We start from the raw sequence: 57,671 nt of genomic DNA on the forward strand, positions 1-57,671 counted from the left end.
TTGAGCAAAGCTTAAAAAGTTATCAACGCGGACAAATTTCGGTGTTGCAATTACTTGATGCTCAACAAGCACTTTTTGATTCTAAACGCACACTTATTACAACTCACGCAGAGCTGTACCAAGTGCTACTTACTCTTGAGCGTTTAACAGGCCAATCTTTAATTGAGACTCATCAATCATGAATAAAAATATAATCGCATTACTAGTATCACTTTCGTTTGCCAGCAGCTTTGTAAGCACAGATGTATTTGCCTCTGCTGAGCATGGCGAGTCAGGTCATAAAGAAACAGAGCAACACGAGCAAAAGCAAGGTCCACACGGCGGCTTTTTATTAACTGATCCTAAATTAACCCTTGAGCTTAAATTGCAAGAATTTGCAGGTAATGTTGAGCTGCGCGTATACGGCTATAAGCAAAATCAGCCGATTAATATAAACGACTTAAACATAACAATGAGTTTAAAGCGCTTAGTTGAAGCCCCGCAAAATATACAGTTTACAGCTGAGGGCGACTATCTTGTGAGCACGCAATCAATTAACGAACCGCATTCGTTTGCACTTACCGTTACTGCTAATTATAACAGTGAGAGCATTAGCTATGAGTACGATCAACACGAAGGGCAAACCACGTTAACAGAGCGAGCTATTGAGCGCGCAGGCATTAAAACCGAGATAGCGCAAAGTGGTGAAGTAGATATTACCGATACGCTTTTTGGTGTTATTGCTCCAACACAACACGGCACGGTAGAAGTAATGGCGCCGTATGCCGGATTGATCAGTGATATTTTTGTAAGCATTGGTCAAAACGTTAAAAAAGGCGAAGTACTTGCCAATGTAACCAACCGCGAAACACTGCAAAATTACCCCATTAAAAGCCCAATTAGCGGCGTTGTAACCGAGCAATACTTAAAGCGTGGCGAGCTTGCAAGCACCAGCGCACTTATGCAGGTAGTTAACCTTGATAAAGTATGGGTTGAGTTATCGGCTTTTCCTGAAAACATTGAAAAACTCGCCATTGGTCAAAGCGCTAAAGTGTACGACCTACATCATCATTTAAATACGCAAGGAAAAGTGTTTTTTATAGCTCCAATGATGACTGGCGGGCACATAGCGCGCGCCCGTATAGAGCTTAATAACCCAGACGGGCATTGGCGCCCAGGCATGCATATAAATAGCGATGTAAGTGTGGCTAAAATAAATGCCAGCGTGCGTGTAAAGCCACAAGCTATTCAAGAGTTTAACGGTCAACCCAGTGTGTTTGTTCGTAAAAATAATGTATTTGAAGTACGCCCCGTTACCTTAGGTGCAAAAAATAGTGAGTGGGTAGAAGTACTTACAGGCTTAAACGCGGGTAGCGAATACGTAACAGACAATAGTTATGTCATTAAAGCTGATATTTTAAAAAGCGGCGCAAGCCACGCTCACTAGGAGGCACCATGATTAATTGGATAGTTTCTTTTGCGGTTAAACGCCGGATGCTGGTGCTTGCGCTTACATTTTTATTTGCTGGATTTGGTGTATACAACATTCAAAATTTAGCAGTAGACGCAGTACCCGATATAACTAACGTACAAGTGCAAATTAATACCAAAGCGCAGGGTTTTACGCCATTAGAGGTAGAGCAACGCATTACTTATTTGGTAGAAACCGCCATGGCGGGCATACCTAAGCTTGATTATACCCGTTCGCTTTCGCGTTATGGGCTTTCGCAAGTAACGGTTATTTTTAATGAAGGCACCGATATTTATTGGGCGCGTCAGCAAATTGGTGAGCGTATTCAAAGTATTCGATCCGACTTACCTAATAACGTAGAGCCAAACTTGGGTCCTATTGCCAGTGGTTTAGGCGAAATATTTACTTATAGTGTGCACGCCGCGCCTAATGCGTTAAAAGAAGATGGCACTGCTTACAACGCCGAAGACTTACGCACTTTGCAAGATTGGGTTATTCGTCCGCAGCTTTTAAAAGTAAAAGGCGTTACCGAAATAAACAGCCAAGGTGGTTTTGAGCGCCAATACCAAGTAGCGCCAGTGCCCGAAAAACTCATTGCCTATAAGCTTACTATTAGCGATGTAATTAGTGCACTTGAGGTTAATAACAGTAACCGAGGCGCAGGCTATATAGAGCGCTTTGACGGGCAATATTTAGTACGCTCGCCTGGGCAGCTTAAAACGCTAGAAGACATAGCCAATACCGTTATAGCTAAGCGCGACGATGCACCTGTACGCATTAAAGATGTGGCTAACGTGCTTTTAGGCAAAGAGCTTAGAACCGGCGCGGCCACTTATAACGGCGAAGAAACCGTGCTCGGCACCGCCATGATGCTAATTGGCGAAAACAGCCGCGTAGTGGCAAAAGCTATGGCTGATAAGTTAATTGATGTGCAAAAAAGCTTACCCGCTGGCGTTATTGTTGAGGCAGTTTACGACCGTACTACTCTTGTTGATAAAACCATAGCAACCGTGCAAACCAACTTATTTGAAGGTGCCATTTTAGTGATAGTAATTTTGCTATTACTGCTGGGTAATGTAACGGGCGCGCTTATTACGGCAATGGTTATTCCGTTGAGTATGTTGTTTGCCGTTACAGGTATGGTAGGTAATCGCGTATCGGGTAACCTAATGAGCCTAGGCGCAATCGACTTTGGTTTAATTGTTGATGGTGCTGTAATTGTAGTTGAAAATTGCCTGCGCCAATTGGGTGTAGCTCAGCATAAACATGGCAGGCTACTTACTTTAAACGAGCGTTTAAATGTAGTGACCGCAGCCACCAAAGAAGTATTTACACCGGCTGTATTTGGCATTGTTATTATTATGCTGGTTTACTTACCTTTATTTGCACTAAGCGGCGTTGAAGGCAAAATGTTTCAGCCAATGGCGTTTACTGTAGTTGCGGCGTTAATTGGCGCGCTTATATTTGGCGTTACATTTGTACCGGCTGCTATTGCAGTGTTTGTTCGCGGTAAGGTTGATGAAACCGAAAACGCAGTCATGCGCGGCGTTAAAAAAGTGTATAAGCCATTACTTGGTATATCGCTTAAATTACCGTGGCTGATGGTGGGTATTGCCACGGCATTAGTATTGGTGCTTGGTTTTAAAGTTAAAAACATGGGCGCAGAATTTTTACCGAAACTTGATGAGGGCGATATTGCTATGCACGCGCTGCGCATTACTGGCACCGGTATTGAGCAATCTGTGCAAATGCAAAAAGAGCTTGAGCAAGCCATATTAGATCAGCCTGAGGTTGCTAACGTATTTTCAAAAATTGGTACTGCCGATGTAGCAAGCGATCCTATGCCGCCTAATGTTGCCGACACCTTTTTAATACTCAAACCGCAAGATGTGTGGCCTAATCCAGCACTTACTAAAGCAGAATTGGTTCAGCAAATTCGTACCCGTGTTAACGATGTCCCTGGTAATAATTACGAATTTACACAACCAATAGAAATGCGCTTTAACGAGTTAATTGCTGGCGTGCGCGCCGATGTGGCACTGCGTATTTATGGTGACGACTTAAGCGTACTTAAAGAGTTTGGCGAAAAAGCCACAGGGCTAATGCGTAATATTGCAGGCGCTACCGATGTACGTTTGGAGCAAATGGAAGGATTGCCAACACTTTCGGTAACACCAATGCGCGACCATATGGCGTTATTGGGTTTAAGCGTAAACGATATTCAACAGACACTTGCCGCCGCTGTTGGTGGTGTGCAAACCGGACTAATTTACGAAGGCGATAAACGTTTTTCGTTATTAGTGCGCCTTGATAAACGTTGGTCTAGCGATGTATCAGCTCTTGCTCGTTTGCCAGTTGCTTTACCTAAAGATAGTAACCCAGAACTTGCATTTGTACCGCTTGGCGAAGTAGCGACAATCAGCATTGAAAAAGGGCCTAATCAAATAAACCGCGAAAGTGGTAAGCGCAACGTCGTGGTAACTGCCAATGTAGAGGGCCGCGATTTAGCAAGCTTTGTAAGTGATGCGCAAGCAAGCATGAATGAATCACTTAACTTACCAAGTGGCTATTGGCTTGAATACGGCGGCACGTTTGAGCAGCTACAATCGGCAAGTAAGCGATTGTCGTTGGTTGTGCCGGTCACTTTACTGCTTATATTTGGCTTACTGTATAGCGCCTTTGGATCGCTTCGTGATTCATTGATTATATTTAGTGGTGTGCCACTGGCATTAACGGGTGGTGTGCTTGCGTTATTGCTGCGCGATATGCCGCTTTCAATCTCAGCGGGTGTCGGCTTTATTGCCCTAAGCGGTGTAGCGGTATTAAACGGCGTGGTTATGCTGTCGTTTATTAAGCAGTTACGAAGCGATGGTTTAAGTTTGTTTGATGCAATTCACAGCGGTGCACTACAGCGCTTGCGCCCAGTACTGATGACGGCGCTGGTGGCAAGTTTAGGCTTTATACCTATGGCGCTTAATTCGGGAACGGGTTCTGAAATGCAAAAACCTCTCGCGACAGTAGTGGTTGGCGGGATTATTTCATCAACTCTACTGACACTATTAATATTGCCTGCGCTTTATAAGTTAGTACATTCTAAATTTACTAAAAAAGCAGAAGCTGAATTAGCTTAAATACTAGCTATTGATAATGTAATCAAAAAAGCAGCTGTACTTACAGCTGCTTTTTTATTTGGGTGTTATTTAGCCAAAATACTACATTAATTATATTGAAAAAGATTATCCCAGCGCTCATCCAGTATCGTTTTTGCGTGATCTAAATTTATTGCGCTATACACATCACTAGTGCACGTTACCAAACGCATACGCACCAGCTTTTCAAGTGCGTCGCTAATTTCAAAATCAAGATCGCACTGGTATTTACTTTTAAACCAATGCTCTATTTGTTCATCAAGCGTTTGTGCGGTTAAGCCGCTTTCTGATTTGAGTAAAAAGGTATACGCAAGCAGGGTCTCTTTTATGTCTTCTTCTTCGGCAGCGTCAATAAGCGTGTGAAAAACACCCGCGTTATTATCAAGGTTTTTAAAGTAGAGGTTATCGCTAAGCGCTTTCATAAATTTAATTTTACGGTTTTTAAACTTACTCCATTCTTTAAAAATAAAGCTGCCAAATACTCCCATGCCAATAGCAAAGGTAATAAAATGTTGTTGGGTCATTTCTACAGCTTCACTTCTAAAACCACCCCAAAAAGCAAACAGAGCAAGCAATAATACGATTGATGCGCCAAGTTTAGTTATAAGTACCACTGCACCGCCAACTAAAGCCGATGAGCCAATAATTGCTTTATCAATTGGGCGCATGCGTACTTCGCTATTAGGAAATAGCATTTCGAGATCGGCCTTTGGCACATTTTGAAACAGCTTTACTATGGTTGAACTTGGCTCAAATCCCATTGGCGTTTTATTTTTAGCTTCAAAATAAGCGCTATCTTTAAAGCGAATAAACACCGCAACTCGGTCGTAATTAGTAAAGTGCAGCGGCTTTTTACGCAAGCCCCAAAAGCTGGTAATAGTTTCAGTGAGTTGCGACTCGCCACGGCGATAAAAAACCACTTCTTCAAAGTCGTCAAATTCAACTTCAAGGCGCACCTTAAATAATGACTCTTCATTTAATGCATCTTGTAAGTCTTCATTGGTTATCACTTCAAAATTAGCGGCATTAAGCACCTTAGCAAAATCTTTAGCAAACTCATGTTGGCACTGCGCTTTTTGATCCGCCGATACTGGCGCTAACGATCGCGTGTCACTGTTGGGATCAAAAGGGGCGTAGTTGTTTTTAAGTGACTCAAGTGTTGAGTGGTAATCGTAATGAATAAGGCTTGCTAGTAAATCGCAAAATTGTTTAAACGATGTTTTTTGTGTACTGCTTTTAAGCTCTTCGCTACACATATCAACAATATCTTGCTTTCTAAAGGGAATAAAACGCGCACTTTGCATAAATTAATAACTACTGTGATAGGGAATCTAACTGCATGGGCACATAATAAAATATTCTTATGGATATTACTAATTTGTTAATGCAGTAGGGCGTATTGATCATTGGTGGTTGAATTTGCAGCTGTGTGTTTGGTTTTTAGGCAAGGCAGAGCCTATGTAGTGTGGTTATTCCCCATAAATAAGGCGATAACGCAGCATAAATACCAAACATGCGCTGCCCTCTGGGTTCTTTCTAGGGACGATTAACTCTTTGTTGCCTACATGGATGTAGGTAAGGGGCGTGAGCAGGACGCGGAAGCTTTGCTCGATTTTTACTTAGCCCACTAGGTTACAAACCTCGCGCCGCGATTTAATCGCCCCTAGATTGAACAAATTTCAATCCACAAAGATCAATACGCCCTAGGACCTGATAAATTTAGCACAGTGTTTTCAGCGTGTATTAACCTAAATATGTAATTATTAGTTCATTGAATACTCTTGTTCTTATTTATAAGTGAAAAGGATTTACTATGGCCATTCAAAAAAAGCTAAAAGAAAAAACGCGTAATTTTATTGACTCTAAGCATATGCTTAGCGGTATTACAGTGGCGTCGTTTTTAGAGTCAACCATAGTTCCTATTCCACTTGAAGCAGTGCTTGTGCCTCTTATGCAGGCTCGTCGAGAAAAGCTATGGCTTATAGCATTAATGGCGACCTTGGGCTGCATAGTAGGCGCTTTGTTTGGTTATGCGTTGGGTTATTATTTATTTGATGCGGTTGGCGATTGGATTATTAATACGTTTTCGAGCCCTGAGCAATTTGAAAACGTTAAACAGCAAATGCAAGATCAAGGTTTTTGGTTTGTAATAACACTAGGCATAGTGCCTATTCCGTTTCAAATAGCGATGCTTGCAGCTGGCGCGACTAAGTACTCTATTTGGCTGTTTTTGTTGGCCTCGGGTATTGCGCGTTCTATTCGTTACTTTGGTCTGGCTATTATTGTTTATTATGCAGGTAATGAAGCTGAGCGAATCATTAGTAAACACAAAACTAAGGCAATGGTTTTAATAACGTTACTTGTGTTAGGAGTTTGGGGATTAAGCTTGGTGATTTAAGCTCATTATTAAAGGTTATTAACCACCTTATTCTAATAAGCCTTTTTGGTAATGTGCTATAGTTTTTTAATATAGTATCGAAAAGCTTAGGGTTAATATGATTGAAACTGTAAAACTCACTATCAGGCTTTCTAATTTTTTTAAAATGAGCTGGAAAAATAAAACTGTAAGCCTATTTTTATTAGCTTATATTGTTATTTTTTCAGCCTACTCCCTAACTAACTTTCCTCCCTTACAAGTTCAAAATAATGTTTACGGTTTTACAACTGATTTTATTAATTTAATTGTTCTTATTTTTTTATTTTGGATGGTTCAGTGCTCCAAACTTTCAAAGCTTGCATATACATTTTCGACTCTCGGATTAATGCTCTGGTCCATGGGTAATACAGCTGATTTAATCGATGAGATAGTGATACAGCCTTACTGGGTAAGTATCTATTTTGAAGATTTATGCAGAACCAGCGGTATGCTTTTAACTTCCTATGGTTTATTTAAAACGATGCGCTTTGTACAAAGTATTAATAATCGATTAGCGCGTGAGCTAATTATTGACGATTTAACTAAGGTGCATAACAGACGTTATTTTTATCAGCACGCTAAAGATGCTCAGCACTCACCTTACGTTATTTTAATTATCGATATAGACCACTTTAAAGCAATTAATGATGAATTTGGTCATGATGTTGGTGATGTGGTGCTTAAAGAACTAGCAACTAAATACGACAATGCTTTTACGCACCAAAACAAATTTGCTCGCCTCGGTGGTGAAGAATTTGGTGGCTACTTGCCTATAAATAATATGACGCAAGCGTGTGATTTTTCGCAGCAATTAATTGATCTTGCGCACACCATAAATGTTCAAAATTCTCGCCACTTAACAGTAAGTATAGGTGTTGCAATGCAAACGCCCAATGAGCCTTTAGATAAAGTAATGAAGCGTGCTGATCAAGCTTTATATTTAGCTAAGAAGAATGGCCGAGATCGTTTTGAAGTTGCCCCGTAAGCGTTTTTAATTATATAAAAACACGTCCTTATTGTTTGCACATTTACTACACTTTTTAACGTTTTCGTAAGGAAATGTCAATGAGGGTAATGCTTTGTAAATCATGAAATTAAAATAGAATGTTTGGGTCATAATGGGGATATTAATAATAAGGAATAACCTTAATGACCAACTCCCTTTTAAAAGCTGCATTACCCTTAAGTCTAATTACTATTTTGTCGGGCTGCGGCTCTGATGATAGCTCAAGCTCTACAGGTTACATCCAATTGTATAACGGCTCTTACAATAGCCCATACACACGTTTGTTTGTTGAAGAAACAGAACGTTCAGGCGCTGATTTTGCCGATGTAACTACTCGCCATAACTACAGCACAGGCACTTATGATGTAAGTTTTGAATACCTAGATGCTAACGACAGCTATATAACAATTAGCGACCAAGAAATTTCTATTAAAGGTGACAAAACACAGTTAGTAGTAATGAGCGGCAACTTTGATGAGCCTACATTTACAGAGCTTAGCGTACCTATTACAAGCGATACGGGTGAGTTTAACTTAGGGTTTTACAATATTGCAGGGGAGGACACTAACTACGATATTTATTTAGCAACTGATGATGGCGTATTTGAAAGCGCGACACTTTTTTCATCGGCTCAATATTTAAGTGAGTTAGATCTGCAAAGCATTGATGAAGGCTATTACACTGTTTACATAACAGAAGCGGGCAGCAGTGATGTTGTGTACGAGTCGTCATCTGTTTATTTATACGACGAAGCAAGCTATGTAGCAATGATCCGCCCAAGTTATGCTACAGAAGAAGGCGGTATTACGCTTGATGTAGTAACCGATAACAACTACGTTACTGAGCTTAAACATCAATCTGCCCTGGGGCAATTACGTTTTATAAATACGGTTGATGACTACTCGCCAGTAAGCTTTTCTGCTACACGCGGTACAACTGTAAACACAACAAATACAGTTGCTAGTGACTCTTATACCGATTATGTTGAACTTTCGCCTAATAGTTACAGCGTAGCGATGTACGACGAAGAAGGTACAAAACTAGCTGATAACTTTTTAATGACGCTAGAGCGTGAGCAAAGTGCGGTGGGTATTTTTTATAACGACGTTGATAACGGTTTACGTATGATGAGCGTTGAAGAAAACCTAACACCAAGTAGTTACAGCCATACGGTATCGGTTGTAAACCTAATTGAAAGCTACGCAGGGCAATCGGTTTCAGATGTTGATGTGTACTTTACACTTAACGGCGAAACAGTAGACGACACCAGTAACGTAGTCGATGGCCTAGATAAGTATGACCAAGAAGAACAGGTTGTAGATAACGAAATTTACACGGTTTATGTTGTTTACGAAGATAATGGCCAGCAAATTGTGCTTATTCAGCAAAGCGATATGGACTTTACACAAGAGGGTAACTACATATTGATTTTAGAGCATGATGAAACAACAAGCTCAGGTTATAAAATGACCCTAGAGCGCACTATTACCGATAGTGTTGAATAAATCTAAACATATTAAGTAGCATAAAGCCTAAGCACTTTAAGTGCTTAGGCTTTTTTATTGAACAAAATTTACCTACTCATTAATAATTAGGTACACTCAGGGCATAATAATTAATAAGAGTGTGCCATGGATGATTTAGTTGGGTTAGCCGTCATAGTAATACTGGTTGTAGTTGCCGGTGCTATTTGCGGCTTAATAGCGCTAGTGCAGTTAAATGGATTAAAACAAGAAGTTGCTGTTTTAAGGGCCAAAATAACACATCTACAAACACATAAATCGATATCGCAAAGTGAACCTCAAAGTGAAGCATCTACGGCTCAGGCAGCGCTTTCAAGGTCTGAGCCAATTGCTCATAAAGCACAGCCAAACTTAACGTCCCAAAACGCGTCGCCACCTGTAATAAATCAGCCATCAGCGCCTCCTAAAAAAACCAAACCAGCTGAAGCATCAGCCATAGAATTACTATTTAATAAATTACGCGCAGGGTTTGAAGAGAACTGGATGACCTGGATAGGCGCAATAGCGCTTGCGTTTGGGGGCATATTTTTAGCTAAATACAGCCTAGAAGCTGGATTATTATCGCCTGTAATGAGGTTGAGTTTAGGTGGCTTATTTGGGCTTGGCCTAATTGCAGCCGCAGCTTATTTACACCATAAACGCATTGTATTTGAAGGCTTTAATAATTACATACCCGCAGCGCTTGCAAGCGGCGGGTTTATTACCTGTTTTGCTTTAACGCTTTTAGCTTACAGTAGCTACGATATGCTTAGCCCTACCGTGGCATTTTTTGCGTTAGCTATTATAGCAATTAGTGCAAGCGCGATGGCGCTTAGGTTAGGCCCGCTATTGGCCGTGCTTGGTATTATTGGCGCTTACAGCGTACCAATATGGGTTAGCACTGGCAGTGGTAACTTATTTGCGCTGTTAATGTATATTGGCTTTGTAAGCCTGTCGGCTGCGTTAGTTGCACATAAAGTACAACGTATTTGGCTATGGTATTTACTATGGGCTGGGCACATTGGCTGGTATTTAGTTGGTTTTACGCTACTTAAAGTTAATACCGTTTGGTTAATGGGAACGTTTGCTTTACTTAGTATTATTGGGTTAATTGCTATACCGCGATTGGGCTTAAAATTGAATGTTATTGAACATCGCCCGCACAGTTTAAAACGCTTAATTAAAGTGCTTCCAGATCATGCATTATTACTCGCCTTTATGGCGCCCTTAATATTTACCATGCTAATAAGTCACTTTGATATGCAGTGGCAAACAATCGGCGTGTTGAGTATTGTATTGGTGTTGTTTTTAGTCCTTAAAAATAGCCGTTGGGATATTTGGCAGGGCGTAGCGTTAGTTATTTCAACGCTATTGGTGATAGGCGCTGAACGCACGCATCTTTCGCCAAACCTATTTGATGACGCACTCTTTATATTCAAAAATGAGTATGGTTTGGGTTTATTACTCGGATTGTTACTTACTGCTTTTGGGCTTTATTACGGTAAAAAACAGATTAAGCGTTTAGCGTTTCATATTACGGGGGCATTTAGTGTATATGTAATGATAGCGACTTTATATACGCTTATTCCTAATTTTGCGTTAAGTACTGCATATCCACTTTGGGCCGTTGTATTGTTTGTAGTCGCCGCTATTTTAATAAAGCTCGCGCAGCATAATACAACGCTATTTCAGCGTTTTACTTATTGGGTAGGCGCTAATGCCAATATTACGTTAGCAATTACCATGCTACTAAGTGACAGCGGCCTAACCATTGCTCTTGCTGTACAAGTATTACTTATAAGCGTACTTATTAAACGCTATAGCGTGCCTATGCCACATTGGCCTATAAAAGCCTTGGTTGCTGCGTTATTACTGCGCCTTACGCTTTCACCTTGGACGCCAAGCTACTATGCGCTAACGGTATTTGGTTTGCATTGGAGTATTGTGGTTTATCCGTTATGTATCGCGTTATTTTTTGCCGCAGCTAAGTGCTTTGACTCATCAAAACTTAAAATATGGCTGGAAGGTGCAGCCCTTCATTGTTTAGCGCTTTTTATTACAACCGAAACAAGTTATCAGTTAGTAGGGCATTATCCGCAATTTGATTCACTTAATTTTTATGAACAAATACTCCTTACCTGTAACTGGCTGGCATTAGGGTGCGTGTATTTACATAGAGCAAAACTTGCCGGTACTTTAGCTAAGTTATACCAAGTGGCGGGCTTTGCACTTGTAGGGTTAGCAGGGCTTTTTGCTATTAAAACACTGCTTGACGACAACCCATTATTTGAATCACTTTACATAGGTGAGCTGCCAATATTTAACTGGTTATTACTATTGTGGTTAGTACCTGCAGGATTAACGCTTTGGCTGGCCAAGCTTGTAAAACCAATAAACGCTAAAGCTACGCCATTTATATTGGCCGTTGCGGGTGGGTTTATATTATTGGCAATAAACAGCTTTATTCGCCAATACTGGCAAGGGCCTTATATTTACTTATCAAAAGGCGCAAGTAATGCAGAGCTTTATAGCTACTCTGTTATTTGGTTAGTAATGGGGGCGGGTACTGTTATTTTTGGTCATTTAAAAAATCAATTATTAATACAAAAAGTAGGCCTAGGCATACTAGCTGCCGTTATTGTTAAAGTGTTTTTAATTGATATGGCTAACTTGGAGGGCTTACTTAAAGCGCTTTCGTTTATTGGATTAGGGCTTTCGTTGGTGGGGTTAAGTTGGTTATTCCAAAAGCTTAGAAGCCGAGTAAATCCAGTTTAACTTTTGAACACTTTATAAAGCAAAGCCCAGTGAAGATACTGGGCTTTTTGTTTTACGCTATTACTTGATAGCTTTTAACTTGATCACTTTTTACTCGCTTATTATGTACTGTGATTAAGCAGTGCTTTTAGTTTGCCCGGTTTAATTGGCTTACTTAAATAATGAATATTAGCGGCTTTGGTTTCTTGTTTAAGCTCGGTGTCGCGTACTGCGGTAATTAAAATAGCAGGTACTTGGCTTTGCCAAATTTCGCGCAGGGTTTTAATTAGCGTTATGCCATCGCAGTCATTGCCTAATTGGTAGTCCATTAAAATAACATCGGGTGCACCGTTTTGCTTAGCGTGCGCCAGTACATTATTTACATTATCAAATAGCGTGTAATTAGCTTGCCACTTTTTAAGTAAGCTTGCCATTGCAGCTAGGTTTTCAGGGTCGTCGTCTACGGCAACAATATTAATTGCTGCACGGTTTTCTATTAGGCTGTTTGTCGTACTTTTTTGTTGTACAAACTGCTCGTCACCATAAGGTACTTCAATGCTAAAACGGCTACCTTTATTGGGCTCAGAATGCACATCAAGCGGCAAACTTAATAAGTCAGCCATACGTTTTACAACACCTAAGCCTAAGCCTACGCCTTTGTTATCGCCCGACTCAACACGGTAAAAGTCGTTAAATATTTTAGCTTGCTCTACTTCGCTAATACCAGGGCCTGTATCCCATACTTCTATTCGTAAATTGTGCTTTCGGTTCCTACAGGCAATTAATACACGGCCATTATCGGTGTATTTAACTGCATTAGAGACCAAGTTTTGAATAATTCGGCGTAAATAGGTTATATCGCTGTGCACAATTTGTTGGTTAGAACGCACACTAAGCTTAAGGCCTTTATCACTTGATAAAATAGCGTATTCACTTTGCAATGGCGCTAAAATATCTTCAATATAAAAGTGGCGAGGGGTTGGGGTCATAGCGCCTTGTTCTAGCTTGGCTATTTCAAGTAGTGCCGACATTAAATGCACGGTTGAATCGAGACTGTCGCCTAATTTTTCAAAACTGTTTTGGTTAGTGCTGTCGAGTTGCTTTTCGTCAATCGCAGCAAGGTATAAACGTGCTGCGTTTAACGGCTGTAAAATGTCGTGGCTCGCCAGTGCTAGAAAGCGCGTTTTACTGTCGTTGGCTTGCTCTGCTTCTCGTTTGGCTAAAGTAAGTGCTTGCTCGGTTTGTACACGGCTATCTATTTGAGCTTGTAAGTCTCTATTAATGGTTTGCACTTCTTGAGTTCGCGCTTCTATGCGGTTTTCAAGATCCATGTTTACTTCTTCAAGCGCATTTTGCGTACTTATGTGATTGGTAATATCCGAAAAGCTGGTAACAAATCCGCCATCGGGCAGCGGGTTACCAATCATTTCGTATACTTGGCCATTACGACGGTGGCGAATAAAGTGATGTGAGCTGCCGTATTTTAAATGCTGCACACGTTTTTCTACTTGGCGTTCTATTTCGCCAGGGCCACATTCACCACGGTTAGCGTTGTATCTAATAATATCTTCTATGGGTTGGCCTACTTCTAAAAATCCTTCAGGGTAGCCGAACATTTCGCTGTAGCGCTTATTCCAAGCTACTAGCTTTAAATCTTTATCAACAACCGAAATACCGTGGCTTAAATTTTCGAGTGAGGTAAATAACAGATTTTGATTAAATTGCAGCGCTTGTGTGGTTTCGTCAAAAAAGTTTACAACTTCTTCAAACGCCATACGCTTACCCGACGATACCGTATGTATTAATGCTTGCGCGGAAGATGCGCCAAGCACGCCTGTTAACGCGCGTTCGCAGTAGGCTATAAATTCAGGCTCTGGGTGTGCGTTGTTATCGCTCAAGTGATGGGCGAGTGCGTAATGCGCCAATACTTGTTGGCTGCGCTGAATACCTAAAAAGGTTTGCAGTAGTATTTTAAAGTCGTAAACAGTGGCTTTTACGTCTTTATTTAAGCGCCTTGATAAAATAGCCTGATCTTTAGGGTTAACAAAAGCAGCTGCCTGAATCTTATCAATTAAGCGCTCCTCAGCCCCAAGTGAAAAACTAATATAACACCCAATATTGGCAAACAAAGCTATCAAGGTTCCGCGTGTTATAAGCGTTTGTTGTAGCTCGCTATCAAGCGTTGCTCCGGCATCGAGTATTGGCAGCATTAAAAATAGTACCCAGCAAATAAAGCCCGCTACTAAACCTGCATAAACCCCATAAGCATGGCCTTTTCGCCAGTATAAACCGCCCACAATAGCGGGTAATAATTGAGTAACAAGTGAAAAAGCAACTAAGCCCATACTTGCCAGCGCGCTGCTATGGCCAAACCATTGTTGATAGAAATAGGCCAAAATTAATATGCCTGCAATAGCAAAGCGCCTTACAAGTAAAATTCGAGACTTATAACTGGTAGTAATTAAGTTGCGTTTAAATTTACGACGTAGCATTAGGGGTAATACCACATCGTTTGAAATCATTGTGCTTAATGTAAGCGTTGCTACCACTATCATTGCGGTGGCGGCCGATAAACCACCTATAAATACAAAGGTGGTTAAAAAGGCGTTGTCGTTAATTAACGGTAGGGCAAGTACAAAGCTATCTGGCGAATAGCCGCTGCCAATTTCAGGATGAATTGCCGCAGTCGCAATAGGTAAAATCATTGCGGCAGTTAATAGTAAATACAGCGGAAAAGCCCAGCGAGCGGTAAGTAAGTGGCGTTTGTTCTGGTTGTCGACCACGGTTACATGAAACTGGCGTGGTAAACATATAATAGCGGCCGCAGCCATTAAAGACTGGCCAATAAAGTTAAAGCTAAAAAAGTTAAAGTCGCTCCAATGGGCCCAAATTGACTCGGTTACTTTATTTGAAGTAGGCTCTGGCATATTAAATAAGGTGTAAACAGCAAGGCCTGCTACAGCAATAAGTGCAATAAGTTTAATCATTGATTCAAACGCGACAGCAAGCATTAACCCAGAGCGATACTCTGTTACGTCCACTTTGCGGGTACCAAAAAATATTGCAAATAAGGCCATAATTAATGTGGCAGAAAGCGCGAGCATATCGCCTGATATTTTATTACTGTTTTGCAAAAGTAAAAAGCTGGTACTAAGCGCTTTTAATTGCAGTGCAATATAGGGAATAGTCGCGAGTAAGGCGATTACAGTAACCATAATAGCGGTAGTTTGGCGTTTGCCGTAACGAGCTGAAATAAAGTCAGCAATAGTCGTTATGTTTTGTTTTTTGCTTACCAGTACCAGCTTACGTAAAAACCCTTGGCCGAATAAAAACAGCAGCGCAGGGCCCAATAATATTGGCAAATAACTCCAACTGCTGGTGGCGGCTGTACCCACTGAGCCGTAGTAAGTCCAAGAGGTACAGTAAATCCCAAGTGAGAGTGAATACACAAAAGGGTGATGGCTAATACGCTTTGCCAAAGGGGTTGTTTTATCGCCCCAATTGGCGAGCCAAAACAGCACACCTATATAACTTAAAGCAACAATAATGAGTACGGCAGTCATGTTGTTATTAAACCTTATTATTTTAAATAGTCCCTCAACCCTATGAGGGATTAACACAATACCAGAACTGAGGTTAAGTGTGAGGCTTGAATTTAAAATAAAACTTTCATTTTATTTCTATCTTATTGAATATTAATAACAAAAATAAAATCATCTCAAGCATTAGACTAATGTCGCATTAATAACCAACTTACCAATTTAACAGTAAAGCCAATTCAAAAAATTAAGCTAACCAATTGAAATAAAATGAAAATGTATAAAGTACGTTTGAATGATAAATACAGTTTACGTAAACGTTAACAGGCTGTTACGACTATGGTCTCAATTCAATATGTAACCAGCGTTGCTAAATTGGTAAGCGAAGATAAAAAACCACTCATCGCGATATTGCGGTGCTTAAAGGGGAAAACAAAAATGGCTTTTAAAGATGAAGAACAAGCAAAAGCTTATTGGGCAGAAAACATTTCGCTGTTATTTAAACTATTAGCAGTGTGGTTTATCGTGTCTTTCGGCTTTGGCATATTACTGGTTGATGTACTTAATGAAGTGCGTTTTTTTGGGTTTAAACTTGGCTTCTGGTTCGCCCAGCAAGGCGCGATTTATACCTTTGTTGCTTTGATTTTTGTGTACGTTTTCAAAATGAATACGTTAGATAAAAAATACGGCGTAGACGAATAGGAGCTAAGCAATGGATGTTCAAACACTCACGTTTATAATTGTTGGTTTAAGCTTTGCGCTTTATATCGGCATAGCAATTTGGGCCCGTGCGGGTTCAACTAAAGAGTTTTATGTAGCAGGCGGCGGCGTACCTCCTCTTGCTAATGGTATGGCAACGGCTGCTGATTGGATGAGCGCCGCGTCGTTTATTTCAATGGCGGGTATTATTTCGTTTGCAGGTTACGATGGCAGCGTTTACTTAATGGGGTGGACAGGTGGTTATGTACTATTAGCCATGTGTTTAGCGCCTTACTTACGTAAATTCGGCAAGTTTACTGTGCCAGACTTTATTGGCGACCGTTACTACTCACGCACCGCGCGTTTAGTGGCAATTGTATGTGCCATATTCATTTGTTTTACTTACATTGCAGGGCAAATGCGTGGTGTAGGCGTCGTATTTTCACGCTTTTTAGAAGTAGAAATTGAAACCGGTGTTTACATTGGTATGGTGATTGTATTCTTTTATGCGGTACTTGGCGGCATGAAAGGCATTACCTACACACAAGTAGCGCAGTATTGTGTACTTGTATTTGCCTACCTTGTACCAGCCATTTTTATCTCGATGATGATGACGGGTCACTTCTTCCCACAAACCGGTTTTGGTGCCACATTAATTGGCAGCGATGGCGTGTACGTACTTGATAAACTAGACGGCTTAAGCGCTGAACTTGGTTTTGCGCAATATACCGAAGGCTCTAAGAGCATGATTGACGTGTTCGCTATTACTGGCGCGTTAATGGTAGGTACTGCTGGTTTACCACACGTAATTGTTCGCTTTTTCACTGTACCTCGCGTAAAAGACACGCGTATTTCTGCAGCATGGACACTTGTGTTCATCGCGATTGTTTATACTACAGCACCTGCGGTTGCAGCCTTTGCTCGAGTAAACATGGTTGATACTATTAATGGTAAAGACGGTAGCGGTACAGCTTACGCAGAAGCACCAGGATGGATTAAAAACTGGGAACGCACAGGTTTAATTACATTTGATGATAAAAACGGCGATGGCAAAATGTTCTACACGGCGGGTAAAATCACCGATCCGAACAGTGCTAACGAAGTAAACGTAGACCGCGACATTATGGTATTAGCAAATCCAGAGATTGCTAACTTACCAGCATGGGTAATCGCACTTGTAGCTGCTGGTGGTATTGCCGCTGCACTTTCTACAACAGCAGGTTTACTATTGGTTATTTCGACCTCCGTTTCGCACGATTTACTCAAGCGAACTCTCAAGCCCGATATTACCGACAAGCAAGAGTTACTTGCAGCGAGGTTGGCAGCCATGGTCGCTATTGTTATCTCCGCGTACTTTGGTATTAACCCGCCTGGGTTTGTGGCATCGGTAGTGGCATTTGCATTCGGCTTGGCGGCAGCGAGTTTCTTCCCAGCAATTATTATGGGTATATTCTCTAAAACAATGAACCGCGAAGGCGCAATTGCAGGCATGGTAACGGGTATTGGCTTTACCGCTGCATATATCATTTTCTTCAAGTTTGTTAGCCCAGAGCTAAACAGCCCTGAAAACTGGTTCTTAGGTATTTCGCCTGAAGGTATTGGCTTAATTGGTATGATTATTAACTTTGCAGTAGCTGCAATTGTTCTTAAGTTTACTAAACCTACACCGGTTGAAATTCAAGAAATGGTTGAAAGCATTCGTAACCCTAAAGGGTCTGCAGAAGCACACGACCACTAGGCTACAATTTATAGATATAGTTTAGAAAACATAAAGCACCCAAAGCCCGACTTTAGTCGGGCTTTTTATTTGTTTAATAAATAAGTACATTAGATTGGTACATCACCATTTAAAGAGCGAATACAATGAGTGTAGAACAACAAGAAATAGCCCAATACGTTTGTTTACAAGCGCCTTTTACTATGCTTGATAGCAGCGTATGCGAATATTTTGTAAATCATCTTGATATTATTTACCTCACCCGCGAAAACCAAACTCAGTGGTTACAAAGTGAAAACCCTAAACTGTTTTTAATTCGCTCTGGTTTGTATGACCTAGTTGATGGTAAGGGCGATGTTGTTACACGCTTAGCGCAAGGTGACTATTTTGGTTTTCCGTCGCTGTTAACCGGTGAGGCAATTCAAAATAGGTTGGAAGTACAAAAAGAGGGCATAGTGTATATGCTCTCTCAAACGCACTTTGATTTTTTACGCAGAGAATATAAATCGTTTGAGCAATACTTTGTACGCGCTCATGCTAACCGGTTGTTGTCATCGCATTATAAAAGTAAAAACGATAGTTGGTCTGAACGTAAAATATCAGAGCTGATGACGCGCACAGCAATTACGCTTACGCCCGATGCAAGTATTAGGCAAAGCGCTAAAAAAATGAAAGAGCATGGCGTATCGTCAATAATGATAACGCAGCACGCGCACTTAGTTGGGGTTGTGACTGACCGCGACTTACGTAATCGAGTACTTGCCGACGAAGTAGATCCACAAGACGCAGTAAGCAGTATTATGACAGCCAAACCTAAGTTTATATTTGAAAATAACAGGGTGTTTTCGGCGCTGCACTTAATGCTTAAATACAATATTCATCATTTACCCGTGCTTGACGAAAATCATAACCCAATAGGGATGATAACCAGCACCGATTTACTACGCCAACAAAAAAGCGACCCCGTACAGCTTATTGGGCGCATATATAAAGCGCATACTGTTACTGATTTAAAACGCTACGCTAAAGAAATTCCCGAACTTTTGCGTGGTTTTTCGTACAACATTGACGACATATCGCTAATTGGTAAATTACTCAGTGGTTTAACCGATGCGCTTACATCGCGCCTGATTCACTTATTTCAAGAAGAGCATGGCGCAGCGCCAACCAGCTTTAGTTTTATTTGCTTTGGCTCGCAAGCACGCGAAGAACAAACTCTGCATTCAGATCAAGACAACGGCTTGTTACTCCCTAACGACTTAACCACCGAGCAACACGCTTACTTTAAAAGTATGGGGGAGTTTGTATGTGAGAATTTAGTTGAGTGCGGCATTAGGCGTTGCCCAGGTAATATTATGGCAAGCAGTGATGAGTGCCGAATGAGCGTAAACGATTGGAGCGAGCGCTTTTTTAAATGGATAAAAAGCCCCACACCGAATGCAATGCTTAACTGTAAGATATTTTTTGACCTGCGATTTATTGAAGGTTCAAATGCTTTATATACCGCTTTTTGCGAGCAATTAATTCGTATATCGCGTAACGACTTATTCTATGCCGCAATGGCAACCGACATAAGCAGCAACAGCGTGCCAATTGGTTTATTTAATAAATTTAAAACCGAAAAAACAGATCAAAATAATAAATACATAGATTTAAAAAAACGTGGTGTCGTAATTATAAATGACATAGTGCGGTTATACGCTTTAAAAGCGGGTATTAGGCGCGCCAACACACAAGAGCGGTTGGATGCACTACTAAAACATAAACTGATCAGCAAAGAAGATATATACAACCTAAAAGACTGCTGGCGGTTCTTAACGCAGCTTCGTTTGAGTACACAAATAAACGAAGAGGGCTTACCGAGTAATTGCATTAACCCTAATAAATTAAACTCACTAGAGCGCCATCAACTAAAAGAAGCGTTTTACCTTGTTAAACAAGCGCAGCAAGCCGCCGCGTTTAAGTTTGCTCGCGGCAGTTTATAATGATGGATTACTAACATGGTAAAAAAGCTGCTCACTCGGTATTTAAAGCGCCGTAAATTACTAGGTAAAAATGCCTTACAACAACGTTATTTGGTGATTGATTTAGAGCTCACTGGCCTTGATGCAAAACAGCACGAAATTGTATCGGTAGCGTGGGTGATAATAGATAATCAATGTATAAAAATGAGCGAGTCACAGCACCTTATAAATAAAGACGTAAAAAGCCTTGAGCAAAGTCCTGTTTTTCATGGAATTAGCGACGATGCTATAACAAAAGGACAGAGCTTGTGCAGTATATTAACGCAACTAAGCAGCCACTTTAGTGATTGTATTTTAGTGTTTCATAATGCCATGCTCGATTGGGGGTTTTTAAAAATAGCGCTTAAAAATGCCAATATAACTATACGTCCTAAACTCATAATCGACACACTCAATATTGAACAAAAGCGCTTACTGCATCATTCAACTGAAATAAAACAAGATGATTTAACCCTTAATGCTTGCCGCACACGTTATGAGTTACCAAGCTATCATTGCCATCATGCACTGACCGATGCACAAGCCACCGCCGAGTTACTGCTAGCCCAGTGCCATCAAATAAGCCGTGGCAAAGAGTTAAAAGTAGGCGAGTTGACGTAGGTTGGCTGTAGGCGGGGCTTTATGCCGCGCGAGATAAACTCCCGCCTACAATAAAGAGCAGTTTACTTTTATTGTTATCCGTATAACTATAGGTACAGTTACGTAATCATTATTTACTAATTACTTCAAGGAACGAACATGAAACTCATCACTACTATTTTCTTAACCTTATTCCCACTTATCACTTTTGCTAATTCAAGCTTGCCTGCTAATCGCCATATTGCAGTGCAGGGTACTGCAGAGGTATTAGCAAAGCCCGATATGGCTAAGATTTCTTTTGAAGTAATAAGCTTTAAAGACAAATCACTTGATGCTAAACGTGATGTTGATGATCGAGTAAATTTGTTACTTAAAGGATTAAGCAAGTACGGTGTTAAGGAGACGGATGTTTCTGCTACAAGCCTGTTAACTTACAATGATGACGACAAGTTTAATGTCGAGAGCGGTACAGCAATTAATGCAGGATATGTAGCAACAAGAACACTTAAAGTAACATTAAGAAATATTGAAAAGTTGAATGATTTTATCGATTTTGCATTAAGTGTAAAAATTAATGAACTGACGAATATTGAGCTTATGTCTTCAAAAGCCGCGCAGTTAGAAGCTGAAGCAACACAAGGCGCAATAGATAACGCTATAGTTAAAGGGGGTAAGCTTGCTAAAGCATTTGGCGCAGAGCTTGGAAAAATTTACAGCATTAATTCAAATTCTAACCGTTCAAGTTATGGTTATGGCGCAGATAATTTTGAGAGAATAGTTGTAACCGGTTCTAAAGTTACTAGAAATCCATTTGAGCAAGGTAGATACCTGCAAGAAACTATTACATTTAAATCATCAATAAACGTGGTGTTTGATTTAGAAGTAAATGAATAAGTTAAAATTTTCATTTCAAATACATTTTCATAATGTAAGCTGGCTTTAAGTTTTTGATTAATTTGAAGGTAGCCATATTATGAGCGATGAAAATAACACGTTAAAAGCACAAACTGAGGCAAAAATAGCCGCAGGGCGAAAAGGTAATCCTGATTTCATGAAAGGTGTTGATGAAACGATTGCACAAGCAAAAGCGTTTCAGCAAGGTGCTAATGCACTTGATTTAAACCAAAGCGCACCAAGTTTTGAGTTACCAAATCAACATGGTCAATCGGTGCAGTTAACCGAGTTACTTGCTAAAGGACCTGTGGTTGTTACTTTTTATCGTGGAAGTTGGTGTCCGTACTGCAATTTACAGCTCAAAGCGCTTCAAGCACGTTTACCTGAAATTCACGCATTAGGCGCACAATTGGTGGCTATTAGCCCGCAAGTACCCGATGGCTCACTTAGTGATGATGAAATAAGTAAAATGGATTTTTTAGTGTTGAGTGATCAAAATGCCGATGTAGCAGCAAGCTACGGCGTAGCATGGCAAGTACCCACATTTTTACTAGAGCATATGCGAGTAGACCGAGGCCTAGATTTAGAGTCGGTTAACAATGGCAATAGTAGTGTTTTACCGATCCCTGCCACCTTTGTTTTAGATAAACAAGGTAAAGTGACTTGGCGTTATGTTGATGTTGATTATCGTACTCGTTCTGAGCCAGAAGATATAATTAACGCATTGAAAAATTTAGTATAAAAAACTTAATTTAAAAAGTCAGAACCATCGAAGAGCTTGCAATGCGTAAGCTCTTTAACCTTAATTTAAAGTTTCTAATGCTACCCTCTTATAATAATGCTCAAGGTCGATTACAATACAGCCATCTAAAAGGCGTATTGCCTTTATCTGCACGCTAAAAGAGTGGATTTTATATTTCATGGCAATCAAACTTGCAATTAATGGTTTTGGTCGTATTGGTCGAAATATTGTCCGCGCGTTATACGAGTCTGGTTTGAGCGACGATATAAAAATTGTTGCGATTAACGAACTTGCTGATCCTGAAGCTATTGCTCATTTATTAAAATACGACACATCCCACGGTCGTTTTTCTTTTCCTGTAAAACTTGGTGAAGACACCATTAGTGTTGCAGGCGATACCATTGCACTTTTTTGTGAAGAAAACCCAATTGAATTACCTTGGCAAACGCTCGATGTAGACGTTGTACTTGAATGTACAGGTGTTTATCACTCGCGTGAACATGCGCAGTTACATATTACTGCAGGCGCTAAAAAGGTGTTGTTTTCGCATCCGGCTGATAACGATGTTGATGCTACGATTGTGTATGGCATTAACGACGATGAGCTTAAAAGCGAGCACACAATTGTGTCTAACGGCTCGTGTACAACTAACTGTGTTGTGCCGGTTATTAAAGTATTAGATGATGCATTTGGTATTGAGTCGGGCGCTATTACAACGATTCATGCGTCGATGAACGATCAACAAGTGATTGATGGTTATCATCATGATTTACGCCGTACTCGCGCTGCAAGCCAATCAATTATTCCAGTTGATACAAAGCTCGCCCGTGGTATAGACCGTATTTTGCCTAAATTTAAAGGCCGTTTTGAAGCCATCGCCGTACGTGTACCGACTATAAATGTCACGGCAATGGATTTAAGTGTAACAGTTAATACCGATGTAGATTTAAACGCAGTAAATAACGCACTTAAAGCACAAGCAAAAGACCGCTTAGAAGGTATTTTAAGTTATACCGAAGAGCCGCTTGTGTCGGTTGATTTTAATCACGACCCACATTCTTGTATTATTGATGGCACACAAACACGTGTTAGTCACAAACGACTGATAAAGTTATTAGTATGGTGTGATAACGAATGGGGTTTTGCTAATCGTATGCTCGACACAGCGCGTGCTATGATGGCAGTGAATAAGTAATTTATTAATATAATAATTTTAAACGTATTTTTCAGGTTCAGTATCGTTAACTAAGGAGATGTTCATGTCGGTCATAAAAATGGCAGATTTAGATTTAAACGGCAAACGCGTATTAATTCGTGAAGATTTAAATGTACCAGTTAAAGCAGGTAAAGTGACGTCAGATGCGCGTATTCGTGCAGCACTACCTACTATTAAATTAGCGCTTGAGATGGGTGCTAAAGTAATGGTTATGTCACACCTTGGCCGTCCTACGGAAGGGGAATATGATGAAGCGTTTTCGCTAGCACCTGTCGCTGATTACTTGAACGATGCCCTTGAGCAAACTGTACGTTTAGAAAAAGATTACCTAAACGGTGTTGATATTGCTGATAACGAAGTTGTTGTTTTTGAAAATGTGCGCTTTAACAAAGGCGAGAAGAAAAACGACGAAGCGTTATCTAAGCAACTTGCAGCACTGTGTGATGTATATGTAATGGATGCATTTGGTACGGCTCACCGTGCACAAGCATCTACGCATGGCGTTGGCTTATTTGCTGATGTGGCATGTGCAGGTCCATTGTTATCAGCTGAACTAGAAGCGTTAGGCAAAGCACTTGATAACCCAGCTCGTCCATTAGTGGCGATTGTTGGTGGTTCTAAAGTTTCAACTAAGCTAACCGTTTTAGATTCACTTTCTAAAATTGTTGACCAATTAGTTACCGGTGGCGGTATTGCAAATACCTTTATTGCTGCATCAGGTAGCCCAGTTGGTAAATCGCTTTACGAACCTGATTTAATGGATGAAGCGAACCGTTTATGTGCTGCAGCGATTGCTAATAATGGCGAAATTCCGGTACCGACTGACGTAGTTGTTGGTAATGAGTTTTCTGAATCTGCTGTAGCTACGCTTAAAGATGTAAGCGAAGTAACAAGCGACGATATGATTTTTGATATTGGTCCTGATACAGCGAGCAAGCTTGCAAAAATTATTGCAAATGCGGGCACTGTTGTATGGAATGGCCCTGTTGGCGTGTTCGAGTTTGACCAATTTGGTAATGGCACACGTGCTATTGCACAAGCAATTGCTAACTCAAATGCGTTTTCAATTGCTGGTGGTGGTGATACCTTAGCCGCAATTGATAAATACGGCATTGCCGATAAAGTTTCTTATATTTCTACTGGTGGTGGTGCGTTCTTAGAGTTTTTAGAAGGCAAAAAACTTCCAGCAGTTGAAATGCTAGAGTCGCGCGCTAAGTAATTTTAGTGGCGTAAGGTGAGGGGGTAATAGCTCTCACCGACAATTAATTATTAAATACCTCTCACCCTAATTTAATAGTTAATTTAGACGGAATATTACTGCAAAGCAGTGGTTTTTCGTGGCGTTGTTATAACGCCAAACTAACACATCCGTTCAAACTAGATGGTAGGGAACTACTGTCGATAAATTGGAGAATACCCAATGGCTTTAATCAGTATGCGACAACTTTTAGATCATGCAGCAGAGCATGGTTACGGCGTACCTGCTTTTAACGTTAACAATCAAGAGCAAATGCGCGCAATAATGGAAGCGGCTGACAAAACAAACAGCCCAGTAATCGTTCAGGGATCAGCTGGCGCACGTGCTTATGCTGGTGCTCCATTTATTCGTCATATGATTTTAGCAGCCGTTGAAGAATGGCCACATATCCCCGTTGTTATGCATCAAGATCACGGCACATCGCCAGGTGTATGTCAGCGTTCAATTCAGCTTGGTTTTTCATCAGTAATGATGGATGGCTCGTTAATGAGCGACGGTAAAACTCCTTCAAGCTACGAATACAATGTAGAAGTAACGCGCGAAACTGTTGCTATGGCTCATGCTTGTGGCGTATCGGTTGAAGGCGAGCTAGGTGTACTTGGTTCACTGGAAACAGGTGAAGCTGGCGAAGAAGACGGTGTTGGCGCTGAAGGTATACTAACCACTGAGCAAATGCTAACAGACCCTGAAGAAGCGGCTGACTTTGTAAATAAAACACATGTTGATGCACTTGCAATTGCATGTGGTACTTCGCATGGAGCTTATAAATTTACTCGCCCACCAACAGATGACATTTTAGCGATTGACCGCATTAAAGCGATTCATGCACGTATTCCTAACACGCATTTAGTGATGCATGGTTCATCTTCAGTTCCTCAAGAATGGTTAGAAATTATTAATCAGTATGGTGGCGAAATTCCAGAAACTTATGGTGTGCCAGTTGAACAGATTGTTGAAGGCATTAAGTTTGGTGTTCGTAAGGTAAATATTGATACCGATTTACGTTTAGCATCTACCGGTGCTATTCGCCGTCATATGGCGCTTAACCCATCTAACTTCGATCCACGTAAATACCTAGCTGAAGCAACTAAAGCAATGACAGAGATTTGTGTTGCGCGCTATAACTCGTTTGGTACTTCTGGTCAGGCTAGTAAAATTAAGCCAATTTCACTTGATGAAATGCACCTTAAATACTTAAGCGGCGAACTAGACCCTAAAATTAGATAATAGATCAATTTATAATTGATCATTATTAGGGCCTGTTTATCTTTCGAGGTTAAATTTGCAGCAGTATGTTTGGTATTTAGGCAAGGCAGAGCCTATGAAGTGTGGTTATTCCCCATAAATAGGCGATAACGTGGAATAAATGCCAAACATGCGCTGCCCGAAGGGTTCTGCCTAGGGGCAATTTACTCTTTGTTGCCTACATGGATGTAGGTAAGGGGCGTGAGCAGGACGCGGAAGCTTTGCTCGGTTTTTACTTAGCCCGCTAGGTTACAAACCTCACGCCGCGATTAAATCGCCCCTAGATTGAACAAATTTTAATCCTGAAAGGTCAACAGGCCCTAAGCCAGTAACTTTGTTGCTGGCTTTTTTAATGTCAGCCCTTTTTTTATTGCAGGTTACGGCTTCTATTGATCAGATCGCTGTACTATCAACGCCGTACTTTGGGATCACGCATTTACTAACACAGCCTTTTCGGATCATTACTTTACTAAGCCAAATACACTTTTTCGCTATTTTAGGCTCTGAGATAATTTGATCGTTATTTATTTGTATAAACAATCAACAACTTATGGCTTTGACTAGGTACAACTCTGATCTGAGAGTGGATCGGCTTGGTAAAAATCTGATCCTTTATTTTGGGCTTAGTAAAATTTAGATCTATTTTTAAACGTATTGATTGTTACACAGGCGGGTTTGTTAATTTTAAAATAGCTTTAAAGTTACTTTTAAACGATCGATCTGTAAAAAAGTCTTGGTTAGTAAAACAATGATCCCAGTTAATTTTGTATTATTTAATGATTCAACTAGCGACAAAAAGCAGATAATTTCAAAAATTAGCTATTTTATAAATTTATCGTAAATCTCTTTTTATTACGTTAAATATTAAAAAGGTTTTAAAAATATGACGTTAATGAGGTTTTTTGTCACTAATTTGTGTTTTTTTTACCACCATTTTAATTTACACGTTACACTTTCATAAAAATGTCATACTTAGTCATAATAATGAAAACTAATTCGATAGCGTAAGAGATAAATTGGAATGTCACGTAAAGTACTAGTCGTAGATGACGAAGCTCCTATCAGGGAGATGTTGGTTTTTGTTTTAGAGCAAAATGGATTTCAAGCAATTGAAGCAGAAGATTACGACTCTGCTATTGCAGCTATGGTTGAACCTTACCCAGATATGGTTTTACTTGATTGGATGTTACCAGGTGGAAGCGGTATTCAAATTGCTAAAAAGTTTAAGCAAAACGAACACACCCGCCAAATCCCAATTATTATGCTTACAGCCCGTGGCGAAGAAGAAGACAAAGTACGCGGTCTTGAAGTAGGTGCTGACGATTACGTAACTAAGCCGTTTTCTCCTAAAGAGCTTATGGCGCGTATTAAAGCGGTTATTCGCCGTGTATCGCCAACCTCATTAGAAGAAGCTATTGAAGTACATGGCCTGCGTTTAGACCCTATTTCGCATCGTGTTACCTCAGAAGGTAACGAGCTTGATATGGGGCCAACCGAATTTAGATTACTGCACTTTTTTATGACTCACCCAGAGCGTGTTTATAGCCGTGAACAACTGCTTGATCATGTATGGGGAACTAATGTTTACGTAGAAGATCGCACGGTTGATGTGCACATTCGTCGTCTGCGTAAAGCAATTGGCCCACTTGGACATGACCGTTTGGTGCAAACTGTACGTGGTGCTGGATATCGTTTTTCAAGTAAGCTGTGATCAGCTTAAAGCTTAGCTAATGTATGAAATACGCATGTATTACTACTCTAAGGTAAAGTGAGTGTATGTATCGAGTTGTTAATAAGCAGGCGTTAGTAAAGCGCCTGTTTATCTATTTTTTACCCTTACTATTAATTGGTGTGCTAGTTGGCGCGCCATTTTTGCTTTTATTTTTAGGATCTTTTTCCCTCCTTATTTGGCACTACCATCAACTTTATCGTTTGAGCGATTGGCTACTTAATCAACGTAGCTTTAATCCACCTGAGGGCGAGGGTGCATGGGAGCAAGTGTTTGAAGGTATTTATCATCTACAGCACCGTAATCGTAAAAAACGTAATGAGCTTGCTGATTTAATTCGTCGCTTTCGCGATGGGGCTGAAGCAGTACCTGATGCGGTAGTGGTACTGCAAAATGATTTAAGTATTGTGTGGTGTAATCAACTAGCGCTTAAAGTGCTTGGTTTGCAGTGGCCAACCGATCATGGTCAGCGTCTTGATAATTTAATTCGCGAACCTAAGTTTGCTAAATACATGCACAAAGGTGAATTTGACGACGCGCTTGAGCTGGATAACGGCCATAGCATTGAGCAAGTACTAGAATTTAGGGTAATGCCTTATGCAAGCACGCAACTTATGGTTGTTGTGCGTGATGTAACGCGCTTAAAACAGCTAGAACAGATGCGTAAAGACTTTGTAGCCAATGTGTCACACGAACTACGTACACCGCTTACAGTGGTTACTGGCTATCTTGAGATGATGGATGGCGACATGATGCCGCCGCCAGCAATGTGGAACAAAGCGCAAAATACTATGCTTGAACAATGCAAGCGCATGGATAGCTTAGTCAGCCAATTATTATCGCTTTCGCGTATTGAAGGTGCACGGCGCCAAGACAACGATAAAGCTATAAATGTGCCGCAATTACTTGGTTATATTCACACTGAGGCAAACTCAATTAATCAAGACAAAGGCCATGAGCTTATTTTTAATATTGATAAAACCCTCGATATTAAAGGCTCTGAGGATGAACTGCGTAGTGCGTTTTCTAATTTAGTATTTAACGCCATTCATTACACTAAACCCGGTGGCAAAGTGGAAGTATGTTGGCAGCGCAAAAACAATAAAGCGTGTTTTAGTGTTACCGATAATGGTGATGGTATTGCGCCAGAGCATATTAACCGTTTAACTGAGCGTTTTTATCGTGTTGATAAAGCCCGCAGCAGAACAACAGGTGGCTCAGGTTTAGGGCTTGCGATTACAAAACATGTACTAACGCGCCACGATAGTAAATTAAATATTAGCAGTGAAGTTAACAAAGGTTCGTGTTTTTCTTTCGAATTTTCAATAGATAAGACAGTTTCGCTAGCTAAGTAATTAGGCTGAAAAGCAAAGTCATAAAAGTGTCATTTAAGAGTAATGTAACTGTCATGTACTCACTTTAGAGTGGGCAGCAGTTAGAAAATGGGACGAACAAACCGGAGAACCCTACATGAAATTTAAAAACTTAGTTGCCGCAATGGGTGTGGCTGTTACAACTTTCGTATCTGCACAAGCAGTTGCTTTAGATCAAAATATTCCTGAGTATCAAAAAATTAGTGGTGTTTCAGGTAACTTCTCATCAGTAGGTTCTGACACTTTAGCCAACATGATGACGTTCTGGGCTGAAGAGTACAAACGTATTTACCCAAATGTAAATATTCAAATTCAAGCGGCAGGTTCTTCTACTGCGCCACCGGCACTTACCGAAGGTACAGCTAACCTAGGTCCAATGAGCCGTAAAATGAAATCAAAAGAAATCGAAGCGTTCGAAAAACGTTACGGTTATAAGCCAACAGAAGTTCGCGTAGCTATTGATGCACTTGCTGTATTTGTACATAAAGATAACCCAATTGAAGGTCTTCGTATTGACCAAGTAGATGCTATTTTTTCATCTACTCGTAAATGTGGCGCACCAGAGCAAGTTAATCGTTGGAGCGATGTCGGCCTAACAGGCGATTGGGCTGCTAAAGACGTTCAGCTTTATGGACGTAACTCAGTGTCAGGTACTTATGGCTACTTTAAAAAGAAAGCACTGTGTAAAGGTGATTTCCGTAATAACGTAAATGAGCAACCGGGTTCTGCATCGGTAGTACAGTCAATTTCATCTTCATTAAATGCAATTGGTTACTCTGGTATTGGCTATAAAACATCGGGCGTACGTACAGTACCGCTTGCTAAAAAAGGCGATAACTTTGTTGATGCAACACTTGATAACGTTGCGCAAGGTAAATACCCGCTATCGCGCTTTTTATATGTTTATGTGAATAAACACCCGAATAAGCCGCTATCACCTATGGAAGAACAATTTTTAAGAATGGTACTTTCAAAAGATGGTCAGCAAATTGTAGAAAAAGATGGTTATGTACCACTTTCTGCAAAGCTAGTAAAAACAGAACTTAAAAAGCTTGGTTTGAACTAATACCAATTGCATTAAATTAGTGAGTTATTATAGCGATAAGAAAATAGCGCAATAACAAGGCTAAAATTATGATACATAGTTGTTCTATATAAATAATTTTTAACGTAGTTAGTGAGTTATTTAATACGCTAGAATGGTCATGTTTTTAATAAAATTGGTATGATAAACCATAGGCAATAAAAAACCGCTCACTGAGCGGTTTTTTTATGCCTAAAACTAAAAACTTTAAGGAATTAAATATTACCTAATTTTTCGGCTTGTGCTTTACATTGATTATAGCTCTCAACACATTTACCAGAGCATACTTGCTGTTTTAAGCCCTCAGCAGTTGTTTGCTGTTCACATGTACTTTCGCATTGGTAATTTTGTTGAGCACACTGATTCATTTCAGGGTTTTCAACTTGGTTTTGGCAACCTACTAATAGTGCAAAAGTAAGGGCGACTACGCTTGTTTTTATTAAAGTGTGCATGCTTCTTATCCTTAAAATGGAGTCGCAATAATATTAAATTTCGACTTGAATATTGTCGATCAATCTAACACCACCAAAATAGGCTGCGGCTAAAATAACAAATTGAGTATCTTCGATTGTAGCAGTTTTTAATGTATCTCGTTGAGCAATCTCAAAATAGTCTGGCTTTAGGCCAGCTTGCTCTAAGCTCTGTTTAGCTAAGCTTTCAAGTTTTACGAAGTCTTTTTCGCCGCTTTTAAGTTGCTCAGCGCATGTATTAAGTGCTTTAAATAATACGGTTGCAGTCGCTTTTTGCTCATCAGATAAGTAACCATTACGCGAGCTCATAGCAAGGCCAGAAACTTCTCGCATTGTAGGTACACCAATAACTTCGACCGGAATTGATAGGTCGCGCGCCATGGTTTTAATTACTTGCAGTTGCTGAAAATCCTTTTCACCAAAGCAGGCGTAATCGGGTTGTACAAGATTAAATAATTTTGTAACTACCGTGGCAACACCTCTAAAGTGACCAGGGCGTGAGCCACCACAGTAACCTAATGAAATATCAGGCACATCTACAAAGCTCTGTGCGCCAAGTCCATTTGGATAAATTGTCTCTACACTTGGGGTAAATACAATATCAGTGCCTAGTTCTGCAAGGCCTTGTTTATCTTCGTTTAGTGTACGAGGATAGTTATCTAAATCTTCGTTAGCACCAAATTGCATTGGGTTAACAAAAATACTCACAACGACTTTATCGGCTAAGTTTTTTGCTTTTTCTACTAGCGAAAAATGCCCACGGTGCAAGTTGCCCATCGTTGGCACAAGTGCCACGCTAAGACCCGCTTGGCGCCATGCTTTAATTTGACTACGTAACGATCTGATTTCAGTAATTGACTGCATTATTTAAACTCGTGTTCAGCGCTTGGAAACGCGCCATTTTTAACGTCTGTACAATACTTTTGAACGGCTGCAGGCATATTGCCTGTTTCGAGCAAAAAGTTTTTAGAAAATTTAGGAATGTAACCTGCTGAAATACCAACAAGGTCATGCATTACCAGTATTTGGCCGTCTGTTAAACTGCCCGCACCAATACCAATTGTTGGGATGCTTAGGGCGTCTGTAATGCGTTTTGCCAGTGCACTTGGAATACATTCAAGTACTAATAATTGTGCGCCAGCAGCTTCTAGTGCTTTTGCGTCATCAATCATTTTTTGTGCTTGAGCTTCTTCACGACCTTGTATTTTAAAGCCACCAAATACATGTACTGACTGTGGTGTAAGGCCTAAATGCCCGCAAACTGGAATACCTTGTTGAGTAAGCGTTTTAATGCTCTCGTAAAGCCATTCTCCGCCTTCAAGCTTAATCATGTTTGCGCCAGCGCGCATAAGCTCAGCTGCATTTTTACAAGTATCACTTACGCTTGAGTAGGTCATAAAAGGTAAGTCAGCAATTACAAATAATTCGCGGCTACCAGCGCGTACACAGCGGGTATGATATGCAATATCTTGATTGGTTACGCCAAGGGTGTCATCGCCGCCTTGTAGTACCATGCCCAAAGAGTCGCCCACTAAAATAACTTCAACGCCGTTATCATGAAATAACTTTGCAAAACTAGCGTCGTAGGCTGTTAATGCAGTAATTTTGTTATTTTCTGCTTTCATTTTATTTAAAGTAGAAACGGTTATTTTAGACATAATATCCTCGCAGGCAAAAGCCTAGGTTAATTACAGAGGTAATTGTTGTAAGTCGTTGAGCGGTAAATTATTTGCAATGGTTTTTAATGCAATGCCGCTAGGTAAAATAAGTTCAGGTGCAAGCTCTAATAGTGGATAAACCACAAACTCGCGATTATTCAAACCATAATGAGGCACAGTTAAGCGCACCGTATTTATAATTTGATCATCAAATAATAGAGTATCTATATCAAGAGTGCGCGGACCCCAACGTTCAGCCTTTCTTACTCGACCATGCTCAAGTTCAATACGTTGCGTTAAATCAAGTAATTGCTCTGGCTCAAGGGTCGTTTTAATGCACGCTACTGCATTGATATAGTCTGGTTGATCTTGTGGGCCCATAGGCTTACTTGCATAGTAATGCGATACGTTTATAAATTCACAATTAGGCAGCTTTTTAAGCGCGATTACCGCGTTATCAAGCTGCTCTTTTGGTGAGTTTAGGTTGGCACCTAAACCCAAATAAACACAGTGCATGTTATTACTCAGCTGGCTTTTTAGTAGGTCGACGGCGCTTTCGCGGCTTAGGACCACCTTGATGGCCTAAGTTTTTAACCATCTCTTTTTGGCCGTTTATATCTTGGCTTAAGTATTGTGTCCACCACTGGGCAAGCTCAGTATGCTGTGTTTCGCCTGCATCTACGCGTAAGAGTAAAAAGTCGTAGGCGGCTTTAAAGCGAGGTTGCTGCGTTAGTCTGTAAGCACGTTGGCCTGCGCGTTTATCCAAACGGTGCTGAATATGCCAAATATCGCGAGCACCTAAAGTAAAGCGTTTAGGAACCGCAATGTGTTGTGAGTTATCGCTTAGTACTTTATTCATTGCTTGTGCGAAAGCATCGTATTCTGCAAGTTGCTCTTGGCTTTGAATCTTTTTAGTACGTTCAAGCAGCGGGAACCAAAGTAGTGCGGCAAAAATAAACGCTGGTGTTACTTTTTTATCGGCATTAATACGTTTGTCGGTATTTTGAAACATTTGCTGAATAAGCGTGTGTTCTAAGCCACTTGGGTTTTTATCTAAGATTTTATCAAGCTCAGGAAACAGTGAGCGGAATAAGCCGTATTTACGCAGCATTAAAAAGTTGGCTTCGGCCTTGCCATTTAAAAACAGCTTAAGAATTTCTTCAAATAAACGTGCTGGCGGAATGTTATCAAGCAAACTTGCAAGCTCACTAATTGGCTTTTCACTTTTAGGCGCAATGCTCATATCAAGTTTAGTAGCAAAGCGAACTGCACGTAACATACGAACAGGGTCTTCGCGGTAACGCGTTTCAGGGTCGCCGATTAGCTCAATTTGTTTAGCTTTAATTGCCGCTAAGCCGTTGGCGTAATCGTGAATACTAAAATCTTTGATTGAGTAATAAAGTGCATTGATTGAAAAGTCGCGGCGTTCTGCATCTTCTTCAATACTGCCAAATACGTTGTCACGTAGTAATTGGCCTTCATCGCTTGATTGGCTTATTTGATTTTTGTCTTCTTGCGCTTCGTGGTGGCCACGCATAGTCGCCACTTCAATAATTTCACGGCCAAATACAATATGTGCTAAACGAAAGCGACGACCAATAAGGCGACAGTTTCTAAATAGTTTTTTTACTTGATCTGGCGTGGCATTAGTAACTACGTCAAAATCTTTTGGCTGTTGGCCTAACAATATATCGCGAATACAACCACCAACAAGGTAGGCATCGTAGCCACCGTCTTTTAAGCGGTATAATACTTTGATTGCATTTGGGCTAAATTGTTTGCGAGAAATACCATGCTCACCACGAGTGACAACAATAGGTTCACTGCTTACAGAAGCGCTTTCGGCACTGGTATTCGGGCCGATTATTTGTCGGCAAAATTGAAAAAGCTTGGAAATAATAGTCTGTCTCCTAGAAGGTGTGATTGACTCTGCATCGCAATCAAAAGTTACAGCAAATGGGGCGGTTAAAGCCCAGTACAAGCTGTTTGACGTAATTAGCATATATTTAGGCGGCTATCATATACCAGCAGGGTTTAAAAATTAAGTTGATGTGTTGAAATTAAGCCGTTTTTAGCTATTTTATTTACTTAAATGTGTAAATTGGACTTTCTGACTACGTGGATGCTGAGAAATTTGTATTTCGGATACTTGTGGTACCTGTTTTAAGCTAAAGTTTTTAATTCCCCAAGCGATTAATTGTTCAATATTTAAATCGATTAAATCAGCTATAACAGGCAATCCTAAAAATTCAAATGCACTAATTAAAGCAGGCTTTGGATTTTGTTTGCTAATGGCAGGAGCATAATTTTGTTTAGACAATTTGAAACCAGGCTTGGCAACCGCTAAAGGTAAATGAGCAAATTCAGGCACAGGGCTATCGAGTTGTTTAAATAAACTAATTTGCCGTGCGGTTGGCTCAATTAAATCAGCACCTCTTACAATTCGATTAATCTCTTGATCAATATCATCGACGACCACAACAAGTTGATATGCAAATAAGTCATCGCTGCGTTTAATTAAGTAATCTTCATGGGAAAGGGCGCTATTTACCGTTATATCACCCTGAATTAAATCATTAAATTGAGTCGTTGGATGTTGCTGAACTAAGCGAAGCGCACCAGATTGAGTATTATGATTAAGTGTTTGGCAATGCCCCTGATAAATACCGCCAATGGCTTTTATTTGTTTGCGAGTACAGGTGCAACCATAAACAAGGTTTTGTTTTAAAAGTGAGTGGGTAATATCTTGGTATAAAGGCAGACGCTGCGTTTGATATACAACAGGTTCGTCCCAGTGAAGGGCGTAGGCATGTAAGGTATTAAGAATATCGGAGTCGGCGTTTTTAACCACGCGCGTAGTGTCAATGTCTTCTATACGAACTAACCAATCTCCTTGGTTAGCTTTTGCATCTAGATAACTACCCACAGCCGCTACAAGTGAGCCAAAATGTAATGGCCCAGAAGGAGACGGTGCAAAACGACCGCGATATTTACGCATAGGCGCAGTAACGGCTGTAGGAGACATAACTAATTAATAAGTATTAATTAGCCGCGTCCAGATTGCTTTTCTTTGATTTCTGCAAGTGTTTTGCAGTCTACGCATAAATCGGCAGTAGGACGTGCTTCTAAGCGACGTATGCCAATTTCGATGCCACAAGACTCACAAAAGCCAAAATCATCTTCTTTAATCAAATTAATTGTTTTTTCAATTTTTTTGATTAATTTACGTTCGCGGTCACGAGTACGAAGTTCTAAAGAGAACTCTTCTTCTTGTGCAGCGCGGTCAACTGGGTCAGGAAAGTTAGCAGCTTCGTCTTGCATGTGTGATTTAGTACGATCAACTTCGTTACGTAAATCATTACGCCAAGTTTCTAAAATCGCTCTAAAATGAGCACGTTGTGCATCATTCATGTACTCTTCGCCTGGTTTTTCTTGGTATGGTTCTAAACCGGCTTGAGCCAATAAACCATGTTTCTTTTGGTCTGGCATAACTCTCTCCTAAATCCTTAATTTAATGCCTCAGCATTAGCCGGCGGTATAAATAACAGAATCTTATATCCTAGGCAAATTTATTTTTAATTAATCGAATTAGCTTCAACCATGCTTACTGAGTAAAAAGTGTATTAATAGTCTATTTACACTTTTAATTAATTCACATATTCGCTTTCTAAAACTTGCCTTGTTATGTGGGCAAAAGCTTTAAAAACAAGTTAATTTTTATAATTCACTTTGTATAACTTTTTTTAATTTGAGTACTTTGCTTATTTTGCAAATTACGCTTAGTTCAATCCCTTGGTTTAATACACTATTGTGCAAATACTATTTTTTTATGAAGTAAAACTTCATTAGCAGAAATTGTGGCCTTGTATGCTAATACTTCAACGCCGGCTATTATTGCTTGGCTTAATAGCGTGGCGTATTTTTTATCAATATGCGCAGCTGCACTTACTGTATTTATTCCTTCATGCAAAACAGCGAACAGTAATACTGCTCGGTGGCCTTGTTCGATCATTTCTATTAGTTCGCGAATATGTTTTTGTCCGCGCAGTGTTTGCGCATCAGGAAAGTAGCCTTGCCCGCTTTGTGGTGCATCTTCGCTTAATAATGTGACTGATTTAACTTCTACGTAGCAATCAGGCTTATTTTCGTCTGTGAGTAAAAAGTCGATTCTGCTGTTTTCGCTGCCGTACTTTACTTCGCTTTGCAATTGACTGTAGTCGAGTAGCTCGCTTATCACATTATTGTTTATTGCTTCTTCTACTACTTTATTGGCCACCGCTGTATTTACACAAATAAGCTGCGATAAGTTATTTTGCGTAAGCTCTAATGAATGCGGGTATTTTCGTTTTGCGTTATCGCTTGTTGAATAAAAAGCAGCAAAACCCGGCTCTGCGCATCCCGTCATTTTACCTGTATTAGCACAGTGGGCGGTAAATTCACTGCCATCACTTAATTGTAAATCAGCTAAAAAGCGTTTGTAGCGTTTTAATAAGGTGGCAGGTTGCAGAGTTGGCGTGTACTTCATGATAACTTCCAAAGCGTAAATACTGCACAGCAGTGTGGTTTATGTTATTTATCTCAAGCTGTTGGGAACTTAAGCGCTCTATAGTAAACTCGGTGGCACATTTAAGTGCAAGGGTATTCTAACATGAGTGAAAAATTTGTTGTTCAACTAAGCGAACAAGCAGCAGCGAGTCATTGGGGCGATAATGCGTCATTGTCTTTTAATGAGCGCGGTGCAACTGTTCATTTGTCTGAGCAAGAAACATTGAAAAATGTTCAAAAAGCTGGTCGTACTATTGCAATCCAAGGTATTAAAAACGTTGAATTAGCAGGCGATGCTTGGTGTACAGAAAGTCAGTGGGCTTTTTATCAAGGCTTTGTAACACCAAAATCGTTAAACGGTGTTGAGTTTGTTGATAACGCACAATCAGATATTAAAGAACTTGCTCACTTAAAAACGTCAGCAATTTGGGCACGTGAAATGGTTAACGGGACTGCCGATGACATTTACCCAGAAAGCCTTGCTGAAAAAGCGGCTGAGTTTATTCAATCATTAGCGCCTGAGCATGTAAGTTACCAAATTATTAAAGGTGATGCGTTACTAGAACAACAGTGGATTGGTATTCATGCTGTTGGTCGCGGTAGTGTTCGCCCGCCAGTATTGCTTGAGCTTGATTACAACCCAACAGGCGACGAAAATGCACCAGTAAGTGCAGCGCTTGTAGGTAAAGGTATTACGTTTGACTCAGGTGGTTACTCAATCAAATCAAGCGAAGGTATGCTTGGTATGAAGTGCGACATGGGCGGCGCTGCAACAGTAACTGCAGGTTTAGCATTGGCTATTAACCGTGGTATTGAAAAACGTATTAAACTGTTTTTATGTTGTGCTGAGAACTTAATTTCGGGTCATGCATACAAATTAGGTGATATTCTTACTTATAAAAATGGCACGACAGTTGAAATTGTAAACACCGATGCTGAAGGTCGCTTAGTACTTGCCGATGGCCTAATGGCCGCAGGTGAGACTGGCGCTCCACTTATTATTGATGCAGCAACACTAACTGGCGCAGCGCTTGTTGCTGTTGGTCAAGAGTACAATGCATTATTTGCACTTGATAAAGAACTTGTACGTGAAGTTGAGAGTTTTGCATCTCAAGAAATGGAAGCTGCTTGGCCACTTCCTCTTGAAAAATGGCATCAACAAAACTGCCCATCTCCTTATGCTGATACGGCAAATAGCCGTGCGCAAAAAGGTGGCGGTTATGGCGGTGCATCGAATGCTGCAGGCTTTTTATCGCGCTTTGTGCCAAACGATGGCAAAGGCTGGGTACACATCGATTTAGCGGCTGCATTTAACATGGGCAGTACAAGTCAATGGGCAGCGGGTGCAACAACTCAAGGTATGCGTACAGTTGCTCGTACTTTACAAGAAAAAGCATAATATTTACTAAATTACGCTTTTTACGCTAAAAATAGGCACCCTTGGGTGCCTATTTTTTAATTTACAGGCAAGCAATTTTATTTCATTTACGGTAAAATCAGTCGCCAATACCTGTTTGAGTTTAATTTTTGCTTAACTCTAAGCTGCGCTCAAATCTTATATCCACCACTGGGGTTTCTAATTATGTCAGATAAGTGCTACATCACAGCTCAACAGCTGCTTGAAGATTCGTTCCGCGTAGCGGCACAAGTATACCAAGATGGCTTTCGTCCTGATTTTATTATTGGTATTTGGCGAGGTGGTGCACCGATCGGTATTGCTGTTCAAGAATATTACGATTACAAAGGCATTGAGACTGATCACATTGCAGTACGTACATCGTCTTATTACGGTATTGGTAAACAGTCGAAAGAAATTAAAGTACACGGCTTACATTACATTGTAGAGAACGCAAATGCAGGTGATTCATTATTAATTGTTGATGATGTATTTGACTCAGGTCGTAGTATTGTTGCATTAAAAGAAAAGCTTTCAGAGCTTATGCGCTTAAACTTGCCACGTGATATTCGTATTGCATGCCCGTACTACAAGCCAAAAAACTCAAAAGTAGACACTGTTCCAGATTATTATATTCATGAATCTGAAGAGTGGTTAGTGTTTCCGCATGAACTATCGGGTTTAACACCGGATGAAATTATTGCTGGTAAATCTGATCTTGCGAAAATTCATGACATTTTGCTAGAGAAGTAATTAGTAATTTGCATAAATAAAAAAAGGCCGTTAAGGCCTTTTTTTATTTTAAAGCTGAGCAAAGCTATCTACGTATTCACTTAGTTTTGATATATCGACTGCTTGCAAGCCATCGTTACTTCTAAGTACCAAGCCTTTTTCTACGAGTTCTGTAACAACACGTCTGTAAGCTCGCTCAGTGGTAGCAAAACGTTCGGCTTCAGCATTTACAGTTGGGTAGGCTCTAAGTAGCGTAGGGTTGTTGTTCTCGGCCCTTAGTAAGCAATCTTTAGCTATGTTATAGCTAAGTGGTAGTAATAACTTATCTAAATTGATTTTTTGGTTTTCCTGAAACTTAGCCGCAATAGTTTGTGCTGTGTATAAGCTTAGTTCTGGTTTTTCAAGCAGTAGAGCACGCCAATGCCTTAATTCAATAAGGTTATAAGTGACATCGCTAAAGCACGTTACCGTATATATACACGGATTATTATTTAGCGCTTCTATTTCACCAATAAGGGTGTTGTTACAATCCAATTGTCCTAACAGCAGGCGTCGTCCATTACCTACGTCGTAACTAAACGACACAGTGCCACTGCGTACAAGCACAAGCTTGCTTAAAGGCTGATCTTGATGGATCAGAACTTCTTTTTTTGATTGTTGATAGCTACTACCGGCAAAGGTTAAAAGCTGATCAACAAGGTAACTAGAAAAATGGTATTGAAACATCAATGTGCTCTTCGGACATTTGTCCTATTTATTACATCTTAATGACGATAGCATTAAGACACTAAGAATTTACGCTAACTTGCTACTAATATTATTAGCTTTGCTAAGAGTATTATTTTACCTTCATTTCCCGTGTAATGATTTAAGAATTTGCTGGTATTTTCCGGCAAACTTTTTCAGGTTTTTTAAGCAGGTTAGCTTTTTTATTTTGTTGTAACTTTGCAATACTTACAAGTGCTATAAGATAGCAGTACATGTAATGCTAACCTAAAGGCTAGGAGAGAACAATTGAGTTGGGAATATTTAGGTTATATTGCATCAGCTTTATTGGTTGCATCGTTAACAATGACAGATGTAGTAAAACTACGTTGGTACAACATGTTTGGTTGTATTGTATTTACTGCATACGGTGTTGCCATTGGCGCAGTGCCTGTTATTTTTACCAACGGCTTATTGTCGCTTGTAAATTTATATCACATTATAAAAATATATCGCCAACCTAAAGTTGAAGACGCTAAAAGCTAAAATAAGTTATCTGCACAAAGTAAGTTAATGGTTTTAATTAAAATCAAAAATTTCAGCTTTTGTGCAGTCCAGCTTGAAGCGTATATAGATAATCTCATATCACTCTACATAACTTACCTCTGAACCATGCTGTATTCTCCTACTTAAAAGATGATTACCTTAGGTTTTAATACGTCGATCGTTAGCTAAATACTGTTCGCGGTTTAGATATAAATAAGTGCTTCTAAATTTCATAAAAAAATCCGATAGCAGTAAACTGCTATCGGATTTTTATCTGTTATACCAACCTACTTACATATGCTATTTAATACATTAAATTGCTTAAATATTTATGCAGGTAGGCACTATGGTATTTACGCTTTTTCTAAATCTTCAACGTCACCTAAACCTGCAGTTAGCTCTTCAAGTAATTGCTTTATTTCTTCAGAAGCTAAAATAAAGTCAGCATCAAGTTTTAAAGCCATATCTTCTTTAGGAATATCTGCGTTTTCTTCTTTTAGAGTTTCAGAGTAGCTTAAACGTTTGATAGAGCCATCGTTTTGCAGCATAAACTTAAGACGCTCTTGCCAATCAAGTGCAAGTTTAGTTACGCGTTTACCACTTTCTAAATGCGATTTAACTTCATCACACGATAGATCATGACCTTTAAGCTTTACTTGTGCGCCGCTGTCGTCTGCTTCTTCAAGTTCAGCGTCTGAGCCAATAGCAAAACCTTCTGGTGTACTAAAGTTAGTTAACCAATCAGTTAAAAATACATCTAGGTCGTAGTTAGCAAACGCAGGTACAACCGGAAGCGTTCCCAACGATTTACGAAGTAGTGCTAGTAGCTCTTCTGCTTTATTAAAGCTGCCACTATTTACAACAACCCAACCGTTTTCTTGGTCAATAAAGGCAAATTGTAAGCTCGACTTTTTAAATGCTTGAGGTAGAAGAGTATGAAGAATGTTTTCTTTTAATTCGTCTTTTTCTTTCTTTTTAACTGGGCGGTTTTCTTCAGCTTCTATCAGATCAACTTTCTCAGCAACTAGTTCATTAATAACAGAAGCAGGGAGTACTTTTTCTTCGCGTTTAGCGCAAACTAGAATACTTTTTTGAGAAAAATGCGATAGCGTATCGCCATGTTTTCCAAACGCTTTTGTCCAACCAAATGTTGCAAGCTCTTGACCAGTACATGGGCGAAATAAATCTTGCTCTAATGCTTTATCAAAGTCTTCTTGAGTATATGAAACGTCTTGCTTAAAGCGGTAACAAATAAGGTTACTAAACCACATAGGGGAATTGATCCATTTGAAAAATTTGTACAATCATAGCAATAAAAACAGCATCTCGAAATGACTGATTTGTTACTAGGGCGTGTTGAACTTTATGGATTGAAATTTGTTCAATCTAGGGGCGATTAAATCGCGGCGCGAGGTTTGTAACCTAGTGGAATAAGTAAAAACCGAGCAACAAAGAGTTAATCGTCCCTAGAAAGAACCCAAAGGGCAGCGCATGTTTGGTATTTATGCTGCGTTGTCGCCTATTTATGGGGAATAACCACACTACATAGGCTCTGCCTTGCCTAAAAACCAAACATATTGCTGTAAATTCAACCACCAAAGAACAACACGCCCTAATAATTTAATGCATATACTTTTATTTATTCATATTTATCAAAAATAGGCAGTGGCTTAGCCATGTTCTTCGGAAATTGAATATAGTAACGCAGACCTTTGCCCGGTTCACTCGTTGCATCAATAGAGCCACTAAGGGTTTGCTTGACCAAATTAAGCATTATATGGGTGCCTAATCCGCTACCGCCTTCATCGCGTTTGGTAGTAAAAAATGGGTCAAATAATTTTTTTAATTGCTCGTTAGTAACACCGTTACCGTCATCTTTGTAATCAATAGTTAAGTTGGTGTCATCAGCGCTTATTTTAATATCCATTACACCGTTGCTTTTACCTTCAAAGCCATGAATAAGTGAGTTCATAATTAGGTTAGTAAAAATTTGGCTTATAGCCCCAGCAGGTAGATTTAAAACTAAATCATCAGGACATTCTAATTTTATAGTATGGGATGTCTTTTTTAGTTTTGGGTGCAGTGAGCGTATTACTTCGTTAGTGTAATCTTTAAAGTTAATGGTTCTTACTGCTTCACTGGCTTGATCGACCGCTATTTGTTTAAAGCTAGCTATAAGCTCCGAAGCTCTATCTAAGTTAGTGGTTAGTAAGCTTGTGCTTTGTTTTGCTTCGTTAATGAATTCTTCTAGTGCTTTTGGCGAAAGTGTTTTTTCGGTATAAGCATTTTCGAGTTTATTTAAGCGTTCTTGTAAAAATGATATTGCCGTTACACCTATCCCAATAGGGGTGTTTATATCGTGTGTAATACCTGCTACAAGTCCGCCTAGCGCAGCCATTTTTTCTGTGCCTAGTAAACGTTCCTGTGCAAGGCTTAACTCTTCTATATAGCGCTGAGATTCAGTTTGCTTTGTAATTAATTCTTGCTCTGTGCTGCGGCGTAAGTCTACTTCTTCGGTGAGGACAATTTTTTGCTTTTCGAGTTCGTATTTTTGCTGCTGTAAATCCATCATTGCTTGGCTTAAGTTGGATGTTTTACGGGCTACGTCTTGTTCAAGTTGTATGTTGTGTTGATCAAGCTTTTCGTTACTTATAATGAGTTCTTTTTGGGTGTGTTCAAGCTCTTTTCTATACTGAACCACTTTATCTATTAGTTTGTTAAATGACTGCTCCATCACTTTTAGTTCATTATGTTCTTCTGTTTCTATCTCTATATGTTGACCTTCTAGCTCGTCTAGCTCTAAATTTTCTAGTTGCTCAGTGAGTTCTGCTAAAGGGTCTGTAAGAAGTTTTCTAAATGCCATTAAAAATAAGATGATCAAAAAGGTGGTTTTAATCATCGCATTACCAATCAAAAAGTAGATTGATACCATAATGCGGCTAAAAACAACTTCTCGACTTGAGAATAAGGTAACGTCACCAACTTGAGTAGCACGACCTGAAAATTCAAAAATAAGTGGAAAGGTATAACCAAATAAACCCGATTTTGCGTCTTCTAAAATAACCTCTTCTTGTACTAACTGTTGGTTATATAGCTTGTGTATATCAAGAGAGCGCCCTAGCTGTGAAATAATTTCGCCGCTGTCGTCTCGAACAATAATCCCTTCAATCATGGGAATGGCGAGTAAACCTTCTGCTGTTGTAATTGTTTGCTTGGTATTAAGCTCCCAAATTGCACGTGTTAAGCTGCGACTAAAGGTTTTTTGTAAGGTACTAAGTTCATCGCGAATATAGTCTTTAGTATTGACGTATTCAGCAAGCACTTGTCCACAGGTCACTACAAAGGTAAGCAAAAAATAGACGGATAAAACGCTAGTCAGTAGCTTCTTAGAAAGACTTTTTTGTAACATGAGTGACTTGTTCATCCTTTATTATTTTTGTAACGTTACGATAGTAATTTAAAAGTTAGTCAATAAACCTCTAAAAATAAATAAAAAAGTTAAAATTTAGTAAGATAAATCACAAAAAGTGAGCGTGTAGTATCAAAGTATTTAAACCAAGGTATAAATTAATAAATTCGTTATCTGTTATGTATTGTAGGCTTAATTAGTATTTGCTTTGGTTAATTATATCTTAAACGGATTTATTCTATATTTATCATTGTATTAAATTATTAATGCGCTGAGTGCTTTGAGGCGTGTTAAAGTGTCTAAAATGCAATGGAAGGCATTAGTTTAATAACCTTTTAATAACTTTGATGGTTGTGTAGTAGTAAACATGATGAAATTTTCGATATTAGTCTGTGACGATTCTGCAGTTGCCCGTAAACAAGTCGTGCGGTGTTTAAATGAATGTATAGACGCTCAAATACAACAAGCTACAAATGGAGCGCACGCTCTAGAACTTTTACGAGCACAAAGCTTTGATTTATTGTGCTTAGATCTCACCATGCCCGAAGTTGATGGTATACAAGTACTCGAGACTATAAAAATAGAAAAAATAGAGTGCTTTGTTTTAGTTATTTCTGCCGATATACAAGAGAAAATGAAGCAACGAGTCGCACAACTTGGCGCAATAGACTTTATCGATAAACCTATCAATAAATCTAACTTAAACGAAATATTGCATAAATTTGGCATTCATTAGGTTTTTTTATGTTAAAAAAGGCTGTTTTATCTTTTAATTTAGGGTTGACAGCATAGCCTTTGTTAAGGCAGTCTTAACATATGAAAACAATTAATCGCGTACTGACCATTATTATTACAACCATCATTCTTACTGGATAGTGGCATAGGTCGGTGCAACAAATTTAAAGGCCTGTGTTCACTTAGAACACAGGCCTTTTTTCGTTTTATGGGATGAGGAACATAAACAATGCGAGTTTTAAAATTTGGTGGGTCTTCGCTTGCCGACTATGCATGCTTACAACAGGTAGCTCAGCTAGTTAAAGCACAATTAAAAGATGAAATGCTTTTGGTACTTTCTGCTCCAGGTGGAATGACCGATTCGCTAGTTGCACTTGCAAGTGCTGCAGAACAAGGCTCTGACTTTTCGCAGCAATGGCAAGCATTAGTTAGCCGCTGTGAAGGTTTGAAAGCTGACGTTGAAAAAAGTGGTGTAGTAGTTACAAGTTGGCCAAACTTAGGCGAGCTTAAAAATAAACTAGATGGCGTATCACTTATACAATGTTGCCCCGATAAAGTTCGCGCATTTGTGATTAGCTTTGGAGAGCGCGTTAGTGTTTCTTTAATGCAGGCTTTATTGAATTCGCACGATGCAAGATACTTAGAAGCAACAAGCTGTATCGCTTCAACTGGCGGTTATATCGACGCCGAGGCTGATTTAGTAACAAGTAAAGCGCGCTTTCAAGCTGTGCTTAAAGAAAGTCCTGCAACTATCTATATCATGCCTGGTTTTACAGCGAGTAATGACAAAGGTGAGCTTACAACGCTTGGCCGTAATGGCTCAGATTACTCAGCAGCCATTGCTGCGGCATGTTTAGAAGCTGAGATTTGCCAAATTTGGACTGACGTTGATGGTGTATACAGTGCTGATCCTCGTTATATTAAAAAAGCGACTAAAGTAGATTTTTTATCTTATAAAGAAGCGATGGAGCTTTCTTACTTTGGTGCAAAAGTACTTCACCCTAAAACAATTTTACCGTGTGCTAAAGCAGGCGTGCCGTGCGAAATTAAAAATACGCATAACCCAGACGCACAAGGCTCATTAATTGGTAACGATTATTCATCAGATGAGCCAGTAAAAGCGCTTTCGAGCCTACAAGACCTTGCAATGCTAACTGTCTCAGGGCCAGGCATGAAAGGCAAAGTAGGTATGGCGTCTAAGGTATTTAACGCGCTTGCTCACGATAACGTATCAATTGTATTGATCACGCAGTCATCATGCGAATTCAGCATTAGCTTTTGTGTACACGAAACAGACCTAGCACTTGCACTTGATGCGCTACAAACTGCATTTGAGCTTGAATTACAAGCAGGGCTTATTGAGCCTGTACAAGTGCAGCGCAATTTAGCCATTGTTACTTTAGTGGGCGATAACATGCGCGCGCACCGTGGCTTAGCGGCTAAGTTTTTTGCATCGCTTGCACAAGCGCAAGTAAATATTGTGGCAATTGCACAGGATTCTACAGAAAGTGCTATTTCAGCAGTAATTGATGGCGAACTTTGTAACGACGCCGTAAAAATATGTCATGAAAACTTTTTCACGCATGTGCCGTCAATTGATGTGTTTTTACTAGGTTGTGGCTTAGTAGGGCAAGAGCTTATTAATCAGCTTGAGCGCCAACAAGCGTGGCTGGAAAAACGTAATATTAAACTTAACTTGTATGGTGTTGCTAACTCTCGCCAATTACACCTTGATAGTGAAGGTATTGCTTTTGGTGATTGGCAGCAAAAATTGGCCTCATCCGAGCAGGCGTTTGATTTAAAACTAGTAGAGCAGTTTGTTAAGCAAAATCATTTAGTAAACCCTGTGCTTGTTGATTGTACGTCGTCGGATGCACTTGCTGCGCAGTATGTAGACTTTTTAAATGCAGGTTTTCATGTGGTTGCTGCCAATAAAAAAGCAACAACAAGCTCATACACGTATTACCAAGATTTAATTGCAGCAACGCAAAAGAATAATCGTAAATTTTTATACGAAACAAACGTTGGTGCAGGCTTACCAGTAATCGACAACTTACAGTCGTTATTTGGTGCCGGTGATGAGTTATTAGAGTTTAGTGGTATTTTATCAGGTTCACTTTCGTATATGTTTGGCGCACTTCAAGATGGTTTATCACTTTCTGAGGCAACTATTAAAGCCAAAGAAAGTGGCTTTACTGAGCCAGATCCTCGTGATGATTTATCGGGTACCGATGTAGCACGTAAGTTATTGATCATCGCTCGCGAAGCCGGTATGAAATTAGAGCTAAGCGATATTGAAGTTGAGTCAGTATTACCACCAGGTTTTGCACAAGGTGATAGCGTTGATGAGTTTATGGCAAAACTACCAAGCTTAGATGCTGATTTTAACGACCGTATCAAAAGTGCTGCGAGCGAGGGTAGGGTACTTCGCTATGTAGGCACAATTAAAGAAGGCCACTGTAAAGTAGGTATTGAAGCGGTAGATGCAAAGCATGCGCTTAGTGTCATTCGTGATGGTGAAAACGCACTGGCTATTTTAAGCCAATACTACCAGCCACGTCCGTTTGTAATTCGTGGTTATGGCGCCGGCTCGGAAGTAACAGCCGCGGGTGTATTTGCTGATATTTTAAAAACGTTATCGCGCTAGGAGCTCGTTATGATTGAAGTATATGCTCCGGCGTCTATTGGTAATTTTGCAGTGGGTTTTGATGCACTTGGCGCAGCGCTTGCGCCAATTGATGGCAGTTTATTAGGCGATGTAGCCGTTGTAAGCGCAGCACCAAGCGATGAGTTTATTTGCACTGGCGAGTACGCTCACAAGTTACCCAGTGATGCTAATGAAAATTTAGCGTACCAGTGCTTAGTGCATTTTAGAGCGCATGTTGCGCCTACTATGCCAAGCGTAAAGCTCGAGCTTAAAAAGAACTTACCAATTGGCTCTGGGCTTGGCTCTAGCGCGTGTTCGGTAGTGGCTACTTTTGCTGCCCTTGATAAGTTTGCAAAAACTAATTTAAGTCAGGTTGAGCTTATTGAGCTTATGGCTGACTTTGAAGCTGTAGTGAGCGGTGGTCGCCATTACGACAACATTACGCCATGTTATTTAGGTGGTTTGCAGTTAACAGGTGATTTAATTCCTGATAAATCGATTGCACTGCCTGTTGATGAAAACTGGTACTACGTTGCTGCGTTTCCTGGTTTTTCGCTTAATACCGCAAAAGCGCGCTCTGTTTTACCAAAAGAGTTGAGCATGCATGCAAGTGTTGAGTTTGCTCAGCGTTTGTCGGCATTTAGTAGCTTACTGTTAACTAATCGTTTTGACGATGCGCTAAGCATAATGAAAGATGAAATAGCAGAACCTTACCGCGCACCGCTTATAAAAGGTTTTAGTGATGCCAAAGCAAGCTTGCCAGCACTGGGCGCTGAAATAGTCAGTATTTCGGGCGCAGGGCCCACCTTGTTTAGCGTATGTAAAACACTTGAAGCTGCACAGCAATGCGCGCAGTGGTTAGAGACCAATTACATTAACGAGCAAGGCTTTTGCCACATTTGTAAATTAGATAACGACGGCACGCGTCAATTAACAGTTTTATAGGATAGGTAGTCATGCAATTACATAATTTAAAAGATAGCTCACAAAAAGTGTCGTTCGTTGAAGCCGTAAAAACAGGTTTGGGTCGTAACCAAGGTGTATTTTTCCCAGAATCACTGCCGCCACTGTCCGATGTTGATGCATTGCTTGATATGGACTTTGTTACGCGCAGCGGCAAAATATTATCGCACCTAATTGGTGATGAGCTACCAAGCGATACTGTGGCACAAATGGTTAAAAATGCATTTAACTTTCCCGTTAAGCTGGTAGAAGTTGAAGAGAACACATACTGTTTAGAACTGTTTCATGGTCCTACACTTGCGTTTAAAGACTTTGGTGGTCGCTTTATGGCAGAGTGTTTAACGCAGTTTAACAAAGACGAGAAAGTAACTATTTTAACAGCAACATCGGGCGATACCGGTGCAGCTGTAGCGCATGCTTTTTACAATAAACCAAATATCGATGTTGTTATTTTATACCCTAAAGGCAAAATTTCACTTGCTCAGCAAAAGCTATTTACTACGCTAGGTAACAATATTCATTGTTATGCAGTTGAGGGCAGCTTTGATGATTGCCAAGAGCTAGTTAAAAATGCCTTTTTAGATGAAGAAGTTAAATCAACACTTGGGCTTAACTCAGCTAATTCAATTAATATTAGCCGTTTAGTTGCTCAGGTTTGTTACTACTTTGAAGCCATCGCACAGCTACCAAAAGAAAAGCGCGCAACAGCACATATATCAGTACCTAGTGGTAATTTTGGTAATGTGTGCGCCGCAATGATTGGTGCGGTTATTGGTTTACCTGTTGGCAAATTAAGTGCAACAACAAATCAAAATGATACTGTGCCGCGCTTTATGCTTGATAAAAACTGGACGCCAAACGCAACGCTTGAGTCGCTTTCAAATGCGATGGATGTAAGTAAGCCAAACAATTGGCCGCGTGTACAAACAATGTTAGATAATAACTGGTTTAGCTACGATAATTTTTATTCAACAAGCGTAAACGAGCAAGACACGCAAGCCGTGATGAAAAAAATTCAACAAACTGGCTATGTTGCGGAGCCTCATACTGCTATTGCTTACCAAGGTCTTGTTGAAAATCGTGCGCCGGGTACTGCGGGTATCTTTTTAGCGACAGCTCATCCTGCTAAGTTTAAAGAAAGCGTAGAGGGTATTCTAAATATTGAATTAGGTATGCCAAAACCACTTGCTGATGCACTAGCAAAACCATGCCTAGCAAGCGATATGAACGCCGATTACGACGAGTTACGTACCGAAATGCTCGCTAAATTAGGCTAAGTTAAATTAAAAGGAAAAGCGGCTTGAGCCGCTTTTTTTATAACTTTATACGGATGAATACACTTAGTTATATTTACTAATTAAATGTAGTAAATATAATTCATTTAAAATTATTATGGCTTTATAAAAAAATATCATCTTAAAAGAGCTGTGAAATAGTTTCAATCCCTGTTTAAATATCCTCAACTTAAGAGCGTAGGCAAAGAGTCGTTTAAAGCGTACAATAAAGCCTCTAAAAAACACCATACACGTTGCCCTAGGAGACCCCAATGTTAGAACGTAGCATGAATATTTCGGATTTTGATCCAGAGTTATTTGACGCGATAACCAAAGAAACTGCTCGCCAAGAAGAGCATATCGAACTAATCGCTTCAGAAAACTACTGTAGCCCACGCGTACTAGAAGCGCAGGGTTCACAGCTTACAAACAAATACGCAGAAGGTTACCCAGGCAAACGTTATTATGGCGGTTGTGAGCATGTAGATGTTGTTGAGCAATTAGCAATTGACCGTGCTAACGAATTATTTGGTTCTGACTACGCTAACGTGCAGCCACATGCTGGTTCGCAAGCTAATGCTGCTGTTTTTCTAGCATTATTAGACGCTGGCGATACTGTATTAGGTATGAGCTTAGCTCATGGTGGTCACTTAACTCACGGTTCTCACGTAAGCTTCTCTGGTAAGCTTTACAATGCAATCCAATACGGACTAGATGAAGCAACGGGCGAAATTGATTACGCACAAGTTGAAGCACTAGCACTTGAGCACAAGCCAAAAATGATTATTGGTGGTTTCTCAGCGTACTCTGGTATTGTTGATTGGGCTAAATTCCGTGAAATTGCTGACAAAATCGGTGCTTATCTGTTTGTTGATATGGCTCACGTTGCGGGTTTAATTGCGGCAGGCGTTTACCCAAGCCCTGTTCCTCATGCACACGTTGTAACTACAACTACGCATAAAACACTTGCAGGCCCTCGTGGTGGTTTGATTATTTCTGCATGTGGCGATGAAGCAATCTACAAAAAGCTTAACAGCGCTGTTTTCCCTGGTGGCCAAGGCGGTCCTTTATGTCATGTTATTGCAGCAAAAGCAGTGGCATTTAAAGAAGCACTTCAACCAGAGTTTAAAGTATACCAAACACAAGTTGTTAAAAACGCAAAAGCAATGGTTGCTGTAATGCAAGAGCGCGGCTACAAAATCGTTTCTGACAAAACTGAAAACCACTTATTTTTACTTGATTTAATCGATAAAGATATCACTGGTAAAGATGCAGATGCTGCCCTAGGCAACGCTAACATCACAGTTAATAAAAACTCAGTACCGAACGATCCACGCTCACCATTTGTAACATCTGGTTTGCGTATTGGTTCTCCTGCAATTACTCGCCGTGGTTTTACTGAAGTAGAATCAAAAGAGCTTGCTGGCTGGATTTGTGACGTACTAGATAACATCACTGATGAATCTGTACAGGCGCAAGTTAAAGAAAAAGTAAAAGCAATTTGTGCAAAATTACCTGTTTACGCTTAATTGCATAAGCGGCAGTAATTTAGAGCACATAAGCTAGGGGCCTGTTTATCTTTCGAGGTTTAATTTGCAGTAGTATGTTTGGCTTTTAAGCAAGGCAGAGTCTATGTAGTGTGGTTACTCCACACAAATAGGCGATAACGCAGCATAAATGCCAAACATGCACTGCCCTCGGGTTCGTTCTAGGGGCGATTTACTCTTTGTTGCTCGATTTTTACTTAGCCCACTAGGTTACAAATCTCGAGCCGCGATTAAATCACCCCTAGATAGAACAAATTTAATCCTGAAAGGTCAACAGGCTCTATTTTTTTGCTAAGATAAAAGACCGCTATTTAGCGGTCTTTTTTGTTTTAAAACGGAAGTACCGAGCTATGCATTGTCCATTTTGTACCGCAAAAGATACTAAAGTTATTGACTCACGCCTTGTTGGCGGAGGCCATCAAGTTCGCAGGCGTCGTGAGTGTAACGACTGCCACGAGCGCTTTACTACATTTGAAGGCGCTGAACTGGTTATGCCTCGTGTTATTAAACAAGACGGCAGCCGCGAACCATTTAACGAAGATAAATTATTAAATGGCTTAAATCGCGCACTCGAAAAACGCCCAGTGAGCACAGAGCAAGTAGACGAAGTAGTGAATATAATAAAATCGCAACTACGCGCAACGGGTGAGCGAGAAATTTCAAGCCATTTGGTGGGTGAATGCATTATGGAAGCCCTCAAAAAGCTCGATAAAGTAGCATACGTAAGATTTGCCTCTGTTTATCGCTCGTTTGAAGATATACGCGAATTTGGCGAAGAAATTGCCCGCTTAGGGGAGTAATACCAATTTTATTAAAAACATGATCATTCTATCGCATTAAATAGCGCACTCACTGCGTTAAAAATTATTCATATAGAACAACTATATGTCATAATTTTCGCCTTGTTATTGCGCTATTTTCTTAGCGCTATAATAGACCACTTATTTAACGCAATTGGTATAATAAATGCTGAACCAAGTTCCTTTTACCGAACATGACGAAATGTATATGGCACGTGCCATAGAGCTTGCCAAAAAAGGCCGTTTTACTACCACGCCTAATCCTAATGTTGGCTGTGTATTAGTTAAAAATAATCAAATAATTGGTGAGGGTTTTCATCAATTAGCAGGTCAAGGCCATGCTGAAGTAAATGCACTGGCAATAGCTGGCAATAATGCACAAGGTGCAACGGCTTATGTAACGCTTGAACCGTGTAGTCATTATGGGCGCACGCCACCGTGTGCTGAAGGCTTAAAAAAGGCGGGCGTTGTAAAAGTAATTGCCGCTATGGTTGATACAAACCCACAAGTTGCAGGCAAAGGCCTTAAAATACTGAGCGATGCCGGTATTGAAGTTGCTTATGGATTACTTGAATCACAAGCTCGCGCACTTAACGTTGGCTTTTTTAAGCGAATGGAACAAGGCTTACCTTATGTGACCTGTAAAATGGCAGCAAGCATAGATGGTAAAACAGCGCTTAAAAATGGGCAAAGTAAGTGGATCACAAGTCCCGCGGCTCGCCAAGACGTACAATTATACCGAGCGCAAAGCTGCGCTATTTTAACCGGTGCCGATACCGTGTTAGTAGACGATGCTAAACTTAATGTGCGACTAAGCGAATTACCGAATGCACTTCCCACTGATTTACCGCTTCGCCAGCCCGTGCGTGTTATAATTGATTCACAGAATCGTTTAACGCCCAACCTTGCTTTATTTAAAATCCAAAGTGATGTAATAATATTTACGACTAAGGTTGATAAATCACTGCAATGGCCACATTTTGTAAAGCATATTGAAGTAAGTGAAAGTAACGGCAAAGTTGATTTACAGGCTGTTTTAGAAAAGCTTGGGCAACTGCAGTTTAATAATGTTTGGCTTGAGAGCGGAGCAACACTTGCTGGTAAAATGACAGAGCTTGATTTAGTTGACGAGTTTGTTTTTTATTTGGCGCCTAAATTAATGGGCCATGATGCAAAAAGTTTAGTTAATTTTCCTGAATTGACGAGTATGCAAAACACCGTTGATTTAACATTTAATGAATGTGCGCGCATTGGTGACGATTTACGTATCACCGCGTTAAAAACTCATTAAAATCACTTAATAAAAAGAGTAGCGCTATGTTTACTGGGATAATAGAAGCCACAGGCAAAATTGCTTTATTACAAAAAAAACAAGGCGACTTAGCCATTCGTATCCAAAGTGCTGACCTTGATATGGAAGACGTAAAGCTAGGCGACAGCATTGCAACCAATGGCGTTTGCTTAACCGTAGTTGATAAACATATTGACGGTTTTAGTGCTGATTTATCTAACGAGACGATTGGTTTAACCGGTTTTGCTCACTATGCTTTAGGGCAAACGGTGAATCTTGAAAAAGCCATGCAACCTGTTTCGCGTTTAGGCGGTCATTTAGTATCTGGCCATGTTGATGGCATAGCAACTATTACAAGCATTACAGCAAACGCTCGAGCAACAGAATATTGGCTTACAACCGAAGAAAATTTAATGAAATACATCCCGTACAAAGGTTCGGTATGTATTGATGGTATAAGCCTGACAGTAAACGCTGTAGAAGGTAATAAATTCAAATTAACAATTGTTCCACATACGAGTGAGCAAACCACAATTGCTCACTTTAAAGTAGGCACTCAAGTTAATTTAGAAGTCGATCAAATTGCACGTTATTTAGAGCGCCTTATAAAAGGTGCAGAGCAACCAACGGGCTCTGATATTTCGATGAGCTTACTCGCTAAAGCGGGTTTTATTAAATAACGAAACTGATAACTTATACGAGCAAATTTATGAATTTACACAGCGCACAAGAAATCATCGACGATATTAAAGCCGGTAAGATGGTTATTTTAATGGATGATGAAGATAGAGAGAATGAAGGCGATTTAATTATTGCCGCAGAGCATATTAGTGCACAAGCTATTAATTTTATGGCCACTCATGGCCGTGGCTTAATTTGTTTAACTATGACGCAAGAGCGTTGTGAGCAACTTGATTTACCTTTAATGGTTAAAAATAATGGTGCTGCATTTTCAACTAACTTTACAATGTCGATAGAAGCATCAAAGGGTGTTACTACAGGTATTTCAGCAGCAGATAGAGCGCGTACAGTGCAAGCGGCTATAGCTAAAGGCGCAGTACCAAGTGATATCGTGCAGCCTGGTCATATTTTTCCAATTATGGCACAACCTGGCGGCGTATTAACTCGCGCAGGACATACTGAAGCTGGCTGTGATTTAGCGCGTTTAGCTGGGCTTGAAGCATCATCTGTTATTGTTGAAATACTTAATGCCGATGGCACCATGGCGCGTCGCCCTGATTTAGAAGTTTTTGCGAAAGAGCATGATATTAAAATTGGTACTATTGCTGATTTAATCGAATACCGTAACTTAAACGAAACAACAATTGAGCAAGTTGCAAAATGTAAGTTACCAACTATTCACGGTGAATTTGATTTAGTTACTTACAAAGACACAATTGACGGCCAATTACATTACGTATTGCTTAAAGGCGATATAAAAGAGCAAGAACCGACAAATGTACGTGTACATTTGCAAAGTACCTTTAACGATATCCTACTTTCAGATAGAAGTGCTGACCGTAGTTGGGGCCTTTCAGAAGCAATGGCTTATATCGCTAAAAATGAAGGTGCTTTAGTTATTTTAGGTAAGCAAGAAAGCACTGAAGAATTAGAGGCAACTGTAAAAGCATTCGCAGCAGCTGATGCTGGCGAAAGCGTTACGCCTCGTAAATTCAAAGGTACATCTCGTACTGTTGGCGTAGGCTCGCAAATACTTGCAGATCTTGGAATTAAACAAATGCGATTAATGAGTCGCCCTAAAAAGTACCATGCACTTTCGGGCTTTCATTTAGAAGTTGTTGATTATGTTGAGCCACAATAAGCATCACGCTTAAACTAGGCTATTATTTTATTTTTATGGTATGATGCGCAGCAATTTTTGCGCAATCGCAACCGCTTGAACTTATTTTTAGGGTTATCAAATGAAAATTATTGAAGGTAGTAAGTACGCTCCTGGCAAAAAGTTTGCCATTGTCATTTCTCGTTTTAATGACTTTATCGGTAGCAGCCTCCTTGCAGGTGCTGTTGATGAGCTAAAACGCACTGGTGGCGTATCTGATGACGACATTACCGTTATTTATGTACCAGGCGCGGTAGAATTACCTTTAGCGGCTAAACGCGTTGCGGCAAAAAAAGAGTATGATGCAATCATCGCATTAGGCGTAGTGATCAGAGGTGGTACACCACACTTTGACCTAGTTGCTGGCGAATCAAACAAAGGTCTTGCGCAAGTATCACTTGAGTATGATATCCCGGTTGCATTTGGCGTATTAACCACAGAAAGCATTGAACAAGCAATTGAGCGTGCTGGCACCAAAATGGGCAATAAAGGCGGCGAAGCTGCTTTAGGCGCGCTTGAAATGGTTAATGTGTTAGATAAAATTTAAGTTTAAGGAATTTTTGTGAAACCAGCAGCAAGACGTAAAGCACGTATCTTAGCACTCCAAGCCGTTTATTCTTGGCAAATAAGTGGCAATTTAATTGCCGATATCGAACAACAAATGTTGATCGAAACAGACGTTACTAAAATTGATGTTGAATACTTTAAAGATTTAGCGACGGGTGTTGCTGTAAATTATAAGCAACTAGACGAAGCTGTATCACCACATTTAACACGTCCGTTTAATGACTTAGATATGGTTGAGCGCGCAATTTTACGTTTAAGCAGCTATGAGCTTAAGTTCCGTGAAGATGTACCTTATAAAGTTGCTATCAACGAAGGTATTGAGCTGGCCAAAATATTTGGCGCTGAAGACAGCCATAAATTTGTAAACGGTGTACTTGATAAAGCTGTTAAGCATTTACGCAAGTAAGTAAACCGTTAAAGAGGGGAGCCGGCATAGGCCGGCTTTTTTGTGTATGAAGGAATTTGAATTAATTAACCGCTACTTTAAAGGTCGCGGGATCACCCGTCGTGATGTAAACCTAGGTATAGGGGATGATTGCGCTTTAGTAACCGTTCCACAAAACTGCCAACTTGCTGTTACAACAGATACTCTTGTTGCTGGCGTACACTTTTTTGATGATATTTCCCCTCGTGCATTAGGTCACAGAGCGCTTGCTGTTAATTTAAGTGACTTAGCGGCAATGGGCGCTGAGCCAACATGGGTTTCAGTTGCGTTAACCTTGCCAAGTATTGACCCACAGTGGATTGAAGAGTTTACTGAAGGCATGCATGAAATTGCAGAATACTTTAATGTGCAAATTATAGGTGGCGATACTACTCAGGGCCCATTAACTATCACTATTTGTGCAAAAGGGACTGTACCAGAAGGTACTGCACTTCGCCGTAGTGGTGCGAAAGTGGGTGATTGGGTTTATGTTACAGGTCCGCTAGGTGACGCTGGACTTGCAATTGAGTCTCGCAAACAAGGTATAAGTATTGAGCCAGAGCATTTAAAGTACTTAAATAAGCGCTTTGACTTTCCAACACCGCGTGTTGCTGCAGGACAGGTATTGCGAGGCCTTGCATCATCGGCTATTGATGTATCGGACGGTTTAATCGCTGATTTAAGTCATATACTTGATATGTCGCAAGTAAATGCAGTTGTGAATATTGAAAGTATTCCGACTTCAGATGCAATGCAAGCAAGCCTTGATTTTAATCAGCAGCTGCCATTTATTCTCAGTTACGGTGATGATTACGAATTAATTTTTACTGTACCTGATAGCAATAAAAGTATGCTAGATATAAAACTGCGTCAATATGGTGTAGATGCAACATGCATAGGCCAAATTAAAAGTGGCGATGGTCAAATTGAACTATTACACAACGGTGAAAAGTTTGATTTTAAGCAGCAAGGTTTTGAGCATTTTGTAAAGGAGCTGGTTTGAACAAAAACCGAAAGTTTAATTTAAAGCGCCCACATCAGTTTTTTGGTTTGGGTTTTGGTACTGGGTTAGCCCCTAAAGCGCCTGGCACATTTGGCACTTTTGCTGCACTGCCATTCATTTTTATGACTATGTATTATCCGCTATGGTTGCAAATTGTGTTTGCAGTAGTGATCAGTATATTTGGTATATGGGCCTGTGGTAAAACGGCTGATGATTTAGGCGTGCACGACCATCCTGCTATTGTATGGGATGAAGTGGCAGGCTATTACATTACAATGATTGGTGCAGCACTTAGCTGGCAAACATTACTCGTTGGTTTTTTGTTATTTCGCTTTTTTGATATAGCAAAACCTGGCCCAATCCGTATGCTAGACAAACGAGTACATGGTGGTTTAGGTATTATGGCCGATGATATACTTGCGGGCGTTTTTTCGCTTATATGCTTACAGGCGCTAATAAAAGTGGGTTTACTACCCTTTTAATTTTTTATATTTGATTTGTTTAACTAGGTGGCAGCAATATGATGCGATTTTTACTGGTTTGTGTACTGATGTTGTGCGCGACACCAAGTTGGGCTTCAATTAGTGATTACGTAGTTAAGCAATGGAATATAAAAGATGGTCTACCTTCGCAATCACTTAAAAGCGTAGTACAAGACCAGCAAGGCTATATGTGGTTGGGTACTCAGTTTGGCTTAAGCCGTTTTGATGGCACAACATTTACAAACTACAACACGCAAAATA

49 protein-coding genes (2 of these 49 running past the window's edge) are annotated in these 57,671 nt (G+C 40.1%); 36 read left to right on the forward strand and 13 right to left on the reverse strand.

The window, feature by feature from the left end; translation table 11 throughout:
* The 3 genes in view from I6F43_RS13950 to I6F43_RS13960 are tightly spaced (at most 8 nt apart) and all read left to right on the forward strand, a layout consistent with a single transcriptional unit that may run on beyond the window.
* Positions 1 to 182: the final stretch of a TolC family protein gene (locus I6F43_RS13950; RefSeq protein WP_165735876.1), read on the forward strand. It extends 1,072 nt beyond the left edge of the window; only the last 182 of its 1,254 coding nucleotides appear in the window; its start codon lies beyond the left edge, outside the window; its stop codon occupies positions 180 to 182.
* Positions 179 to 1,426 (forward strand): efflux RND transporter periplasmic adaptor subunit, encoded by a 1,248-nt coding sequence (locus tag I6F43_RS13955; RefSeq protein WP_101216751.1) that lies wholly within the window; start codon positions 179 to 181, stop codon positions 1,424 to 1,426. Before I6F43_RS13950 ends, I6F43_RS13955 begins: the two co-directional genes overlap by 4 nt.
* 8 nt (positions 1,427 to 1,434) lie before the next feature.
* On the forward strand, positions 1,435 to 4,581 hold the full coding sequence (locus I6F43_RS13960) for an efflux RND transporter permease subunit (RefSeq protein WP_197102794.1): 3,147 nt from the start codon (positions 1,435 to 1,437) through the stop codon (positions 4,579 to 4,581).
* A gap of 86 nt (positions 4,582 to 4,667) precedes the next feature.
* Here I6F43_RS13960 and I6F43_RS13965 read toward each other — a convergent pair whose 3' ends face one another.
* The gene (locus I6F43_RS13965) at positions 4,668 to 5,903 is read right to left on the reverse strand and encodes a TMEM143 family protein (RefSeq protein ID WP_197102796.1); all 1,236 of its coding nucleotides are present in this window, start codon (positions 5,901 to 5,903) and stop codon (positions 4,668 to 4,670) included.
* Between the two features lie 509 nt (positions 5,904 to 6,412).
* Between I6F43_RS13965 and I6F43_RS13970 the strand changes: the two genes are divergently transcribed.
* From I6F43_RS13970 to I6F43_RS13985, 4 genes are all read left to right on the forward strand, one after another.
* Positions 6,413 to 6,997 (forward strand): YqaA family protein, encoded by a 585-nt coding sequence (locus I6F43_RS13970; RefSeq protein ID WP_010554604.1) that lies wholly within the window; start codon positions 6,413 to 6,415, stop codon positions 6,995 to 6,997.
* A 97-nt stretch (positions 6,998 to 7,094) separates the two neighbouring features.
* Positions 7,095 to 8,000 carry a GGDEF domain-containing protein gene (locus I6F43_RS13975; protein WP_197102798.1) on the forward strand — a complete coding sequence of 302 codons (906 nt, stop codon included), beginning with the start codon at positions 7,095 to 7,097 and terminating at the stop codon, positions 7,998 to 8,000.
* A 164-nt stretch (positions 8,001 to 8,164) separates the two neighbouring features.
* On the forward strand, positions 8,165 to 9,526 hold the full coding sequence (locus tag I6F43_RS13980; RefSeq protein WP_197102800.1) for a hypothetical protein: 1,362 nt from the start codon (positions 8,165 to 8,167) through the stop codon (positions 9,524 to 9,526).
* A 126-nt stretch (positions 9,527 to 9,652) separates the two neighbouring features.
* Complete coding sequence (locus I6F43_RS13985) at positions 9,653 to 12,298, forward strand: DUF2339 domain-containing protein (RefSeq protein ID WP_197102802.1); 2,646 nt, start codon at positions 9,653 to 9,655, stop codon at positions 12,296 to 12,298.
* Between the two features lie 101 nt (positions 12,299 to 12,399).
* Here I6F43_RS13985 and I6F43_RS13990 read toward each other — a convergent pair whose 3' ends face one another.
* On the reverse strand, positions 12,400 to 15,840 hold the full coding sequence (locus I6F43_RS13990) for a PAS domain-containing hybrid sensor histidine kinase/response regulator (protein WP_165722053.1): 3,441 nt from the start codon (positions 15,838 to 15,840) through the stop codon (positions 12,400 to 12,402).
* A gap of 414 nt (positions 15,841 to 16,254) precedes the next feature.
* Here I6F43_RS13990 and I6F43_RS13995 point away from each other — a divergent pair, with 414 nt between their 5' ends.
* The 12 genes from I6F43_RS13995 to I6F43_RS14050 all read left to right on the forward strand — a co-directional run bounded on the left by I6F43_RS13995 (position 16,255) and on the right by I6F43_RS14050 (position 30,358).
* Positions 16,255 to 16,518 (forward strand): DUF4212 domain-containing protein, encoded by a 264-nt coding sequence (locus I6F43_RS13995; RefSeq protein ID WP_007377498.1) that lies wholly within the window; start codon positions 16,255 to 16,257, stop codon positions 16,516 to 16,518.
* A 10-nt stretch (positions 16,519 to 16,528) separates the two neighbouring features.
* Positions 16,529 to 18,253: a sodium:solute symporter family protein gene (locus tag I6F43_RS14000; protein WP_007587184.1), complete on the forward strand. Its 1,725-nt coding sequence runs from the start codon at positions 16,529 to 16,531 to the stop codon at positions 18,251 to 18,253.
* Positions 18,254 to 18,378: 125 nt separating this feature from the next.
* Complete coding sequence (locus I6F43_RS14005; RefSeq protein WP_197102807.1) at positions 18,379 to 20,217, forward strand: DUF294 nucleotidyltransferase-like domain-containing protein; 1,839 nt, start codon at positions 18,379 to 18,381, stop codon at positions 20,215 to 20,217.
* Between the two features lie 15 nt (positions 20,218 to 20,232).
* The gene (locus tag I6F43_RS14010) at positions 20,233 to 20,856 is read left to right on the forward strand and encodes a 3'-5' exonuclease (protein ID WP_197102808.1); all 624 of its coding nucleotides are present in this window, start codon (positions 20,233 to 20,235) and stop codon (positions 20,854 to 20,856) included.
* A 138-nt stretch (positions 20,857 to 20,994) separates the two neighbouring features.
* The gene (locus I6F43_RS14015) at positions 20,995 to 21,729 is read left to right on the forward strand and encodes an SIMPL domain-containing protein (protein ID WP_007587181.1); all 735 of its coding nucleotides are present in this window, start codon (positions 20,995 to 20,997) and stop codon (positions 21,727 to 21,729) included.
* 79 nt (positions 21,730 to 21,808) lie between these two features.
* Complete coding sequence (locus I6F43_RS14020) at positions 21,809 to 22,471, forward strand: peroxiredoxin-like family protein (protein ID WP_024589750.1); 663 nt, start codon at positions 21,809 to 21,811, stop codon at positions 22,469 to 22,471.
* 178 nt (positions 22,472 to 22,649) lie between these two features.
* Entirely contained in the window at positions 22,650 to 23,666 is a 1,017-nt protein-coding gene (gene epd / locus I6F43_RS14025) for an erythrose-4-phosphate dehydrogenase (protein WP_002961528.1), read from the forward strand.
* A 64-nt stretch (positions 23,667 to 23,730) separates the two neighbouring features.
* Entirely contained in the window at positions 23,731 to 24,906 is a 1,176-nt protein-coding gene (locus I6F43_RS14030) for a phosphoglycerate kinase (RefSeq protein WP_007587175.1), read from the forward strand.
* Positions 24,907 to 25,107: 201 nt separating this feature from the next.
* Positions 25,108 to 26,172, forward strand: coding sequence for a class II fructose-bisphosphate aldolase (gene fba / locus I6F43_RS14035; protein WP_007377491.1), 1,065 nt, complete (start codon positions 25,108 to 25,110; stop codon positions 26,170 to 26,172).
* Between the two features lie 1,039 nt (positions 26,173 to 27,211).
* Positions 27,212 to 27,901: a phosphate regulon transcriptional regulator PhoB gene (phoB, locus tag I6F43_RS14040; RefSeq protein ID WP_006791869.1), complete on the forward strand. Its 690-nt coding sequence runs from the start codon at positions 27,212 to 27,214 to the stop codon at positions 27,899 to 27,901.
* A 65-nt stretch (positions 27,902 to 27,966) separates the two neighbouring features.
* Positions 27,967 to 29,274 (forward strand): phosphate regulon sensor histidine kinase PhoR, encoded by a 1,308-nt coding sequence (gene phoR, locus I6F43_RS14045; RefSeq protein ID WP_024608321.1) that lies wholly within the window; start codon positions 27,967 to 27,969, stop codon positions 29,272 to 29,274.
* Between the two features lie 115 nt (positions 29,275 to 29,389).
* Positions 29,390 to 30,358: a PstS family phosphate ABC transporter substrate-binding protein gene (locus I6F43_RS14050; RefSeq protein WP_197102809.1), complete on the forward strand. Its 969-nt coding sequence runs from the start codon at positions 29,390 to 29,392 to the stop codon at positions 30,356 to 30,358.
* A 233-nt stretch (positions 30,359 to 30,591) separates the two neighbouring features.
* Here I6F43_RS14050 and I6F43_RS14055 read toward each other — a convergent pair whose 3' ends face one another.
* The 8 genes from I6F43_RS14055 to sfsA all read right to left on the reverse strand — a co-directional run bounded on the left by I6F43_RS14055 (position 30,592) and on the right by sfsA (position 37,029).
* Positions 30,592 to 30,828, reverse strand: coding sequence for a hypothetical protein (locus I6F43_RS14055; RefSeq protein WP_007587168.1), 237 nt, complete (start codon positions 30,826 to 30,828; stop codon positions 30,592 to 30,594).
* 33 nt (positions 30,829 to 30,861) lie between these two features.
* Positions 30,862 to 31,710, reverse strand: coding sequence for a pantoate--beta-alanine ligase (gene panC / locus I6F43_RS14060; RefSeq protein ID WP_007587167.1), 849 nt, complete (start codon positions 31,708 to 31,710; stop codon positions 30,862 to 30,864).
* Complete coding sequence (panB, locus tag I6F43_RS14065; RefSeq protein WP_197102810.1) at positions 31,710 to 32,504, reverse strand: 3-methyl-2-oxobutanoate hydroxymethyltransferase; 795 nt, start codon at positions 32,502 to 32,504, stop codon at positions 31,710 to 31,712. The genes panC and panB overlap by 1 nt, the downstream gene beginning before the upstream one ends.
* Before the next feature lie 30 nt (positions 32,505 to 32,534).
* Complete coding sequence (gene folK, locus I6F43_RS14070) at positions 32,535 to 33,020, reverse strand: 2-amino-4-hydroxy-6-hydroxymethyldihydropteridine diphosphokinase (RefSeq protein ID WP_007587165.1); 486 nt, start codon at positions 33,018 to 33,020, stop codon at positions 32,535 to 32,537.
* A gap of 4 nt (positions 33,021 to 33,024) precedes the next feature.
* Positions 33,025 to 34,506, reverse strand: a complete 1,482-nt coding sequence (gene pcnB, locus I6F43_RS14075; protein ID WP_231614088.1) for a polynucleotide adenylyltransferase PcnB — start codon at positions 34,504 to 34,506, stop codon at positions 33,025 to 33,027.
* A gap of 78 nt (positions 34,507 to 34,584) precedes the next feature.
* A complete protein-coding gene (gene gluQRS, locus I6F43_RS14080; RefSeq protein ID WP_197102812.1) occupies positions 34,585 to 35,529 on the reverse strand; it encodes a tRNA glutamyl-Q(34) synthetase GluQRS in 945 nt (314 codons plus the stop codon).
* Between the two features lie 20 nt (positions 35,530 to 35,549).
* On the reverse strand, positions 35,550 to 35,993 hold the full coding sequence (dksA, locus tag I6F43_RS14085; RefSeq protein ID WP_002962671.1) for an RNA polymerase-binding protein DksA: 444 nt from the start codon (positions 35,991 to 35,993) through the stop codon (positions 35,550 to 35,552).
* A gap of 316 nt (positions 35,994 to 36,309) precedes the next feature.
* The gene (gene sfsA / locus I6F43_RS14090; protein WP_007587160.1) at positions 36,310 to 37,029 is read right to left on the reverse strand and encodes a DNA/RNA nuclease SfsA; all 720 of its coding nucleotides are present in this window, start codon (positions 37,027 to 37,029) and stop codon (positions 36,310 to 36,312) included.
* Positions 37,030 to 37,152: 123 nt separating this feature from the next.
* Between sfsA and pepB the strand changes: the two genes are divergently transcribed.
* Together pepB and I6F43_RS14100 are read left to right on the forward strand one after the other, a co-directional pair.
* Positions 37,153 to 38,448, forward strand: a complete 1,296-nt coding sequence (pepB, locus tag I6F43_RS14095; RefSeq protein ID WP_024589754.1) for an aminopeptidase PepB — start codon at positions 37,153 to 37,155, stop codon at positions 38,446 to 38,448.
* A gap of 183 nt (positions 38,449 to 38,631) precedes the next feature.
* Complete coding sequence (locus I6F43_RS14100) at positions 38,632 to 39,198, forward strand: phosphoribosyltransferase (protein ID WP_007377478.1); 567 nt, start codon at positions 38,632 to 38,634, stop codon at positions 39,196 to 39,198.
* A 48-nt stretch (positions 39,199 to 39,246) separates the two neighbouring features.
* Here I6F43_RS14100 and I6F43_RS14105 read toward each other — a convergent pair whose 3' ends face one another.
* Positions 39,247 to 39,903, reverse strand: a complete 657-nt coding sequence (locus tag I6F43_RS14105; RefSeq protein ID WP_197102814.1) for a Crp/Fnr family transcriptional regulator — start codon at positions 39,901 to 39,903, stop codon at positions 39,247 to 39,249.
* Positions 39,904 to 40,191: 288 nt separating this feature from the next.
* On the opposite strand from I6F43_RS14105, the gene I6F43_RS14110 reads away from it, so the two are divergent.
* A complete protein-coding gene (locus tag I6F43_RS14110; protein ID WP_002962663.1) occupies positions 40,192 to 40,428 on the forward strand; it encodes a YgjV family protein in 237 nt (78 codons plus the stop codon).
* 353 nt (positions 40,429 to 40,781) lie between these two features.
* On the opposite strand, the gene rdgC is transcribed toward I6F43_RS14110, so the two are convergent.
* Positions 40,782 to 41,699 carry a recombination-associated protein RdgC gene (gene rdgC / locus I6F43_RS14115; RefSeq protein ID WP_007587156.1) on the reverse strand — a complete coding sequence of 306 codons (918 nt, stop codon included), beginning with the start codon at positions 41,697 to 41,699 and terminating at the stop codon, positions 40,782 to 40,784.
* Between the two features lie 368 nt (positions 41,700 to 42,067).
* Positions 42,068 to 43,837 carry a sensor histidine kinase gene (locus tag I6F43_RS14120; RefSeq protein ID WP_010554589.1) on the reverse strand — a complete coding sequence of 590 codons (1,770 nt, stop codon included), beginning with the start codon at positions 43,835 to 43,837 and terminating at the stop codon, positions 42,068 to 42,070.
* 367 nt (positions 43,838 to 44,204) lie between these two features.
* Here I6F43_RS14120 and I6F43_RS14125 point away from each other — a divergent pair, with 367 nt between their 5' ends.
* The 14 genes from I6F43_RS14125 to I6F43_RS14190 all read left to right on the forward strand — a co-directional run.
* Positions 44,205 to 44,573, forward strand: coding sequence for a response regulator (locus tag I6F43_RS14125; protein ID WP_024589756.1), 369 nt, complete (start codon positions 44,205 to 44,207; stop codon positions 44,571 to 44,573).
* Positions 44,574 to 44,801: 228 nt separating this feature from the next.
* Positions 44,802 to 47,219 (forward strand): bifunctional aspartate kinase/homoserine dehydrogenase I, encoded by a 2,418-nt coding sequence (gene thrA, locus I6F43_RS14130; RefSeq protein WP_024589757.1) that lies wholly within the window; start codon positions 44,802 to 44,804, stop codon positions 47,217 to 47,219.
* Between the two features lie 9 nt (positions 47,220 to 47,228).
* Positions 47,229 to 48,164 carry a homoserine kinase gene (gene thrB, locus I6F43_RS14135; RefSeq protein WP_197102816.1) on the forward strand — a complete coding sequence of 312 codons (936 nt, stop codon included), beginning with the start codon at positions 47,229 to 47,231 and terminating at the stop codon, positions 48,162 to 48,164.
* An 11-nt stretch (positions 48,165 to 48,175) separates the two neighbouring features.
* The gene (gene thrC / locus I6F43_RS14140; RefSeq protein ID WP_197102818.1) at positions 48,176 to 49,459 is read left to right on the forward strand and encodes a threonine synthase; all 1,284 of its coding nucleotides are present in this window, start codon (positions 48,176 to 48,178) and stop codon (positions 49,457 to 49,459) included.
* Between the two features lie 269 nt (positions 49,460 to 49,728).
* The gene (glyA, locus tag I6F43_RS14145; protein ID WP_024593690.1) at positions 49,729 to 50,985 is read left to right on the forward strand and encodes a serine hydroxymethyltransferase; all 1,257 of its coding nucleotides are present in this window, start codon (positions 49,729 to 49,731) and stop codon (positions 50,983 to 50,985) included.
* A 368-nt stretch (positions 50,986 to 51,353) separates the two neighbouring features.
* Positions 51,354 to 51,803 (forward strand): transcriptional regulator NrdR, encoded by a 450-nt coding sequence (gene nrdR, locus I6F43_RS14150; protein WP_002961761.1) that lies wholly within the window; start codon positions 51,354 to 51,356, stop codon positions 51,801 to 51,803.
* 166 nt (positions 51,804 to 51,969) lie between these two features.
* Positions 51,970 to 53,094, forward strand: coding sequence for a bifunctional diaminohydroxyphosphoribosylaminopyrimidine deaminase/5-amino-6-(5-phosphoribosylamino)uracil reductase RibD (gene ribD / locus I6F43_RS14155; protein ID WP_197102819.1), 1,125 nt, complete (start codon positions 51,970 to 51,972; stop codon positions 53,092 to 53,094).
* Between the two features lie 26 nt (positions 53,095 to 53,120).
* Positions 53,121 to 53,774 carry a riboflavin synthase gene (locus tag I6F43_RS14160; protein WP_007587137.1) on the forward strand — a complete coding sequence of 218 codons (654 nt, stop codon included), beginning with the start codon at positions 53,121 to 53,123 and terminating at the stop codon, positions 53,772 to 53,774.
* Between the two features lie 29 nt (positions 53,775 to 53,803).
* Positions 53,804 to 54,916: a bifunctional 3,4-dihydroxy-2-butanone-4-phosphate synthase/GTP cyclohydrolase II gene (gene ribBA / locus I6F43_RS14165; RefSeq protein WP_010554580.1), complete on the forward strand. Its 1,113-nt coding sequence runs from the start codon at positions 53,804 to 53,806 to the stop codon at positions 54,914 to 54,916.
* A 100-nt stretch (positions 54,917 to 55,016) separates the two neighbouring features.
* On the forward strand, positions 55,017 to 55,481 hold the full coding sequence (ribH, locus tag I6F43_RS14170; protein ID WP_007587130.1) for a 6,7-dimethyl-8-ribityllumazine synthase: 465 nt from the start codon (positions 55,017 to 55,019) through the stop codon (positions 55,479 to 55,481).
* A gap of 15 nt (positions 55,482 to 55,496) precedes the next feature.
* Complete coding sequence (nusB, locus tag I6F43_RS14175) at positions 55,497 to 55,907, forward strand: transcription antitermination factor NusB (RefSeq protein ID WP_007587129.1); 411 nt, start codon at positions 55,497 to 55,499, stop codon at positions 55,905 to 55,907.
* Positions 55,908 to 55,953: 46 nt separating this feature from the next.
* A complete protein-coding gene (gene thiL / locus I6F43_RS14180; RefSeq protein ID WP_197102820.1) occupies positions 55,954 to 56,928 on the forward strand; it encodes a thiamine-phosphate kinase in 975 nt (324 codons plus the stop codon).
* Positions 56,925 to 57,410: a phosphatidylglycerophosphatase A family protein gene (locus I6F43_RS14185; RefSeq protein WP_007587120.1), complete on the forward strand. Its 486-nt coding sequence runs from the start codon at positions 56,925 to 56,927 to the stop codon at positions 57,408 to 57,410. Before thiL ends, I6F43_RS14185 begins: the two co-directional genes overlap by 4 nt.
* 38 nt (positions 57,411 to 57,448) lie before the next feature.
* On the forward strand, positions 57,449 to 57,671 hold the 5' portion of the coding sequence (locus I6F43_RS14190) for a ligand-binding sensor domain-containing diguanylate cyclase (protein WP_007587118.1). Its footprint extends 2,864 nt past the window's final position; 223 of the gene's 3,087 nt are visible here — the first part of the coding sequence; its start codon is at positions 57,449 to 57,451; its stop codon lies beyond the right edge, outside the window.

This window comes from Pseudoalteromonas sp. NZS71_1, from assembly GCF_015864305.1.
Lineage (GTDB): Bacteria > Pseudomonadota > Gammaproteobacteria > Enterobacterales > Alteromonadaceae > Pseudoalteromonas > Pseudoalteromonas arctica.

Coding starts and splice junctions, on each gene's coding strand:
- I6F43_RS13955 (WP_101216751.1), top strand. CDS start 179: ATGAATAAAAATATAATCGCATTACTAGTATCACTTTCGTTTGCCAGC.
- I6F43_RS13960 (WP_197102794.1), top strand. CDS start 1,435: ATGATTAATTGGATAGTTTCTTTTGCGGTTAAACGCCGGATGCTGGTG.
- I6F43_RS13965 (WP_197102796.1), bottom strand. CDS start 5,903: ATGCAAAGTGCGCGTTTTATTCCCTTTAGAAAGCAAGATATTGTTGAT.
- I6F43_RS13970 (WP_010554604.1), top strand. CDS start 6,413: ATGGCCATTCAAAAAAAGCTAAAAGAAAAAACGCGTAATTTTATTGAC.
- I6F43_RS13975 (WP_197102798.1), top strand. CDS start 7,095: ATGATTGAAACTGTAAAACTCACTATCAGGCTTTCTAATTTTTTTAAA.
- I6F43_RS13980 (WP_197102800.1), top strand. CDS start 8,165: ATGACCAACTCCCTTTTAAAAGCTGCATTACCCTTAAGTCTAATTACT.
- I6F43_RS13985 (WP_197102802.1), top strand. CDS start 9,653: ATGGATGATTTAGTTGGGTTAGCCGTCATAGTAATACTGGTTGTAGTT.
- I6F43_RS13990 (WP_165722053.1), bottom strand. CDS start 15,840: ATGACTGCCGTACTCATTATTGTTGCTTTAAGTTATATAGGTGTGCTG.
- I6F43_RS13995 (WP_007377498.1), top strand. CDS start 16,255: ATGGCTTTTAAAGATGAAGAACAAGCAAAAGCTTATTGGGCAGAAAAC.
- I6F43_RS14000 (WP_007587184.1), top strand. CDS start 16,529: ATGGATGTTCAAACACTCACGTTTATAATTGTTGGTTTAAGCTTTGCG.
- I6F43_RS14005 (WP_197102807.1), top strand. CDS start 18,379: ATGAGTGTAGAACAACAAGAAATAGCCCAATACGTTTGTTTACAAGCG.
- I6F43_RS14010 (WP_197102808.1), top strand. CDS start 20,233: ATGGTAAAAAAGCTGCTCACTCGGTATTTAAAGCGCCGTAAATTACTA.
- I6F43_RS14015 (WP_007587181.1), top strand. CDS start 20,995: ATGAAACTCATCACTACTATTTTCTTAACCTTATTCCCACTTATCACT.
- I6F43_RS14020 (WP_024589750.1), top strand. CDS start 21,809: ATGAGCGATGAAAATAACACGTTAAAAGCACAAACTGAGGCAAAAATA.
- epd (WP_002961528.1), top strand. CDS start 22,650: ATGGCAATCAAACTTGCAATTAATGGTTTTGGTCGTATTGGTCGAAAT.
- I6F43_RS14030 (WP_007587175.1), top strand. CDS start 23,731: ATGTCGGTCATAAAAATGGCAGATTTAGATTTAAACGGCAAACGCGTA.
- fba (WP_007377491.1), top strand. CDS start 25,108: ATGGCTTTAATCAGTATGCGACAACTTTTAGATCATGCAGCAGAGCAT.
- phoB (WP_006791869.1), top strand. CDS start 27,212: ATGTCACGTAAAGTACTAGTCGTAGATGACGAAGCTCCTATCAGGGAG.
- phoR (WP_024608321.1), top strand. CDS start 27,967: ATGTATCGAGTTGTTAATAAGCAGGCGTTAGTAAAGCGCCTGTTTATC.
- I6F43_RS14050 (WP_197102809.1), top strand. CDS start 29,390: ATGAAATTTAAAAACTTAGTTGCCGCAATGGGTGTGGCTGTTACAACT.
- I6F43_RS14055 (WP_007587168.1), bottom strand. CDS start 30,828: ATGCACACTTTAATAAAAACAAGCGTAGTCGCCCTTACTTTTGCACTA.
- panC (WP_007587167.1), bottom strand. CDS start 31,710: ATGCAGTCAATTACTGAAATCAGATCGTTACGTAGTCAAATTAAAGCA.
- panB (WP_197102810.1), bottom strand. CDS start 32,504: ATGTCTAAAATAACCGTTTCTACTTTAAATAAAATGAAAGCAGAAAAT.
- folK (WP_007587165.1), bottom strand. CDS start 33,020: ATGCACTGTGTTTATTTGGGTTTAGGTGCCAACCTAAACTCACCAAAA.
- pcnB (WP_231614088.1), bottom strand. CDS start 34,506: ATGCTAATTACGTCAAACAGCTTGTACTGGGCTTTAACCGCCCCATTT.
- gluQRS (WP_197102812.1), bottom strand. CDS start 35,529: ATGTCTCCTACAGCCGTTACTGCGCCTATGCGTAAATATCGCGGTCGT.
- dksA (WP_002962671.1), bottom strand. CDS start 35,993: ATGCCAGACCAAAAGAAACATGGTTTATTGGCTCAAGCCGGTTTAGAA.
- sfsA (WP_007587160.1), bottom strand. CDS start 37,029: ATGAAGTACACGCCAACTCTGCAACCTGCCACCTTATTAAAACGCTAC.
- pepB (WP_024589754.1), top strand. CDS start 37,153: ATGAGTGAAAAATTTGTTGTTCAACTAAGCGAACAAGCAGCAGCGAGT.
- I6F43_RS14100 (WP_007377478.1), top strand. CDS start 38,632: ATGTCAGATAAGTGCTACATCACAGCTCAACAGCTGCTTGAAGATTCG.
- I6F43_RS14105 (WP_197102814.1), bottom strand. CDS start 39,903: ATGTTTCAATACCATTTTTCTAGTTACCTTGTTGATCAGCTTTTAACC.
- rdgC (WP_007587156.1), bottom strand. CDS start 41,699: ATGTGGTTTAGTAACCTTATTTGTTACCGCTTTAAGCAAGACGTTTCA.
- I6F43_RS14120 (WP_010554589.1), bottom strand. CDS start 43,837: ATGTTACAAAAAAGTCTTTCTAAGAAGCTACTGACTAGCGTTTTATCC.
- I6F43_RS14125 (WP_024589756.1), top strand. CDS start 44,205: ATGATGAAATTTTCGATATTAGTCTGTGACGATTCTGCAGTTGCCCGT.
- thrA (WP_024589757.1), top strand. CDS start 44,802: ATGCGAGTTTTAAAATTTGGTGGGTCTTCGCTTGCCGACTATGCATGC.
- thrB (WP_197102816.1), top strand. CDS start 47,229: ATGATTGAAGTATATGCTCCGGCGTCTATTGGTAATTTTGCAGTGGGT.
- thrC (WP_197102818.1), top strand. CDS start 48,176: ATGCAATTACATAATTTAAAAGATAGCTCACAAAAAGTGTCGTTCGTT.
- glyA (WP_024593690.1), top strand. CDS start 49,729: ATGTTAGAACGTAGCATGAATATTTCGGATTTTGATCCAGAGTTATTT.
- nrdR (WP_002961761.1), top strand. CDS start 51,354: ATGCATTGTCCATTTTGTACCGCAAAAGATACTAAAGTTATTGACTCA.
- ribD (WP_197102819.1), top strand. CDS start 51,970: ATGCTGAACCAAGTTCCTTTTACCGAACATGACGAAATGTATATGGCA.
- I6F43_RS14160 (WP_007587137.1), top strand. CDS start 53,121: ATGTTTACTGGGATAATAGAAGCCACAGGCAAAATTGCTTTATTACAA.
- ribBA (WP_010554580.1), top strand. CDS start 53,804: ATGAATTTACACAGCGCACAAGAAATCATCGACGATATTAAAGCCGGT.
- ribH (WP_007587130.1), top strand. CDS start 55,017: ATGAAAATTATTGAAGGTAGTAAGTACGCTCCTGGCAAAAAGTTTGCC.
- thiL (WP_197102820.1), top strand. CDS start 55,954: ATGAAGGAATTTGAATTAATTAACCGCTACTTTAAAGGTCGCGGGATC.